This window comes from Ruegeria sp. CK2, from assembly GCF_056536585.1.
In genome coordinates this window covers 1-57,671 of the sequence record NZ_JBQFPW010000006.1, presented here as the reverse complement: position 1 = coordinate 57,671, position 57,671 = coordinate 1, and the positions used below count along the sequence as shown (strand labels likewise).

Genomic DNA, 57,671 nt, shown 5'->3' with positions numbered 1-57,671 from the left:
AAAATTGACGAAATCATCAGCCATCTTTCAGGCTTCTACCATCTGCGGCCCGGGGATTTGATCCTGACTGGCACGCCGGCTGGCGTCGGTCCAGTGGTGGCTGGGGATGTGATCGAAGGTGGAATTGACGGGTTGGACAGTATCCGGCTGACCCTGTCCGCCGCTAACTAGAGCCTATTTAGGGTCTTTTAGCCAGTCTTTGGCGAACTCGACCCGATCCAGATTGGCAAAACGCCGAACCCGGTCCAGTTCAGACTGCAGTCTTCGGCTCCGCGCCTCTGACCAACGCACGCGGCTTTCAGGCCAAACGGCCCGTACACGCAGTTCGCCGCAGTCCCGATGCGCCTTCATGTCGATCCGTCCGATAAGTTTGTCAGCTTCCAGCAGCGGGAAGACGTAATAGCCATAAGTCCGTTTGGGCTCGGGGACAAAGACCTCGATCCTGTAGTGGAATCCAAACAGTCGTTCGGCCCGTTTGCGATCACGCAACATTGGATCAAAGGGGCTGAGAACCCTGGTCCGACCAGAAGGCGGTGTCAGCGCGGCCGTCTCGTCAAGCAACCCCGGACGGGCCATGACTTTGCGCAACCGCCCATCCACGCAGGCCATTTCAAGCTCTTCAACGGTGCCATGCTGCAAGGCTGTGGCGCACCACGCCTTGGCTTCGGCGGGACTGACCGTGTCCCAAAACGCCGCCAGTTCGCCCGATGTAGCAAACCCAAGCCGGTCCAGCGCAGCGTTGCAAAGCCAATCCACCGTCCTGTCAGCGTCGCAGGGCGTGTGACCCGGACAAAGATGCGTCTCGATCACCCGCTCGGTCAGGTCATAGCGCTTCTGAAATCCTTCGCGGCCAATGACCGTCAACGCACCTGAGCGCCACAGGAATTCCAATGCTGTTTTGGACGGGTGCCAGTCCCACCAACCGCCCGACCCTTTCTTTTCATCCTTGCCCACATCCGACGAGGAGACGGGGCCATGATCGCGGATATGTTGCAGCACGGTTTCGAATTGTTGTTCAAACCCGTCGCGTCGCCAGTTTTTCCACCTTGATTTCAACAGATCTGCGTCGCGTTGAAAGCGCAAATGCCAATGCGAATAATAGTCCATCGGAATGACGGCAGCGTCGTGTGTCCAATGTTCAAACAACGCCTTGTCGCGTTCGTACAGGTGTTTGAGGTTCTTGCTGCGATAGCTCGGCCTGCGCGAAAACAAGATCATGTCATGGGCACGGGCAACGGTGTTGATACTGTCCAACTGAACAAAGCCAAGCCGCCGGATCAGCGCAAGAAGGTCTGCGCCTTTGGCGTTCCCCGAAGGCGGCTCAGCCAGCGCATGCCGATCCATAAAAACGGCGCGGGCCGTTTGGTTGTCGATCTGTTGTAGGGCCAATGTCACCAGCGCCGTTTTAGCGTTTCACCAAAGCTGATCTTGGGTGTGAGAGTGACACGCGTTTCAATCTCGGAGTCCGGATCATCCAGCCGCGCCGAGATGATTTCGGCGGCCTTGCGCCCGATCTCCAGACGGCAGGCGTCCATCGTGGCCAGTTTGCGCGGCAGCCCTTGCAGCAGTTCCACATTATTGAACCCGGCCAATCCGATCTGACCGGGAATGTCGATGCCTTGTTCCAGCAGGTACAACAGCCCGCCAGCACCGATCATATCATTGGAGTAATACAGAAAATCCAACTCGGGTGAGCGCTCAAGCATCGTCTGTGTCATCTCGCGGCCCTTGGCCAGCGCAGAGCCGCCAGAGTAAAACTCGCGGTCTTCTATCTCAATTCCATGCTTGCCCAGCACCTCGGTGAACCCTTCGAACCGCTTGCGGGCGCGGTGATCCAACGGCATCTTGGTGCCCATGAACCCGATATGCTGATACCCGGCCTTCAGGATGGCCTGCGCCATCTCGCGCCCGGCGCGGCGATGCGAAATACCGACCATGGCGTCCACGGGCTTGCCGTCTGTGTCCATGATTTCGACCACAGGAATACCGGCCGAATCCAGCATGGCGCGCGCGGCTTCTGTGTGCTCCAGACCCGCGATGATCACGCCAGAAGGCCGCCACGAGAGCATTTCGTACAGCACTTTTTCTTCTTTTTCGGGCAGGTAGTCGGTGACGCCAACCACCGGCTGTAACTGGGTATCTTCCAGAACCTGATTAACGCCCGTCAGAACCTCGGGAAACACCATGTTTGACAGCGACGGGATGATCACCGCCACAAGATTCACCCGGCTCGAGGCTAATGCCCCGGCGATCTTGTTTGGCACATATCCCAGCTCTTTTGCGGCGGCCAAAACGCGGGTGCGGGTGGCATCTGATACATCACCCCGATTACGCAGGACCCGGCTGACCGTCATCTCGGAAACACCGGACGCCTCAGAGACATCGCGGAGGGTAAGCGGGCGTTTTGTTTCAGTGTTCACGGAGGGCACCTGCGTTGTTGTTTTGCCCGATGGTAGCGTGAACAAGGCGATCTGTACAACTGTTGTGCAAAGGCCATGACAACCCCAAAAAACCAAGGTACAGAAGGCGATGCGTGGCCCCGTGGCTCAACTGGATAGAGCAGCCCCCTCCTAAGGGGCAGGTTGCAGGTTCGAATCCTGCCGGGGTCGCCACAAAAGCAAAGAAATACAGATCGTTGTGCTTGTCTTCGCCCTGAATCTTGCGGGAAATCGTAGGATCATGGGTTTGAAACAAATCAAACGATATCTGAGCTAGGGTGATTGAATGGTTCAGCCTTTAGTTTCTTCCAGAGCCGGAAAGAACCCACACGCGCGATAGTAGTGGGGATGGTATGGCTAAGCCAACGGAAAGCAACGCTCTGGGCCTGGCAAAACCTGACATTTGAGCCAAGCCAACAGAGAAGTTTATGCGAGGGTGGGTATTCGTTTGTTTTAGGCGGTCATCAACGAGGCTGAGCGCAGAGTCTTGCCACGGCTGGTATGATAGGGGTCCTCGGATCGACATCAGTGCCACATATCCAGTCATCGATATTGACGGGGCGCAGAAGCTGCATTGGATCATCTTCGCGGTGTCGTCGGATAAGCGGCTTGCCAGATTTGCCGAAGTAGATACGAAGACCGGTTTCTATATAGTTGTTGCCGCCTTCTCTCAGTTTGCCGGATAAATACAGAGATGAAGATGGGCCGTTTTGGGTGTCGAATGCAATTTCTCCTCCGTAGAGAAGCGAACTGTCGTCGTTCTGGAAACCATATCCAAGTTGCAAGTTGGTGTTATCGGTTGGGTAATAAGATGCCAGCGTTCGAAGGAATAAGTCGGAGTCAATTACATCGCCAGCAGTAACGCCTGCTATGGCGTCCAAAGAAAACCGCCCGCGATAGATAGCCCCCTCGACTCCGCCTTGGAAGATATCAGCGTTCAGCCCGTCTTTTAAGTTTGTATAGCTTCCAACGATTCCGATTAGGCCTTTGGACGGATCGCGCCAGAAAGCGTGGAACCCAGCCCCCAACACTTCGACCTCTTCGGAGCCGCCAATGTCGAGATTTGCGGCAATCCCGTCCAGTTGAAGCCCATATCGATGACTCAACGGGACGGTATAAGAACCTGTTGCCGCATAACCGTCATTGTCTCCCAAGACCCCACTTAGTGAGAGCTTACCGTTTGCTCCGTCAACTGCGGGTAAGCTTTGGGCGGAAATGCTTCCGCAAAAGCTGACCGCCGCAATCAAACCCAAAGACAAGAGCTTACGGATCGGTGTTTGCACGGTTTGCCTCTTTAGATGAACGGCTCCCTAAGCAGGGTTTCAGCGGCAGACCAAGCGCGCAATTTAATAGTGTTGTTCCAGGTCGACTATCCCCTGGGTGTGTCTTTCGAGCGACCGCATTAGCACATCCATCAACCCTAGGGAGCAAATTCGGTTCTGATCAGCGTGAACAACTTCTTTTGCCAGGAAACCGCCACACGAAAAGAGTATCGCGAGTTAACTGGGACTGTGCGGCGGCAAGTAAATTGCGTGGTGTCCCTCGCTATAGGCGTCACGCAAGAAGCTAGAGACGCCAACAAGGGCGCGATTTATCCAGAAAGTGCAGATCAGTTCGAAGACACTTTATGATAAACGAGCGGCCTGCGGTCATCCGTTGCCTCGTAGCGGATAATCCCAGTGTTGGCGTCCAGCGTTAGGACTCTGTCCGCAACATCTGCCGGTTCCTCACCGTCGCAAAAAACACGACTGTTTTGACGAAGCATTTTTCCTTCGTCATTCAGTTTCCCTTCAGCCACAATCCAACCGCGCCCGGTCTCACACAACGAAATCACGGATGGGATTATCCTCAGTTCAAAGGTTTCAACGCTTGTGAGCGATATTGATAGGTAGTCGATTGAACCGTCGTAAACGTCCAGGCCTTTATACAAACCCGACCAATCATCTTTGTCCGCAAAAGCATGGGCCGGTAAGGCAATTGCACCCACAAGAACCACACTTAGAATTCTATATCTCATGTTGACCTCCAATGTTTGGCTAACTACTCCAAGGCGGACAGTCCTGCGAACCGGGCAAGGAACTCTTCGCTATGCCAATCAACATACCGTTCAACACGTTCGTCAACGGTTGATCTTGGGCTTATGCCCGACCTCTGCATATCTGCCAAACTTAGGGCCCCAGAGAAAATGGGCGCGCCAACAACCAGCGCGCCCTATCCTTGGGGAGGATAATGATAATCTACGCTTCGAAATACGTTGAAGCGAACTCACTTGAATAACCTCAGTATCGGTGGGTTCGGCAGTCTGGTCAGTGAAGATAATCACACTTCCAAACGTTTTTCTGGGCTGTTGGGTAACCGAACGATTTGCGGACCTTGTTAGGAGCGGTCGCCAGTTGCAGTCTTGTTTATTGAGAGTTGTCGATATTGTGAATAAATACGGACATTTGATCCGTATTCCGCATTGCGCGCTTACCTGACATTGTGAATACTCTAGAATGACGCGTTTCAAGCTTTGGACAGGCGCTGTCTCAGGCTTTCGAGGTGCAAGCTTAAAGGGTTTCCATGGTACTACGCAGTTTCTTTGCTCAGGACAGCTCGAGCTTAATCGTTACCGCCAGTTCTAACGGGTCAATCATCGGTAACCCGATAGTCAATAATTCAGATACTCCGGATGGGACCGTCTTCCAGTATTCGGCAGGTACTGGCACGACGGTTACATTGGATGACACATTTGATGTCAATGTTTTCAACGACGATGATCCAGCAAACCACGTTATCACGGATGGGGGCGGCATCGTCGGCAACGGGACGCAGGTTGAGGCAGAGTCTCAAATCATCATCCGAGCGCTTGACAGCGGCGGCAACCCGGTTGGCCCTGAAATCACCGTTTATGTGTTTTCTCAAGGTGGCGTGTTCTCGGACGTCTGGGGGTATGCAACTTCCGCGCCACTGCAAAACGGTACGTCATATGTCAAGGTCAGCGGGTCAAACATAGGCACGTCGGCCTATACAAATTTCATGGCCTGCTTTGGCGAGGGAACGTTGATAGAGACTGCGGTCGGTGACGTTCCAGTTCAGAATATTCTTCCTGGTGATGAAGTTTGGACAAAAGACCGTGGGCTACTACCTGTTCGTTGGGTCGGCACCACTGAAGTTCGGGGCTTCGGGACGTTTGCGCCAGTGGTCATAGAAGCCGGTGTGTTGGGCAACACAGGTGAACTTGTCCTGTCTCAACAGCACAGGGTGCTGATTGAATCATCAGGTGTTGAAATGTTGTTTGGCCAATCCGAGGTATTGGTCGCCGCAAAACACCTGTGTGGTCTGCCCGGAGTAAACATTCGGGAAATGGATGCGGTAAGGTACACTCATTTTATGTTCGAAGGCCACCACATAGTCAGGTCTAACGGAGCCCTGACGGAAAGCTTCTTCTTGGAGAAAAACGCGGTCAAAGCGCTATCGAGCCCACAGCGCCAGGAGATACTTTCACTTTTTCCTTCACTCAATCAAGGAACGAAAGAGTTCGGCAGCACCGTTGCAATGACAATCAATGCACAAGGAGCGTCGGTTTTGAGGAGCTATATGGCCACCCAATAACTGCCAAATGGCGCCCTTGGGGAGATTGACGAAAACCTGATGCGATCGGAGCTAACCCGACGCAGATGGTCGAGCATCTGTTTAAGCAGAAAAAGCTTTGGGAGGCATGGGAGAACACTTCTGCAATTTGCAACACAACTCCCGGCGGGCGATTTGACACTGATATGGCCAGCACCCCGAAAGTGAAAATTCTCGAACAGATACATCTCCCAGCAGCCAACCAGCCGATGGTAGGCTGTTCAGCAATGCCCTGCACCTGTGTTGTCGCCAACCTGCCCGGCGGATAAGCTATCGTCCACCTGCGTCTCAGGCGTTGCGACGATCGATCAGAGGCTATTGATGCATTGACATTAAACCGAGACAAGGTTGCTCGGCGATCTTCAAATCACATCATCAAACACTGAAATCAAGTCGATCAGGTTGCATACATCAAAGGCTATCAAGACAAGTGAGTGCTTCGATCTAACCAAACCTAAGCAAATTCCGGAATCCAACGTCTCGCTGAGGATGGTGAGTTTTTCCACTTGAAACTCGCTGTTGGGGTGAGCTTCTGACTGCAGAATTTCCGGCAGTCGATCATTTCGGAACTCTTTAAGTGCGCTCACCAGCTCGTCGGAGCCAAACTCCGCTTCTAATCGTTCCTCTTTGATTTGGAGGAATGCCAACGACACATTTCTCAGTTGGCCGCACAACGTGTTGGGATCAAAACCTCGATCCACTGACGTTTGTTCAAGCGTCTTTCGCAGCATACTCCCAGAGATTCTGCCTGAGACGCCCAACAAATCCGGTCTTGGTAAACCCGGTTTCAGGAACATCCTGGAGCTTGGTGAAGCAGCACTGGCAAAGTGTTTGATCGCAGTGGAAATCGCCAGTACGTCCTCTGGGTCTTCTGTCGCGAGTGGCTTGTCAATCCAGCAGGCAAGCGCCGGATCGTTTGACGCTGAGACCAAGATCAACCGGCGACCGGTAACCTGTAGTTCGAGTGTTTTGTCCTCGATAAGAAATTGCAAGGTTGTTCCCAATACCGCCACATCAATCTGCTGGATTATTGTCGCAAATGGATCCGCCGGATCAAACGTGAGTCGCCCGCTCTCAATCTGGAAAACTGAATCAGCCAGCTCTGAAAGCTGGGATTGCAATGCGCCCGGCTGGGACATCAGGAAACTCCGGTCATGATTTCTTCGTTAGAATTGTATCTATCGACGCCTACTATTCGTGGGCCGCTTGCGTTCAGAGTGCGACGGGTTTTGAATGCTGGATGGTTCATCGGGAATCTACCATAAGGAGCTGTCGTTTTAGCTGGATCGCCGCCAAAACGGCATCGATACCATTCGCCTCATTTGCTTCGATCCGAAACAGTTCAACTAAGTCGCTCAACTCGTGCAACATCGGTGTGGCAACCTCTAGTCTGCGATCATCCTGCCAAGCCGCCAGGTCGCCCTCGATTTCCGAGACAACCTGCGCCATTTCCGTCAGCACATCGGAGACATCTATTGATTCACCTTCATGAGCAGGTCGCCCCAGGTGCGAAAGCTTGTCGATGGCAGATTGGATGCAGAGTGAAAAAGGAACGCACGATGCTGTATCTGTGTTTTGATAGTCAGATGCGATGCTATCCAATGAGTCTTCCAAAGACTGGCACATACGCTGGTCCAGATTGCCAGAGCTGTGATCCGGGATGCTATTCAGAAAGATCTTAGTCTGATCTGCTGCATGCCGGCGGGCCTGGTCTATGTCGCTGCGCAGGATTGACAGCAACTTGTGCCCGCCGGACGCCCTGAACAGTGCCTTGTCTAAACATGCGCCCGCCCGTGCGCGCGCAGCGTCTTCTGTAGACAGTTGGACAACGTCCATGAACACGGACCTAGACGCCGATTGCGAATGATCGGTAGGTTTGCCATTTCGAAGCAACACCAGCAGCGAGTGGTCCTTTGTTTTGTTGGGCATCCTGTCCCACAGCGCCTGTTCGGCTGCGTCGAAATCATCAGTGAACCAGATTGCGATATCCGTCTGCGGCACCAGCCAGTCCATCGTGGCTTCAAATTCCTCTGTTTGCGGCGGCAGTGTTTTCGCGAGGATTGAGATCTTGGTCAACGCTGGCAATGGCAGCGTCAGATGCGCTGACCGCAGGCCATCGGCTGCAATCTTTGCCAGGTCGAACGGTGGTTTGTGGATGTGTTCGGTTCCAACAGATGTTTCAACTGACATCAGTTCGGTTTCGGAGTACGACAGTTGCAGGACATCGCTGAAATCGTTCGGCGGAAGCAAACTCTGACCAAGCAGAAAGTTCAGCAACTGCGCCTTTCTAACCTTTGACGGGCTCAGGATCGAGATCCGGGCGGGGCGGGTTAGCTCTGCCAATAACTCGGTGGCGCGCGCAGTTATTTCGGGGCTGAACTGCCATTGCGACAACATTGCCCGAAGCCGCGCCTGCAAATCCAGCGGTGGTCGGGGTACGTGTGTCATCGCCGTGTTTTTCCCCGCAACTGCCGCTGGCGGCTCTCACAGGGTATCAAACACGTCGTCATCGTCATTTTCCCTAGCCCAGTTGAAAGAGTCGCCACACAGCGCTTTGAACAACATCTTGGTCTCACCAATAGAGATGTGATCACCGTCATTCAGTTGCTCGTTCGAGATGATCGGCTTGCCTTGCAGGCGTACCAAATTGGTCTTGCCGCCGTGACCAAGCAAAAACATCTGTTGCTCTGGGTCAAAGGCGATAGCCGCATGATTGTCGCGTGAAATCGCCATATCCCCGAAATCAAGGCAAACGGTCTGGTCAGGATTCCGGCCGATATTTGACAGGCCGGAATACAACGTAAAGGCATGGCCGTATCCGGGCCCGTCAATGATGACCAACCAGCCAACGGGCAACGCGGCGTTGTCCGAGGCTGGTTGGTCTTCGGCGCTGAACAGGTCGCGCGTTGAGCTGTCCGATCTGTCGAACCCGACCAGCCTTGTGCGCATGTCGCGCAGGTTCTGGCTAACCGGGCTGGACGGGTTCAAAAGGGCCTCTGTCATCTGTGTGGCCGGTGTCACGGGGCTATCCAGCTCGTCGCTGACGGCCTGAGGGGTAGCTGAACAACCGGCTCCGTCGGGCAAACTGTTGGACGAAATCGGATACTGGCCCAGGGTCTGGATTGCCTGATCCGCGTCGGCATTATCGTCAACGGGTGTTTCGAACGGTGCGGGTCCCCTGGGCAATTCCTGACTGGAATTGCCCTTTTGACGACGGTTGACCAGATGATCTAACATACTCATTCGCAACACCTTTCCAGATCAAACCAGTGTTTACACCAGCTCGGTCGAGACATCCTGGAGGAAGTCCAGAAGGCTGTCGGCGCTGACCGCTTCCGGGTTCACCGTGTTCGACGGGAAGTACCGAAGGAAGATGCCGCGTGTTTCGCCTTCCATGCCTTCGTGATGGCCCATGGACCAGGTTGGGAAGATCCGCTCTCGCACGTCCTGGCACGAGATCAGAATGATGTTCAGGTGACGCTGGTCAGCAGCAATGCGGTGATAGATCGAGCTGACTTCGGCCCGGCCCCCTTCGAGAACCTGAAGGAAGTAGTTGCCGTTGAAGTGCAGCATGCCGGTGACGTTCATCGCCGAGTTGTTGCGCTTACAGATTTCAAGCAATTCGCCCATATTGAGGCTCATGGATGGGTTTCGCTGGCTGTAGTAAATCAGACGTGTGAGGTTCATTTTTCCACTCCGTTAAGAAACAAGTTGTCATGTGACGCAGAAGCATTGGCCGGAACTGGGTCGATGGGCCGCGTCTGGTTTCGGTTTTTCGAGGCTGCCTTGAATGGCACAGTGCCTTGTGCGATCGCGCGTGCAGGGCTGCGGTCGATGGCATCATGGCGACGGCGTTCCGCGCCGGATCCGAACCGACCATTTTCCCGAAGCGCGCCGCGTTTTCTTTGACGTTCACGCTCCATTTCCTGTTGAAGGCGTCTCAGATCGCCGCGGGCCTGATGCATCCTGCGGTTCGCAGTCAAAAGCTCCTGCTGATAGGCTTCTTCAAGCTTAGTGCGGAACTTCAACACGCCTGCCCTACTGGACCGATGCAGCGCGAACATCAGGATCACAAAGGTGCCCAGCATCAGATAGTCGGGCAAAGGTGCCTCGAACGTCTGGATGTCTGCCAGAACGGCCCTGGCTGGGACTTCCAGGTTGGCAAGTTGTTCAAATATGTCCATGGCGTTTGCCTCCGTTACTGAACGACGAATTCGATTGATTGATCCGACACGCCTGCCAGCTGGACACCACTTTCAGAATACGCGCTGTCCACCACGGCCAGGTGCAAAGTCCACGTCTCCAGGTTCCAACGCACGCGCAGATCAGCGATTCCGGTGCCAGCCAGTTCAAGACTGCCGGCGATCTGAAGACCCGCTTGGCTACAGTCCAACGTGGACTGAACCAATCGAGACACGTCTTGTTGACGGCTGTCCCAGTCGGATGCGGTTTGAGTGACGTAGTGCAACGCGGCAACCCGAGACTGAATCATCTGGATGCAGTAGGGAGCAGCGGGATTGATACTGGCCACCACCTGAACCGGTTCTTCCGAAACCGGTTGAGCAGGCGGCTCTGTCTTCGCAATCACATCTGGCAGCAAATCCATATCGGTGGCGGAGGGGGTAGCCGCCGTTTCAGTCACTGTCTCAGGGTTTAAGGGGGGGTTTTCTACAGTGTTGTGCGGCCGTTGCTTCGGCCTTTTCGGGGTTTCCAAGCTGGTGGTAACAGCTTCGCCGTGCAACGCGTCAAATGCCGTGCTCAGCGCAGTATTGGCTGGCATGACACCCACTGAAACAATTGCCGCAACAGTCAACAAACCGGTCGCGACGATCATCGAAGGCGCTCGGCCTCTTTTGGCCTCGGCCGTCTCGGCGAGTCGATTGGCACGAGCCAACGGCAACCCGGCACGCTTGCCTGGCGCTCCGTCCATTTGACGCTTCTTAGCCATCACGATTTCCTCTGAAATCTGAATAGAACAGCGCCGTTGTTCGCGGCGAGTTTCTTCACCTCAACATTCACGCCTGCGGCGACTTCGGTTAGCATCTGTTCGTTGTCGATCAGCGAAACAGGGGAATTGTCGTCAGACAAAATCAGGTCCAGCCCAAGTTCGACAACCATCTGCTGCAAAACGCCTTGGAGGCGATGAGAATAAAGGATCATTTTCAGTGTTTCCGGTTGCTTCCTATTTGATACGAATTTGACAGCCGATAGTGTTCAAATTGAGAAAAAGGAAAGGCATCTATCAACTAAAGAGAGGTTTTATTATGTTTTTCTTAATTTTAGAGATGAGTTCAACTTAATTGGCGTATGCCCAAGGCTGGATTTCTGGATCGCAATCTTAAGTCTGCCCGATCCGTGTGATGGAAAAAAACCGGGCCTTGGGCCCGGTTTCGATTAGTCAACGGCGGAGTCTGCCCGAGGGTATTTATCGGAGGCGATTAGCCCTGCACGCTGCCTTCGATCCAGATTTCAACGCGGCGGTTCTTAAGACGCCCTTCGCCAGTCGAATTGCATGCCGCCGGCGCGATCTCACCATATCCGGTTGTGGAAATTTCAATATGAGCCAATTGCCCGACAGCCTCGGCTTTGAGACGATTCAGTAACCGCTCGGCCCGGCGCTGCGACAGGCGGCGGTTGCTATCATACGTGCCGATATCATCGCTGAACCCAACCAGTTTGACCTTGGTACCGCTTGGTTGTTCTGTCAGGAATTCGATCAGCCGGGCCAGTTCGGAAATGCTGCGCTCATCTAAGCGGGACGAACCCGAGCGGAAATGAAAAGTGCTGGACAGGCGGTCATGTTTGGAAGCCGTTTCCAGCATTCCGTCGATGATGCTTTTTTCATAGGCCTTGTTCTCGACTGTTTGAGCATAGCTTTTAAGCAATCCGGGCATGTGCTGCGGCAGTCGGCCAATGTTCAGGCTTGTGAAACCCGCGACCGATATGGCGTCCTCTGCTTCGCGCGAAGTTGCAAAATCCAGCAGACCCTGGGCCAGCTCGTTTTCCATATCGCCGCGGCTATACAGGTAGACCCGACGGACAAACGGATATTCTTCGGTTTTAGTGTAGAATTCATTCGGTACCGTCATCGCACCGCAGGAATCGATAATGTTCAGTGGGTTGGTATCACGCTGGACGCCAAACGGCAGAAAGCTGATCGCGCCTTTGTTTTCGGTTACATACGAGGCTGCTGCGACATCCGATGTGACGGTTTTGACATCAGCAAAAGTGACCCCTGTGTCATCAAACAGCACGGTTTCGAATATCTCGCGCGATGGGGTCATACCAGAGCGTCCGATGGGTTCAATGGGCATATCCGGCCCGTTCAGTTCTTTCCAGTTAGAGATGTTTCCCAGAAATACCTCGCGTAGCTGGTCCATCCCGATTTCCGAAACCGGATTGTCCGGGTGGGTCACGATTGCGATGCTTTCGAGCGCCAACAGATGTTCCTGCTCATCCGACTTCATATTGCCAGCCCCAAGCGCGGCAAGCGCACGCGCTTCATCCGGAAGGATGCGGCGGGAGGACATGCTGATCTCTGCCTCGTTTCGGGCCAGCGCCTCGAATGCTTCTGCTGGTTTGGCGGACGCCATCAGGACCTGCCCAACTTCTTCTCCCAGTCCCTGCGCGCTCCCAAGGTCGGCCAGCTTGTCAGGGCTGTTCGGCAGGGGCTGGAACTTGACCTCTCCGCCGGATTGCGATGCATAGCCAGAAAGCAACAGCGGCATGAGTTCGGCACCGATCGAGTCCGAGCCGGTAATCCGCAAGCTGACGTCGGATGTATCAGCAGACGGGCACGCCTCGCCCTTGCAGGTAACACGCGATGCACTGACCCGCATTTGGCCAATCACCGTGTCGATCACAAAATGGCCGTCGACGAATTCCACAAATTCTCCGGCCAGCCGAAGCGAGCCATCGGGCGCGACAAGGTCGACCTGCCCAGACACGGCCGTTGTCGGCACGGCACCAGCGCAGGCGATCGCAATGGCACTCGCAAAGCTTTTTCTTAGCTTGAGGGTATCCTTCATTGTCAGGTCTCCGTCTTTATTGTTTCGATTGCGCGGGTTGCGCGGCGTTTTCTGGTTCTCCGGCGCATGTCAGAGCGACATGGCCTGATTGATGATGTCCGGCGCGTCTTCGATATCTGGAATCAGCGCGGCCAAAAGCGCGTCGTCTTCAGCCGAACGCGGCGCGGCCTTTGCTCTCTGGTTGGTAGATTTCGGTGCGCTTATCGGGACCTGCGCAGGAGTAGTGTCGAACTGAAGGACAATAACTGAGACATTGTCCTGTTCGGGCGCGTCTGCTGCCTCAACAGCTGATAGCAGGCGCTGCAAGACTTCGGACGCACCACGTTTGGTTTTTTCGCGGGCCAACCTGCAGATATCTTCATCAGTCAGCGTTTGTAGCCCATCGCTTGCCAGGATAAGCGTATCGTTGTCTTCCAGAGCGATTGGATTGTCCGGGCAATCGATGCGCTGAATTTTCTGCCCCAGCACGGCGGAGGTCAGGCAATTGCGGTCTGGATGCGTTGCGGCGATTTCGGCGCTCAGCTGGCCCGAAGCGACCATGGCGTCAATTTGTGGCGCCATCGAGTGATCTTCGTTCAAGCGCGTGATTTCGCCCTTGCGGATCAGATAGAGCGGTGAATCCCCGATCGACAGCCAGAACAGCTTTCTGTCAACGACAATCGTGGCAATCAGGGTCGCGCCCATTCCATTACATTCGGAGTTGATATTAATGAAGTCCGACATGGCGTCATTTGCTTCGCCCACCGCATCTCTCAGCAGGGCAGGGATGTTCGCCACGTCCGATTGCAGATCTTTGCGGCGCATCTTCAAGGCTGCAAAGACCTGGCTCACAACAATGGAGCTTGCCATGTCACCCGAGACATGCGCGCCCATACCATCGGCAAGCACGCCAATGCCAAAGCTCTCGCCCTGCGGAAAGTCAGCGACCAGGCAGTCTTCCTGATAGTCGCGCGCGCCCACATCAATGCCAGTTGCCACGTTGAAACAAGGTTTATTGGTCGACCGCATTGCCGTTGTCCTTTTGGTCAGTAGTGTCCCAGCGGAAAGCGGAGTCACACAACGCCTTGAAAACCAGTTTGGTTTCGCCGACCTGAATTTCGGCACCGCTTTCGATTGATACAGTTTCGGTGACGGGCGATCCGTTCAGCCGCACCAAATTGGCCTTGCCACCATGGCCCAGAAAAAACTCATTGGTGCTGGGGTCATAGACAATGGCCGCGTGATTATTGCGCGAGATCGCCCTATCACCGAAATCCAGGCAGACGGATTGATCCTCGCCGCGCCCGATGGTCGACAGGCCCGCCGCCAAAGCGAAGCACTGGCCTTGCCCCGGTTCGGTTGCCACAACCAGCCAACCCACCGGAATGAAACTTGTTTTCGAGCTATCGGCGGTCCGATCCGGCTCTCGCACTAGGTCGCTGCTGTCAAACCCGATCAGCCGCGTTTTTTCGGCGTTTACCTGAGGGCGCGACACAATCGCGGGCGAGGGCATCGACACCGTCGAAAAGGCAATGGGCGGAACCGAGACCGGCTTGAGGGGCTCGGGTGCTATGGCTTGGCTGGGGTTCCGGCTGCGCGCTCTGGGTCTTTTGAAAAATCGCATGTGGATTACACCGCTGGCTTGCTGCTTGGGGTCATGATGAGGCCCCTGTTTCGATGCTTTCGACCCACATGGTGCCCGCGCGGCTGACCGCAAGCTGCGCCTGGCTTTGGCCGGATGTGATCTTCTCGGCCAGCAATCGCGCCATAGTCGCGCCATCTGAGATTCGCTCGTTTGTGCCAACCATGGCCACAATTGTATCGCCCGCCTTCAGGCCGCTATTGGTGTCCGGTGCCACATCGATGACCGTTGTCAGCCACACCGACCCGTCGAATTGCGTCTGAAAACGAAACCCGTTCCGGAGATCGGTGATATAGATGATCGGGGCCGTGACCTGAGTGTACATGCGTGTGCCGGCACCCGGGTTTTCGGCGACCACACGAAAGCTGATTTGCTTGCCGTCACTTTGCTTTGCAAGCTGGCGCAGCGTGTCCTCAAGATCATTCACCTGAGCACCATCGACTTCGACAATCCGCTCACCGGATGACAGACGATTTGAAAAGCTGTCGTTCACGCTTACGATCACGTTTTCGCTGTTTGAGCGGAAGGGCAGATCAAGCGCCCACGAGGCGACCACTTCGCCATCGACATAAGAGTCGACAAAAGCCTCAAGTGCGGGGGTCGTTACAACATCAAGCCCGGCGGAGGTGTCCACGGTCTCTTCGCTCGCAACCGTTGCAATCTGTGCGGCCAGATCATTGGGCGTATCAGCTGCGGGCACCTCGGATGATTCCGGATCGGCTGTCGAAACTTGCGCCTCTTCCTGCGCAGCGATTGCCGGCGCGGCAGTCTCGGCAGCCGCCACAGTCTCCACTTGCGATGGGCTTGTTTCAAAAATGGCACTGGTCGCCCGGCTGATGCGCGGGTTGTCCAATGTCAGATATGCCACCCCACCAACGATGCAGGCCGCAATTGCAATGGCCGAAACGCGGCCAAGCAGGTTTGACGATTTCGAGGCTACCTTGACCCGCTTGGACGGCCTGGCGGAGATCCGGTGTGAGACGCGTTTGGGCTTGCGGCTGATGGATGGAACCTGCTTGGAGGCACGTTTGGCGCGCGATTTGACCGGCGTTTCCATCATGATCGACCATTCCGCCGCTGACGTGACCCGGTCTTTCGGCAAGATCGCCATAGCCTTGTCAATCGCTGAGCAGAATGCCTCATCATAGTCGGACGTCATCTTCCCAAGTGGGATGTAAGGGTCCGGTTCTTTGGCGACATGAGAGGCGATCCGGAGCTGACTGTCAGGCGGCAACTGGCCGGTGATCGCATGATAGAAGCTGGCAGCAACCGAATACAGATCGCTGCTGGGGCCCTGTTCACTGCCCGCGATATAGAACTCCTGAGGAGAGTAGCCGTCCTTGACGACGCGCAATGCAGACAAGGCCCGCGTGGCCTTGGTGGCCTGCTCGCGCGCTGCGCCGAAATCGATCAGAACCGGCGTCAGTTCATCCGTGATGATAATGTTGTCGGGCGAGATATCGCGGTGCAGCATCCCTGCGGAATGCACGAACCCGATGGCATCCAGAACCTTGCGCAGGACGGCTTTGACCTGATCGGGCCGCAGCAGAACCACCTTTTGTTCGATGATGGCCAGCAGGTCATGACCTTTCACAAAATCGATGGCCATGTAGGCGGTGTTGTTTTCCTCAAAAACCTGGTGAACACCGACGATATAGGGATGTTCAAGCTTGGCCAGCGCGCGGGCCTCTTGCGAGAAAAGTCGGACAATTGATCGCAGCTCGCCCACATGGGATTCGGACCGGGCCTTGATCTGCTGTCCGTTGCGGCGGCAGAAAGACTGGGGAAAGCACTCTTTGATGACGATCTGCCGATCCAGACTGTCTGTCGCCAGATACGTAATCCCAAACCCGCCAGAATTTAAGTAACGTATGATCTTGTATTGGCCCCGCATAAGCGTGGTGCCGGGTTCAAGCTCATCTACATATTTCTGACTGTCGTGCTGCCGCGCGTCATCAACCATGCCTCACCTCGAAACAAAAAAACTTATCATGTTGGAGAGATTCCCACTCAATTCAGGCGAGAAAGTGGTGGTGAGCAGTCATTATTTAGAAATTTTCTTATATTATGAGGTAATACCGAAAGATGCTTTAAAATAGCGAGAAATCGTCCGCGAAAACGACACTACTTTCATGTTGAGGTCTGAATTTTGCCCAAATGCTGTGGAATATTCTCTTAAAGGTTGTTGGCCATGTTGCATTTTGATGATAGTTCTCCACATTGACGATGTTATGACAAACAGAGACGGGCACATGAACGCTAACGACACCCTGACAATCCCTGGCGCTTTCTCTTCCGAAGATGTCTATGGTCATGTCGGGCAAAGATTGCGCGGTTTGCGAACCGAACAACGCATGACCCAAGCAGAGGTTGCAAGCATTCTGGACATCAGCCCGCAGCAATACCAGAAATACGAAGACGCCCAGAGCAGATGCAGTCTGCCCTATCTTATCGCACTCGCTGATTTTTATGCGGTGCCCATCGAGTCTATGCTGCCTAACTCTCCAAAAAAAAGTGTTAGAGTTGAAAAGCCAGCAGAAATGCCGGTCGAAGCTGATTTGCTGGCGCGTCTCGTAAGCTCCTTTGTGAAGCTTTCGGATGTTGATGAGAAGCTGAGGCTGGTGCAACTTGTGGAAGCTATCGTTTCGGCTGAGCAGAAATAGGAGATAGCGTGACGCAACGCAGTATTGACCAGTTCCTGCAGGAGCGAGGCGAAGAAGACAGCGAAGATTTCAAATCACATTCGGCTGTCGTTTGTCTCGCAGAACCTGGAGTTCCTGTTGTTTTTGTTTCTGACGAGTTCATAACGCACACCGGCTATTCTTCAGAAGAAGTGATCGGTCGGAGTCTTGATTTACTTCAAGGACCTGAGACCGAGCCTGAAGCGATTGAACGGTTTCGTGAGCTTATCAAGAACTGCCAGAATGGCACTATACGCATAACTAACTACCGCAAGAACGGAGAGCTTTTTGTTCACGAATGCGAATTGCGCCCGATTCGCGATGAGAGTGATGTAGTTACGCATTTCATTGCCATTCAACGTCCAATTTGATGTGTCCGCTCGATCCAGTTGCGCGGGCCTAGTGTGACTGTGACGTTCTGCGGATATCCATTGCGGGTTTGACTACCTCCAGGGTCATTTGGAATGTGTCGCAAACTTTGGTGCCCAATTGACGAGCATGAGGTATCTGGCGTTTGTTGCCACCGAATAGCTTTCGAACATGTTTCAGCATGCTCTCGTTCAAGGGCGCGCGCTATCAGAACCGCGATCGGAGCGACGATCGGGCGCCCGCCTGGGAACAGGCCCAACAAGGCGGTCGTAACAAAGGTCATTTGCGTAAAGGTTGACTTTGGACGTATCTCGACCCAAGTGAGAGCTGATACGTATCTTGCGCCTGTTATGACGTTTGCAAAGCACAACGAGCAGAATTTACTGCATGCTGAGCGAAAGTATACTTTGTCTAAGGTTTGCGAGACGTTTCAGTGTCTGTTTTGAGTATTGGTTTTGATCGGAGTAAGCGGTTTTCCAGTGATTCAATAGAAACGAAGACCGTCATTGGTTGACCTCTCGCTTCTTACTGTTCACTCTTTAATCGGTTCCCTCTTTTGCGAGGCAGTAATGAATTTCAAGAGCCTGATTTATACCCTTCTAACTTGTTTCTCTACCTGGTTTGCTTTCCCTGCTGTTGCTCAAACACAAGGAACGTGCGTCGTAACACGCATGGAGGGGCAGGCGACCGTTTCTGCCCGCGGCGCATCTACCCAATCTGTGGTCGTCGGTTTGGGATTAGGGCGGAATGCAAAGCTGCGCACGGAAGTTGCCGCGCGGGTCACCATGACCTGCTCGGCTGGTCTAGAAGTTGTTGTGGGACCAGAGACCGAGATTGATTTGCTTGGTCTGCTTGAGGGTGAAACGCGCCCCTTTGGTCTTCGCTTGATCGACGGTATCGCCGGGTTCCTGTTTTCCTCAGAAGATGGGAACGGTGTGCAGGTCAGAACGCCATCCGCTGTTGCCGCTGTCCGTTCCACTGAATGGGCGATGCGGGTCGAAAACCGCGCAAGCGCCATTTTCACACGAGAAGGTACGGTGTTTGTTGTGGTTGATGATGCCGATGCAAAACTGGGACCCGGGGAAGGTATTGATGTGTCGTCCTCTGGTGAAATTGGCTCGGTCACGGATTGGGCGCGGACACGTATTGAGACATTCGACGCACTTCTTGGATCAGAATGGTAGTACGCGACGGGTTTCGACGCGCAAGACGGATTACCGGGGCGATTGTGCTCATTCTGAGTCTGGTGACCGCGATCTGGCATCCCGGAGATCGAAGTGCGTTTTGGCAAGGAGTCGAAGGCCGGCTGCTTGATGCCAGATTCCTTTGGCGTGGCCCTTTGACGCCACCGGAAGGGGTCGCAATTATTGCGTTTGATGATGCGGCAATGTCCCAGCTCGAAACCTTTCCGCCGTCTCGATCCGCATTGGCAAAGGCGGTGTCTTTTGCAGCCGAGGCAGGCGCAGAAGCGATTGCTTTGGATTTTCTGCTGATTGATCCGCGTGAGGGCGACGTTGATCTTGCCGAGGCGTTGGCAGGAACCAGTGCTGTTCTTGGTGTGGCTGAAGCACCTGCCGATGCCGGGTTGCAGGATCTCGAGGGTGGTGACTTTTCGGTCGTGATTGCGCCTGAATTGAACAAACCTCTGCCGGCATTGGGGCCGACTGAGACGCTGCGTGGGAGTGCTTTGATCGGCCATGTGACCCTGCGCCATGACACCGATGGAGCGGCACGCAGACTTGGTGCGGCGCAGTATCTGGCGACCGAAGACGGCAACGCTTGGTATCCTTCGCTCGCCATTGCAGCCATGAAGGCGTCGGATGATGAGCTGGATTTGCGGCTGAGGTCGTCGCAAACGAGCGGGCGTCTTTCAGTTGGGAAAACACTGATCGCTTTGGACGGCCGGGGGGCCATTCCCTTGAACTTCTATGGGCCGGGGGGCACAATACCAACCTACTCCTTCGCAAGCCTTGGCGGTGCGGACCTAACGGGCAAAATCATATTTGTCGGAGCCACCGCAACCGGGTTCGGAGACCGGCACGCCACCTCGTACGATGCTACGTTTCCCGGAGTTGAGTTGCATGCAACTTTGGCTGCAAACGCGATCGAACAGCGTTTCCTGAGGCGTGACGCTGTGACGTGGGTATGGGACGCCGCGTTGGCTTTGATGGCATCCACGCTTGGGTTCTTCGCAGCGAGGTTGGACCGACCCTGGCTCGGGGCTTTTGCGACCGCTGCGGCGTTCTGCGTTCTGGCCCTTGTGTTGCAAGCCGCGTTCGTCGCCGGGTGGTGGCTGGATGGGGTCACGGCGCTCCTGTCGCTGTTGCTGGGCGCGAGTGCAGGTATCGGGTTGCGACTTGTGCAACATCGTAGGCGTGCTGCGAATCTCGCGCTGTACCAATCGCCTCTGATTGTTGAGCGGTTAGCAGATGCGACCGACCCCCGCTTTGAAGCTGCAGCACGGCCTGCGGTTGTTTTGTTTGTCGACGTTGCAAATTTCACGGCATATTCCGAAAAGCTTGGCCCCGAAGGCACGGCCGATTTTCTACGGCTTTTTCATGGGATTGTCGAGCAGTCCGTTGAACCGCTGCGCGGAATAATCACGCATTTTGCCGGGGATGGCGCCATGGTTGTTTTTGGCCTGCCAGAGCCAGGTTCGGACGACACAATTCGCGCGTTGCGCTTCATCGAAGCGCTGTATGTGGCGGTTGGTTCAAGTTCAGACTGGCCCGGTCTTGGTCTAAGGGTCGGCGGACATGCTGGCCCGGTCAAGACCAGTATCATTGGCGGCAAGCGTCACAAACAGCTTGCCGTCAGCGGCGACGTCGTGAACACCGCCAGCCGTCTGCAAGATTTCGCCAAATCTCAAAGCGCAGCTATTGCTCTGTCCAGTGCGCTCTTGATGTCAAATCCGGATGCGCGTGACCGAGCTTCGAAAATGGGATTGTGCCCAGCCGGCCTGCACACGCTTCGTGGTCGGAACGAACCGATTGAAATCTGGATAGGCCCGTCCCCGGTCAATGTCGAGCTTTAGGTGTGAGATCCCCGAACAATACCATCCGGGATGTGACGCAAACTTCTTTTTAGAGCTAACGCAGACACAGCGACACAGGCAATTGAGTGGGTTTGGCCCGGTGCTATGCTTCCTTGGCACGCAAGGATGTACATTTTCTGTCGGTTTTCGATACCGCCGATCCTTGCGTGTCCTACGCTATTTGGCTTTGATACACAGGCGGGCTTTCCAATATCACCGAAAGAAACGGCCTCTGTTCGTTCTTGCTGCGCGTCGGTGGGGTACATCCTTTAAGCAAGGCGGGGTCAGAGCCTGCCAAAACCTGAAACTCAATCGGCTTTTTCTTAATGGTGAGAACTGGGTCAGCTTCGGAATCGTGAGGACACCGGGTAGAACGTCGTCTACCGCCTGAGATTTCAGAGGACAAATCAGGGGGTGGGTAAGGTTGGTTGGAAAAGTACCAGCATAAACAATTGTTTGCGCGGATTTTTGGTGCCCAGGAGAGGACTCGAACCTCCACATCCTTGCGAATACTAGCACCTGAAGCTAGCGCGTCTACCAATTCCGCCACCTGGGCAGGTGTCGTGGAGGGGCGTTTAAGCCTACTAGCGGAAAGCGTCAACCAGATTCGGATGGTTTCTCGAAAGTTTTTTGAATCGCTCAGAAGGCAGGGCGCGTACAGCGGCCGAGGTCGCATTTGCCAGCGTTCGCGCGGCGAATTAGCGCCTTGTTCCAAGGTCGTCTGAGCGTTAGTTCTAAGGCGCAACTACTGAGCAGGAGCCCTCTCATGTCCAAACTGGTCACGATTTATGGCGGATCGGGTTTTGTCGGTCGCTACATTGCGCGGCGCATGGCGAACGAGGGATGGCGCGTGCGGGTCGCAGTGCGGCGCCAGAATGAGGCGATGTTTGTCAAACCCTATGGCGTTGTGGGTCAGGTCGAACCGGTCTTGTGTAACATTCGCGATGACGCTTCGGTCGCGCTGGCGATGCGGGGCGCAGATGCGGTTGTGAATTGTGTGGGCGTGCTGAATGAGGTGGGCAAAAACGAGTTTGATGCTGTACAAGCGGACGGCGCCGAGCGGATCGCCCGGCTAGCGGCGGCGCAGCGTATTGCTCGCATGGTTCATATCTCGGCTATTGGTGCGGACGCAGAGGCCGCCAGTGAATACGCGCAAACAAAGGCACATGGTGAGGCCGGAGTGCTGGCGCATATGCCTGACGCGGTGATCCTGCGCCCATCCGTCATTTTCGGGACCGAAGACCAGTTCTTCAATCGGTTTGCTGGTATGACTCGCATGGCACCTGTCTTGCCTCTGGTTGGTGCTGGGACAAAATTCCAGCCGGTCTACGTAGATGATATCGCAAAAGCCGCAGTGAAAGGTGTGCTTGGGCAGGCTGAAGCAGGGGTTTATGAGTTGGGTGGTCCCGAGGTGAAAACTTTCCGGGCGTTGATGCAACAGATGCTTGCCGTGATTCACCGCCACAGGGTCATTATTGGTATGCCATTCTGGGTTGCTCGGATCATGGCCGGGATGCTGGATATCCTGAAATTCGTCAGTTTCCAGCTATTTCCCAACCATATCCTGACACGGGATCAGCTAAAGAATCTGCGTCACGACAATGTCGTGTCGGAGGACGCGAAAACCTTTGAGGATCTGGGGATCGAGCCCACAACGCTTGAATCAGTGTTGCCAGAGTATCTGTGGAAATTCCGGCCTTCTGGTCAGTATGATGACATCCAGAATTCGGCGGGAAACCTGCGAACCTGATCAGCTATAGGCGATCACCAATAGAACGATGCCCAGTATGACGCGATAGATGACGTAAGGCGTGAAGCTGACACTGCGCAACAAGCGCATCATCAGGGATAGGGCCAACAGGGCGGATACAAAGGCGAATACGGCGGCGATTGCACCGTCTTTGGCCAACTGGGCATCTGCCTGACGCGCCACGTCCACAGATAAGAGAACACCCGAAGCTATGATAGTTGGGATCGACATGAGCATGGCAATCCGGGCTCCGTCTTCGCGGGAATACCCCAGCTGGCGGGCGCCGGTGATGGTGATGCCAGACCGTGACGTCCCGGGGATCAGTGCCAGAACCTGCCAAAGCCCCATGACGGCAGCATCGCGCAGGCCCCAATCTCTGGCGTCTTTGGTTTGCTTTCCTTTCTGATCCGCCCAATACAGAACAAGGCCAAAGCCCAGCATCGTCCAACCGATGACAGCGACCGAACGCAGGGCCGCGCTAAGGCCCGTCACATGGAGAATCAGGCCGGCAATCACTGTTGGAATCGTGGCGACGATCAAACCAAGGGCCAAGCGCGCTTGTGGCGTATCCGTGCGCCCGGTCAGTGCCCGCGGCAAGCCGGTTATGGCTTGTTTAACGTCTGACCAGAAGTACAGCACAACTGCACCCAGGGTGCCGACATGCACTGCCACATCGATGGCCTGGCCCTGATCCGCGAGGCCAGTCAGGCTGGGCAACAGGATAAGATGGCCCGACGAAGATATGGGCAAAAACTCAGTAATTCCCTGAATTATTGCCACGAGAATCAATTGAAAGAGACTCATCTGCCCTGCCGTGCTGCCGTCACGCGTTATTCGCGTTTCTTGGGTATAAGTGTCCTGCCGAAAAGGAAAGCACCCATAAAGGTCCGATTCGGAACTAAAACTACGGTGTTTTTTCGCTCAAATGCCATGAGCATCAGACTTTTTAGTATTTATGTCAGTAGTATTGACTTTTCATCCGAAAACCCATCCCTTAAACAGATCCGACCAAGCCAATTCATGGAGTCAGAGCCGTGGCCAAGCAACCGATGCTGAAATTTGTGCAGATCGACCGCGTCATGCCCGAAAAGCGTGCCGCCAATGACCGCAAGGAAGACTTTGACGAGATCTACGCCGAATTCGCCGCCGAAAAAGCCGCTGAACAGGCCAGCCGCTGCAGCCAGTGTGGTGTTCCCTATTGTCAAACGCATTGTCCGCTTCACAACAATATCCCCGATTGGCTGAACCTGACGGCGACCGGGCGATTGGAAGAGGCGTATCAGACCAGTCAGGCCACCAATACATTTCCTGAGATCTGCGGGCGTATCTGCCCGCAGGACCGGTTGTGCGAAGGCAATTGCGTGATCGAGCAATCAGGTCATGGCACGGTGACCATCGGAACTATTGAGAAATACATCACCGACACAGCCTGGGACAAAGGCTGGGTGAAGCCTGCGCAGCCGTCTGCCGAACGACCGGAAAGCGTCGGCATCATTGGTGGCGGACCAGGTGGGTTGGCGGCAGCAGACTTACTGCGCCGCGCGGGTATTCAGGTTACGATCTATGACCGCCATGATCGCGCGGGCGGGCTGTTGATGTATGGCATTCCCGGCTTCAAGCTGGAAAAGGATATCGTGCAACGGCGCAATGACCTGCTGGCAGATGGCGGGGTTGAATTTGTGCTGAACTGCGACGTTGACGCAGCCAAGTTCGACGAAATCCGCGCCAAACATGTTGCGGTGATCATTGCGACGGGCGTTTACAAATCCCGCGATCTGACCATGCCCGGCAGCGGTCTGGCCGGGATTGAAAAAGCGATCGATTTCCTGACCGCTTCGAACCGCAAAAGCTTTGGTGATGTTGTCGAGGATTTCGACAATGGCCGCTTGAACGCCGAAGGGAAGAAGGTGGTGGTTATCGGTGGTGGCGACACCGCGATGGATTGCGTACGTACTTCGGTCCGGCAGGGTGCGACATCGGTCAAATGTCTCTACCGCCGCGACCGAGCCAACATGCCCGGATCGCTGCGCGAAACCCAGAACGCCGAGGAAGAAGGCGTAATCTTTGAATGGCTGAGCGCGCCCAAGGGATTCACGGGTGACGCGAAAGTCTCGGGAGTGATGGTGCAGAAAATGCGGCTGGGTCAGCCCGATGCCACCGGTCGTCAGGCGCCCGAGGTGATCGACGGTGCTGACTACGTGGAAGACGCTGATCTGGTAATCAAGGCGCTGGGGTTTGAACCCGAAGATTTGCCAACACTTTTTGGTCAGCCCGACCTTCCGGTTACGCGTTGGGGCACCGTCAAAGCCGCATTCCAAACCGGCGAGACGGAAATGGACGGCGTCTATGCCATTGGTGACATTGTGCGCGGTGCGTCTTTGGTGGTTTGGGCCATCCGCGACGGTCGCGACTGTGCTGAAGCCATAATCGACCGGTTCAACGCCAAAGCTGCCGTCGCAGCGGAATAAGCAACAGCTCAGCGACAGGAGGGTTCTGAAATGCCCGAATTGCAAGGTCAATGCATGTGTGGCGCGGTTACAGTGACTGCGACCCCCGCGAAAGAGGCGCTGGGCGCCTGCCATTGCGACATGTGCCGCCGCTGGACCAGCTCGATGCTGGTGACCTTCCCGGCCGAGCCGGGATACGCCGCCTTGGGGCCAGTCAAAACGTTCACGTCGTCGGACTGGGCCGAACGCGCCTTTTGTTCAGACTGTGGATCTGCGTTGTGGTACCGGATCACGCTGCCGGGCGAGATGCATGGCCAGACCCAGATGGCCGCCGGGTTGTTCGATAATGGCACCGGAAGTGCGCTGAAGCTTGAACTCTACATCGACAAAAAACCCGAAGGGTACGCGTTCGCAGGTGAACGCCGTCAAATGACCCAAACCGAGGTCGAAGCCATGTATGCCCTGCCGGCAGAAGGAGACAGCCAATGACCAAATATGATGCCGATTGGGTGCGGGCTGAGGAAACCAAGCGCAAGTGGATGGCCGAAAACGGCCTGTATTCTGAAGACGAAGAACATTCGTCTTGCGGTGTTGGCCTTGTTGTGTCGGTCGACGGCAAAAAAAGCCGCAAGGTTGTCGATGCAGGTATCGACGCGCTCAAGGCGATCTGGCACCGGGGTGCTGTGGATGCGGATGGAAAGACCGGCGACGGCGCCGGCATTCACGTGCAAATCCCGGTTCAGTTCTTCTATGACCAAATTCGCCGTACAGGGCACGAGCCCAATCTGGACGAGCTGATTGCCGTCGGTCAGGTGTTTCTGCCGCGAACCGATTTTGGCGCGCAGGAGCATTGCCGAACCATCGTGGAAACCGAGGTTCTGCGCATGGGCTACTACATTTACGGTTGGCGTCATGTGCCCGTCGATGTGACGTGCCTGGGCGAAAAAGCAAACGCGACCCGCCCGGAAATCGAGCAAATCCTGCTCTCGAATACCAAAGGTGTTGACGAAGACACCTTTGAGCGTGAGCTTTATGTTATCCGTCGTCGCATCGAAAAGGCCGCCATGGCTGCGGGGATTTCCGGCCTGTATCTGGCGTCACTGTCCTGCCGCTCGATTATCTACAAGGGTATGATGCTGGCTGAACAGGTGGCGGTCTTCTACCCCGACCTGATGGATGAACGCTTTGAAAGCGCCTTTGCGATTTATCACCAGCGCTATTCGACCAACACCTTCCCGCAGTGGTGGCTGGCTCAGCCCTTCCGGATGTTGGCCCACAACGGTGAGATCAACACTCTGAAGGGCAATATCAACTGGATGAAAAGCCACGAAATCCGTATGGCAAGCGGGACTTTCGGAGATTTTGCAGAAGATATCAAACCAATCATCCCGGGTGGATCGTCGGATTCCGCCGCATTAGACTCTGTTTTCGAAGTTCTCGTGCGCGCCGGACGTTCTGCCCCGATGGCCAAAACCATGATGGTGCCGGAAAGTTGGTCTAAGCAGGCCGTTGAGCTGCCACAGGCGTGGCGCGACATGTATTCCTACTGCAACTCGGTGATGGAGCCTTGGGATGGCCCGGCCGCGCTGGCCATGACGGATGGTCGCTGGGTCTGCGCCGGTCTGGACCGGAACGGCTTACGCCCGATGCGATATGTGGTGACGGGCGACGGTCTTGTCATCGCCGGATCCGAGGCTGGAATGGTGCCGATTGATGAAGCCACCGTGGCGGAAAAAGGCGCGCTTGGCCCCGGGCAGATGCTGGCCGTGGACATGAAGAAGGGCAAGCTGTTCCGCGACAAGCAAATCAAGGACAAGCTGGCCCGTGCGCTGCCGTTTGGTGAATGGGTTGGCAAGATCAACGATCTGGATGACATCTTAGGCGGCATCGCTGAAACCCCGATCTTTTCAGGCGCCGAGTTGCGCAAGCGTCAGATTGCAGCTGGATATTCAGTCGAAGAACTGGAACAGATCCTTGCCCCTATGGCTGAAGACGGCAAAGAGGCTCTGGCTTCGATGGGCGATGACACCCCATCGGCAGTTCTTTCCAAGCAATATCGACCACTCAGCCATTTCTTCCGCCAGAACTTCAGTCAGGTGACGAACCCGCCGATCGATAGCCTGCGTGAATACCGCGTTATGTCGCTGAAAACACGTTTCGGGAATCTTAAGAACGTGCTGGACGAAGACAGCAGCCAGACCGAAATCATCGTTCTGGAGAGCCCGTTCGTGGGCAACGCACAATGGGACAAACTGGTCGAAAACTTCAACGCACCTCTGGCAGAAATCGACTGCAGCTTTGAACCCGGTCAAGGCGCGCTAAGCACCGCATTAGCCCGTGTTAGAGCCGAAGCAGAAGAAGCTGTGCGGTCCGGCGCTGGGCATTTGGTGCTGTCGGACATGAATTCAGGTGAGTGTCGCGTTGGCATGCCGATGATCCTGGCGACCAGTGCGGTGCATTCGCATCTGACGCGCCAGGGTTTGCGAACCTTCTGCTCGCTTAATGTACGCGCGGCGGAATGTGTGGATCCGCATTACTTCGCTGTTCTGATTGGCTGTGGGGCGACAGTTGTGAACGCCTATCTGGCCGAGGATTCTCTGGCGGATCGGATCGATCGCGGCCTGTTGGATGGCAGTTTGTCTGAAAACGTCGCGCGCTATCGTGATGCAATTGACCAGGGCCTGCTGAAGATTATGGCCAAGATGGGCATTTCGGTGATTTCGTCCTATCGCGGTGGTCTGAATTTCGAGGCTGTTGGCCTCAGCCGAGCCATGGTGGCCGAGTATTTCCCAGGTATGACCAGCCGGATCTCTGGCATTGGTGTGACTGGCATTCAATCCAAGCTCGAAGAGATCCATGCCAAGGGTTGGGACAGCGGCCTGGATGTTCTGCCCATCGGCGGTTTCTACAAAGCGCGTAAATCGGGTGAGACCCATGCGTGGGAAGCAACCTCGATGCACATGATGCAAATGGCCTGCAACAGAGCCTCATATGAGCTGTGGAAGCAGTATTCGGCCAAGATGCAATCGAACCCGCCGATCCATTTGCGCGACCTGATGGATTTCAAACCCCTGGGTAAGCCGGTGCCGATTGAAGAGGTGGAATCCATCACTTCGATCCGAAAGCGGTTCGTCACACCGGGTATGTCTCTCGGGGCGTTGTCGCCCGAGGCACATAAAACGCTGAATGTAGCGATGAACCGGATCGGTGCGAAATCCGACTCGGGCGAGGGTGGTGAAGATCCGGCTCATTTTGTGCCGGAGCCCAACGGCGACAATCCATCTGCCAAGATCAAACAAGTAGCCTCGGGCCGGTTTGGTGTGACAGCCGAATACCTGAACCAGTGTGAAGAACTTGAAATCAAGGTCGCCCAGGGTGCGAAACCCGGTGAAGGCGGTCAGCTGCCCGGCATGAAGGTCACCGACCTGATCGCGCGTCTGCGTCACTCGACCAAAGGCGTGACGCTGATCTCGCCGCCGCCTCACCACGACATCTACTCGATCGAGGATTTGGCGCAGCTGATCTATGACCTGAAACAGATCAATCCGCGCTGCAAAGTGACGGTGAAATTGGTGGCGTCCTCGGGCGTCGGCACGATCGCGGCCGGTGTGGCCAAGGCCAAGGCGGATGTGATCCTGGTCTCGGGGCACAATGGCGGCACCGGGGCATCGCCTGCAACCAGCATCAAATATGCCGGACTGCCGTGGGAAATGGGTCTGACCGAGGCGCATCAGGTTCTGGCGATGAACAACCTGCGCGATCGCGTGACCCTGCGGACCGATGGTGGTTTGCGCACCGGTCGTGACATCGTCATGGCCGCGATGATGGGGGCCGAGGAATACGGTATCGGCACCGCCGCGCTGATCGCAATGGGTTGTGTCATGGTGCGTCAGTGCCAGTCGAACACCTGCCCGGTTGGCGTCTGTACGCAAGACGACTCTCTGCGTGCCAAGTTCACCGGCAATGCAGACAAGGTGGTCAACCTGATCACCTTCTACGCTCAGGAAGTCCGCGAGCTGCTGGCCAGCCTCGGCGCACGGTCTGTTGACGAGATCATCGGTCGGGCTGATTTGCTGGCTCAGGTCAGCCGTGGGTCTGCGCATCTGGACGACTTGGATCTCAATCCACTACTGATTACCGTCGATGGTGCGCATGACATTGTCTATAACCGCGACAAAGAGAGGAATGCGGTACCCGATACACTGGACGCCGAAATCGTCCGCGATGCAGCGCGCTTCCTGAAAGACGGTGAAAAGATGCAGCTGTCCTATGCCGTGCAGAATACGCATCGGACCGTTGGTACGCGCGTCTCCAGCCATATTGTGCAGAATTTCGGCATGCGGAACACGTTCCAGCCGGACCACTTGCATGTGAAACTGCAAGGTTCGGCAGGTCAGTCCCTGGGCGCCTTTGCAGCGCCGGGGCTGAAGCTTGAGGTGTCGGGCGATGCGAACGACTATGTCGGCAAAGGCCTGTCCGGTGGCACGATTGTTGTGCGTCCGCCGCAGGTCAGCCCGCTGAAAGCGGATGACAACACCATCATCGGCAACACGGTTCTGTATGGCGCGACCGACGGCCATTTGTTTGCCGCAGGTCGGGCCGGCGAGCGGTTTGCTGTCCGCAACTCGGGCGCCAAAGTGGTGGTCGAAGGGTGCGGCTCGAACGGGTGTGAATACATGACTGGTGGTATTGCCGTTATCCTGGGTGAAATTGGCGCAAACTTCGGCGCCGGGATGACCGGAGGTATGGCGTATCTCTATGACCCGGACGGCAAAGCGCAATTGCTGATGAACATGGAAACACTGGTGACGTGTCCGGTAACCGTGGATCATTGGCACGATCAGCTGAAATCTCTGATCAGGCGCCATGCGGACGAGACCGGAAGTCGAAAGGCGGCGGATATCCTGCAACACTGGGACGTAGAAAGCGGCCACTTCCTGCAGGTTTGCCCTAAAGAAATGCTCAACAAGCTCAGCTATCCGCTGAGTGCCGAAGCTGAGGCCGTTCCGGCTGAGTAAACGCTGACACAATCAAGGGCCTCGCATGCTATTGTTGCAAGCGAGGCACGGTTTTGCAAAACTTCCGTAGCCCTTTTTTCAACCTCCACAATTCGGACAAAAAGCGTTGACATCTTGTAGATGTTTACCGGTTAACCTCGGGATCCGTTTGGGTATCCAGTTGGAGCAGTTTTGTGGCGACATACCTCGATCAGTTTTATTCGTTTGACCCCGCGAATCCACCTGCCGGAGGTACGTTTGTAACCGTCGACAAGTTCATTCTAGACGACGTGGACAACGACGATGAAATCGACGCACCAAGTGGCGACACAGTCAACGGTCAGGATGTAACTGCCTCGTGGCCCGGCGACACAGTAACGATGAATGTGACCGGTGTTGGAAACATCACATATACTGGTACGACGTTCTATCTAGCGGACGGCACACGGGTTTTCACGCCGACGGATGGCCAAGTACTGCAACCTGGCACGTTTGTGTCTTCCACATTCGTCAACACTCAAGGGCCGCTCGATGTAACGACTGATTTGGGGCCGCCCTGCTTTACGCCAGGCACTCTGATTGCGACACCCGACGGCTTGCGACCTATTGAAGAGTTGATGGCTGGCGATCTGGTAGACACCGCCGACAACGGGGCACAACCACTGCTGTGGATTGGTAAGACGACTGTTCTGGCCGAGGGTAAATTTGCACCTGTCAGGATCGACGCGGGAATACTCGGGCTGGATGAGCCGTTGCTGGTGTCGCCTCAGCACAGGATGCTGATCGCTGACTGGCGGGCGCAATATCTGTTTGGCTATTCCGAAGTGCTTGTCGCGGCTCATTGCCTGGTCAATGGTGATACTGTGACGCGGGTCGAGGGTGGAGAGGTTGAGTATATTCACCTGCTTTTCGCCCGACATGAAATCATCTTTGCCAATGGGGCAAAAAGCGAAAGCTATTACCCTGGTCATGCTGTGCTGCAGCCTGAGCGCGACACTCAGATGGAAATCCTGCAGTTGTTCCCTGAACTGCGTGCGCGTCGACCCATGTTGCCAGAGACGGCGCGCCCTGTGGTGCAACCGCGCGAGGCCCGGGCAATCGAAATTTAGGCCGTTCCAAACGCGCGGCATGCGTCGTATAGCAGGGATATGGCAAAGAAAGCAGCCCGCAAGTCACGCGGTAAAAAAAGCAAGGCATCCAAGAGGAAGATACCACTGGTGGGGCAGATTCGCCGTTGGGTGACGCGCGCCGCGCTGGCATCTGTGGCGTTTGTGGTCGGGTTGGTCTTGCTCTATACGGTCGTTAACCCGCCGGTCACACATACGATTTGGTCGGAATGGCGTCGTCTGGGGCGTGTTGATCGGGACTGGGTGCCGATTGAGGAAATTTCTCCGATGATGGCACGATCTGTCGTCGCGGCAGAGGACGCAAATTTCTGTTTGCATTGGGGCTTCGACGTCGATGCCATCCGCGATGCGTTGGAAGATGGCGGGTCGCGCGGCGCATCGACGATCACGCAACAGGTGGTGAAAAACGTGTTTCTCTGGCAAGGTCGCAGCTATGTCCGCAAGGCGCTGGAAACATCCATTACACCGGTTGTCGAGATATTTTGGAGCAAACAGCGTATTCTCGAGGTCTATTTGAACGTTGCCGAGACCGGTGAAGGCATATTTGGCGTCGAGGCTGCGGCGCAAAATAACTTCAATGTCACTGCCGCCAAGCTGTCTCCGGTTCAGGCGGCGCGCATTGCGGCGATCTTACCTTCCCCTCGCAGCAGGTCGGTCAAGGACCCGTCTGTTCGCACCCGAAGGCGGGCCGCAGCCATATTGGATGGAGCGGCCACCATCCGCGCAGATGGTCGCGCGGATTGTTTCGAGGATTGAAACCTGTACCCCGGCAAGGCTAAAGCTGAAGGGTACATATTGGTTCGAATGGAAATCCATGGCGCGTCTGTTTCACGTCCCCCTATCCCCGTATTGCCGCAAGGTTCGTCTGTCTCTGGCGGAGAAGAAGATAGAAGTTGAGTTGGTCCAGGAAAAATACTGGGAGCAAGACCCGGATTTCCTGCGCCGTAACCCGGCTGGAAAAGTGCCTGTCCTGCGCTTGGATGGGCAGATCATGTCCGAAAGCGCGGCCATCTGCGAATATATTGAGGAAACTCGGCCAGAACCCCCGCTGATGCCGAAAAAACCCGAAGCCCGGTTCGAGGTGCGTCGGCTGGTTGGTTGGTTCGACGATAAGTTTCATCACGAAGTAACGTCGAAGCTTTTATATGAGCGGGTCAACAAGAAGGTGACCGGTCAGGGCTACCCTGACAGTAAGAACGTTAAAGCCGGTGCTAAGGCCATCAAATATCATCTGGACTACATGGCCTGGCTGCTGGATCAACGGCGCTGGTTGGCAGGGGATCAAATGACACTGGCCGATTTTGCGGCGGCCGCGCATCTGTCATCGTTGGACTATGTCTCGGATGTGGATTGGAACCGCAGCCAGGCGGTCAAGGATTGGTACGCCAAGATCAAATCCCGCCCGGCGTTCCGGTCGATCTTGGCGGATCAGGTGCCAGCGTTCCGCCCTCCGGCCCATTACGCTGATTTGGATTTCTGATAGGATGGACGAGCAGGGGGCTATCTGCCCCCTCTTGGCCCTTTGGGCCAATTCGCCCCTGAGGATACTTTGGGCCAGATGAAGTGCGGATCGGATTTGAAGGACAGGCTTGTAAAGCAGGCCTTATCCGAAGGTTTTGTATCCTGCCGGATTTGCAAGCCGTGGGATGTTCCGCAGGTGCCTGCGCGATTGGATGCGTTTCTTGAGGCCGGATATCATGGGCAGATGGGGTGGATGGCAGAGCGCTCCCACTGGCGCGGTGATCCGGCAGCGCTTTGGCCTGAGGCACAATCGGTGATCATGCTAGCCGAGAGCTATACACCCGAACACGATCCGACCGAGGTACTGAAATACCCGGACAAAGCGGCGATTTCAGTTTACGCACAGAACAAGGACTACCACGATCTGGTCAAGAAGCGCCTGAAACGGTTGGCGCGGTGGCTCATCGCCGAGGCGGGAGGTGAGGTGAAGGTGTTTGTCGATACAGCACCAGTGCCGGAGAAAGCGCTGGGTCACGCGGCAGGGCTGGGATGGCAAGGCAAACATACCAATCTTGTCAGCCGCGATTGGGGCAACTGGATATTTATAGGCTCTGTTTTTTCGACTTTGGACCTACCATCGGATCGTGCGGAAGTGGATCATTGCGGATCATGCCGTGCCTGTTTGGACAGCTGTCCAACAGATGCATTTCCTGCGCCGTATCAGTTGGACGCGCGGCGTTGTATCTCATACCTGACCATCGAACATAAAGGACCGGTTGAGGAAGAGCTGCGCAGGAAGATGGGCAACCGGATTTATGGGTGCGACGATTGCCTGGCGGCGTGCCCCTGGAACAAGTTTGCGGTGGCGGCCAGCGATATCCGCTATGCGGCGCGCGATGATCTTAAGGCGCCAGCACTGGCTGAACTGGCCGAGCTGGATGATGCAGCGTTTCGTGCAAAATTCTCGGGTTCGCCGATCAAGCGGATCGGACGGGATCGGTTTGTGCGCAATGTATTGTATGCCATCGGCAATTCCGGCGCGTCGGATTTGCGACCCGCGGCGCAGGCGCTGACCGAAGATCCGGATCCGACTGTGGCCGATGCAGCGCGCTGGGCAGTGAAACAACTGTCATAGGTGCCGCAAACAGGCTGGACGTGTCGGTTCAAACCGCTACACCCATCTCCAAGGAATAAAAGGAGGACCCGATGGCCTTGGCTTTGGGGGTGGATACGGGCGGAACCTATACGGATGCGGTGCTGATCCGGGATGAGACAGAGGTGATCGCCTCGGCCAAGTCCCTGACCACGCGTGCGGATCTGGCGATCGGCGTGGGCAAGGCGATCTCGGCGGTGTTGGACGACGCGCAGGTGTCGGCGGATCAGATTTCTATGGCATCGCTTTCGACCACTTTGGCTACGAACGCTTTGGTCGAGGGGCAGGGTGGTCGTGTGGCCCTGATCTATATTGGTTTCAAAGACAGCGATCTGGAAAAGCACGGGCTGAAGGATGCGTTGAAGGGAGATCCGGCGCTGATCATCGCGGGTGGACACAGCCACGCAGGTGCCGAAGTTTCGCCGTTGGATGTCGCCGCGCTGACTGCGTTTTTAGACTCTCACAAGGGTATTTCAGGTTTTGCCGTTGCGGCCCAATTCGCCACCCGTAACCCGGCGCATGAGCTGGCAGCTGCGCGGGTCATAACGGAAAAGACCGGTGCCCCAGTCACCTGTTCCCATCACCTGTCTGCCAGGTTGAACGGTCCCAAACGCGCCGTGACAGCCGTTTTGAATGCGCGATTGATCGGGATGATCGATCGTTTGATCGGTCGCGCGCAGGACCAGTTGCGGGATCTGGGGATTGCGGCACCAATGATGGTGGTGCGTGGAGACGGGGCGCTGATGAGCGCGGAACAAGCGCGCGCGCGACCAATTGAAACGATCCTGAGCGGTCCAGCTGCGTCCATCGTGGGCGCGCGTTGGTTGACCAATGCTGAAAATGCGTTGGTCTCGGATATCGGTGGGACGACAACAGATGTGGCGTTGATCCGGGATGGCAAGCCGGCGATTGACCCGGCGGGGGCGCAGGTCGGTGGATTTCGGACGATGGTCGAGGCTGTGGCGATGCGCACGCACGGTTTGGGCGGCGACAGTCAGGTGCGTGTGGTGACTGAAGGCTTGGACGGCGGTGTATTTCTGGGTCCGCGCCGGGTGTTGCCGGTTTCCTTGATTGCATCAGAGGCCCCCGACGCCGTGCATGCGATCCTGGACCAGCAGTTACGCGCGACAACCGTTGGCGAACATGACACGCGGTTTGCACGCCGGGTTCCGGGTATTCACGTGGATGGTGTCGGTCCTCGCGAAGAAGGTTTGCTGGACCGGCTTGGTGATCAGGTCATGCCGCTGAGCAGCCTGTTGCGAACACGTATGGAGAACGGTGCGCTGGCGCGGCTGGTTGATCGCGGGATTGTACAGGTTTCGGGCGTCACCCCATCTGACGCAAGCCATGTTTTGGGCGGGCTCGATGCGTGGGACGCAGATGCGGCGCGCAAGGCGCTAGAGCTTTTTGCCCGAAAGCGGGTCGGCTCGGGCGATGTGTTGGCCAAATCGCCTGTCCTGCTGGCACAGATGATCGTGGACCAACTGACAAATCAAACCAGTTTAACCTTGTTAGAGACCGCTTTTGCGGAAGAAGCCGACAGTTTCGGAATGTCGCCACAGGAGTTGGCGCGACATGTTCTGACGCAGCGCGGTCTTGCACAGCATCGGGGGCTACTGGCACTGGATGCGGCGTTGAATGTCGATGTTGTAGGTCTGGGCGCATCGGCCCCTAGCTACTATCCGGCCGTGGGCGAGAAATTGCGGTGTCGGATGATCCTGCCCGAACATGCCGGGGTCGCGAATGCCATCGGGGCCGTTGTAGGGCGGCTGACCCTAAGGCGATCGGGGACTGTCACGTCTCCGTCTGAAGGTCGATACCGGGTGCATCTGGAGGATGGGCCGCAGGATTTCAATGCATCGGATGAAGCATTGGCCTTGTTAGAGACTGTTTTGAAGAACGAAGTAAAAGGCGCGGTGCAACAGGCCGGGGCCGAAGACATCCGCGTGGTGGTTGACCGGGACATCAAAACCGCCCGGGTCGAGGCGCAGGACGTGTTTGTCGAAGCGTTGATAACCGTCGAAGCCAGCGGCCGACCCAGGGTTGCGTCGGGCTAGCCCCCCTCAACGTCCGAGAGGGGCTGGGTAGGTGGTGCGTTATTCGGCTGCGTCCGCGCGTTTAGGCAAAACCCAGTCCTGACGCGGGAAGTGACATGTGTAGCCATGCGGGATGCGGAGCAGATAGTCCTGATGCTCAGGTTCTGCTTCCCAGAAGGACCCGACCGGCTCGACCTCGGTCACGACTTTGCCCGGCCATATTCCACTGGCGTCCACATCGGCGATCGTGTCCAGCGCGACGTTCTTTTGCGCGTCGTCCACATAGTAGATGGCCGAGCGATAGCTCATCCCTCTGTCATTGCCTTGTCGGTTCACGGTTGTTGGGTCGTGGATCTGGAAGAAGAACTCCAGCAAATCCCGGTACGAAATCTGGTCTGGATCGTAAATGATCTCGATCCCCTCGGCGTGGGTGCCGTGGTTGCGATAGGTCGCATTGGGCACGTCGCCGCCGGTATAGCCGACGCGAGTGGTGTTGACGCCGGGCAGCTTGCGGATGAGGTCCTGCATGCCCCAAAAGCAACCCCCGGCCAGAACAGCGCGTTGTTCCGTCATTGGATGTCCTCCACATGATTCAGATATTCGCCATAACCTTCGGCCTCCATCTCGTCGCGATGGATGAACCGCAGCGCGGCTGAGTTGATGCAATAGCGCAGCCCGCCATGTTCGCGCGGGCCGTCTGGGAAGACATGGCCCAGATGACTGTCGGCATGTTTCGAACGCACCTCGGTACGGATCATACCCAAGGTCGCATCCCGAAGTTCCTCAACGTGTTCGTGGACAATGGGCTTGGTGAAGCTGGGCCAGCCACAACCGGATTCGTATTTGTGTGTCGAAGCGAACAGGGGCTCACCCGAGACTATATCCACATAGATACCGGGTTCCTTGTTATCCAAATGTTTGCCGGTTCCGGGGCGTTCCGTGCCGCTGCGCTGTGTGACATGGAACTCTTCCGGCGAGAGGGCTGCAATGGCCTCGGGGTCTTTGGTGTAGTTGGTCATGGCTCCTCCGTCAGGTCGGTGTTAGTTCAATATTTGGGGGTGCAGGCGCGGAAAGCAAAGTCATATTTCAAAAGGCTCTCGCAGTCGTGCGTTTGATCCGGTGCCAATGAGCTAATCAGGCCGAAGCTTTGTCGCCCTGAGCGGGCTGTTTCGACAACTGTACGGCCAGAATGCCCAGCGTCGTAATACCAACGCCAATCGCGTCCAGGGATCCCAGCTTTTCGCCAAGCAGGATCGCCGCAATAGTGACGCCAAAGACCGGATTTAGAAAGTGGAAGGTGGCGGCCCGCACTGCACCGATCCGATCCAGCAGCAGGAACCAGATGAGGGTTGCCAGCAGACCGGGAAATAAGGTGGTGTAGGCAAACGCCAGCACCAGTGGGACTGTCGGGTGGATGTAGATCGTTTCAAAGACCGGGGCCGCGACGAACAAGACCGCTGAGCCCACAAGCATTTGCAACCCGACTACCATCATGAAGTTCCCCCCAGACGTCGCCCCCCGTACGGCCAGAGTTGCAAAGGTCAACGCCAACGCGCCGATACCGCAAAGCGCGACGCCGAACATATCGACACCAGCGCCAATCCGGCTGCCCATGATGAGCGCTACACCGGCGAACCCAGCCAGCAGACCGATCAAGCCGAGCGGTCGCAGTTTTTCACCCAAGAGCAACCATCCGATCAGTGCCACCAACAGGGGCATGGTCGATGCGATGATCGCAGCCACAGAGGCTTCGACCGTTTGCATAGCGTAGAAATTCAGACCCAAATAAAGAGCATTCTGACATATTCCGAACAGAATGGTGGCGCGCCACTGAGGTCGCGTCAGCCGCCAGCTTTGACCCATCGCACGGGCAATAATAACCCCCAGAATGCCCGATATCAAAAACCGCAAAGCCAGCGAAAACAACGGCGATGCATCGGACACAATGATCCGCGCCGAAGTGAAGGCAGATGACCAGATCAGGGCAAATACCAACCCCATGGCTATAGCGCGCAGATCCATGGAGACTCCCCTGTCACATCGCGCGGACTGTTCCCGATTCTGGAAAAAGCTGCAAGCGTTGCGCGTTAAAAAAGACACATCCGCCCTGCAAGTTTACCGGTCCTTGTGTTTTTATTGATTGGTCAGCCAATTAAAGATAGCTCTGGTAAAATCTGACATATCAAGGGAGGTTTGTCGGTGCTTCTGGAGTACATACTGTCTTTTGGCGTCCTGCTCGCGTTGGGTCTGGTCGCCTTCTTCGTTGTGAAATGGTGGGATCTGCGCTGTGTTGGCGTGACACCGGTTCACTTGTTCACATTCATCGCGATCCTGTTTACATCCGGACTGGATGTCGGCCTGATCATGTTCCCGCTGACCGAGTTCGGTGGCTATGCCGAAGACCCGGCCTACGCCTTTGCCAACCCGTTGGCGATCGAGTTCGGCTTCTGGGGTTTTCTGATCTGGGCCTTCTACTTCCTGACGGCGTTCTACTTCTGTGTGATCGAGCCGCGCGTGAAGTTCTTTGAGATCCCATTGGTCAAAGTGATCAACAACGTGGTCATCATTGGCACCTGCGCGTTTACCGCCAGCCTGTTTCTGATCTACCTGCCCGGTTACTTGCCCGAGGTGGGTGATGGCGAATCCGTAGTCACAACCTTCTATGTCATCGTGTTCGTAGTCATTCTGGCGGCGGCCTATTCGTCGACCGACCTGAAATATGTGCGCATTCTGTCGGTTGGTTCGACCATCCTGTTCCTGACGCTGATCCTTGGAATGTGGGTCGCAGCAGGCATGGGCATGACTGGTTTCGTTGAAACCGGCAGCAATATCGGCGCCTACTTCACCAACCTGCACAAGTTCGTTCTGCCGCTGACGGACTATCACGCCTTCTACCTGTTCTGGTGGTTTGCATGGTCGATCATGATCGGCCAGTTCACCTCGCGCTTTGTGGGCGGGTTGAAAACCTGGCAACTGCTGGCGGCGCTGCTGATCTTCCCGTCTATCCCGCTGGGGATCTGGTTCACCGTTCTCTACTACTATCACCTGAATGGTATCAGCACCGCAGGCATCACCAACATCGCGATGGTGATCGTGGGCGTGACCTTTGTGATCAACTCGCTGGACTCGCTGATCAGGCTCTATACCGACAACCTGAACATGACGGTCGAGCGGTTTGGCAAGGCAGCCTATGTCGCCGGTAACGTCGCATTGTTGTTTGTCCTGACCCTGCTGTTCCAGAGCCAATGGCTGCAAATCCAGTGGATCGGAGCGGTTGTCGTCGGCCTCTATCTGGCCTGCGTGGTCTTTATCCTGATCACCAAACGCAAAGAGGTGTTGAGCATCGATTCGATGCCCGAGGGGCGTGACCTGGACTTCCACAAGGTTGAGACGGTTCACTGACCGATCATCACAATCAGAACTTGAAAAGGGCACCGCATTTGGTGCCCTTTTTTTGTGCCGTCCATCGCAGTTGTCCGCTATGCGGACAAAGCCGACCTTCCGAAACTCATGGAAGCGGTTTCTTTGGTGCATGATCTCTCCACAGGAAGCGCACTTCAGCGCTTAGTCGGTTCCAGACATGGCTCGGCACAGTATTTGTTTCTTTGCCCTGCAACCCACTCTGATCCGCAACGGTTAGGAACCACCAAAACACCTCAAGACCAACCTCAGTTTCGATGAACTCCATCCACCCTTCGGCAATCAGCCCGCGGTTATTGTTAAGAACAGCGACACCTGAAAAGTTTTCAATTTCGCCGTCGAGCCAACGAGTTCGATGGCCTTCAACGCAGCTTTCCGACCAATCAAAGTGGACGTCAGATCGATGATATGTCTGTTGCCTCGGTAAATACCAATTTAAGTCAGCAACGAGCTGTTCTTCGACAAACGCCCGAAGTTCGGGACCCATACAATCTGAGAAGCCGAGTTCTTCCAAAACGTCATCCGATATTTCTGCTCTAAACGCGATACTTTCTAAATAGTCTTGCAGATCCTTCAAGTTCCTTACGTAGTTTTGGGCTCAAAGCGGACCAACACGATAGATAGACAACGCAATTCGCCAGCACCTTTTTTCTAACATCCCAACGAAAAAGGGTCACCCGAAAGCGACCCTCAATCGTTTGTCATGAAAGCTGAAATCAGCCGTTCACGCTGTCCTTCAGAGCTTTCGCAATGGTCATCTTGACCACCTTGTCCGCTTCTTTCTTGAACTGTTCGCCTGTGGCGGGGTTGCGTACCATGCGCTCGGGGCGTTCGCGGCAGTAGATTTTGCCGACGCCGGGCAGGGTCACTGCACCACCGGCCGAAACTTCGCGGGTGATCAGGCCGGTCATGGCCTCCAACGCTGCGTTCGCAGCTTTCTTGTCGGTTCCCATTTCGTCAGCGAGAGCAGCCACCAGCTGAGTCTTAGTCATAGGCTTTGCCATTTCTTGGTCTCCTTAACGTGCCCGATAAATAGGGCCTCACCGCGTAACTGTAACGGTATATTGTGGGCGAACACAACGAATAGTAGCGATAAAAGCCCTAAAAATATGGGGGATTCGTTGCTTTTTTGCGTCAGAGGAAGGCGGTTTCGTCGAAAGACCGCAATTTCCGACTGTGCAAACGCTCTAACGGCATGCCACGCAGGTGTTCCATCGCCCGTATTCCAATTGCCAGATGGCGGCTGACCTGAGTTGTATAAAAGGACGACGCCATGCCTGGCAACTTTAATTCGCCATGCAGGGGCTTGTCTGACACGCAGAGCAGAGTGCCGTACGGAACCCGGAACCGATAGCCATTGGCAGCAATCGTTGCGCTTTCCATATCCAGTGCGATCGCCCGCGACTGGCTGAGCCGCTGCACCGGGCCGGATTGATCGCGCAATTCCCAGTTGCGATTGTCAACCGAAGCCACAGTACCCGTGCGCATGATCCGCTTCAGCTCATACCCTTCCAGCTCGGTGACCTCGGCCACGGCGTGTTCCAATGCCACCTGAACCTCGGCCAGTGGTGGGATCGGAACCCAGACCGGCAGGTCATCATCCAGAACCTTGTCTTCACGCAGATATGCATGGGCCAGAACAAAGTCACCCAAGGCTTGCGTGTTGCGCAGCCCGGCGCAATGACCGACCATCAACCAGGCGTGCGGGCGCAATACGGCGATATGGTCCGTGGCGGTTTTTGCATTCGATGGACCAACACCGATATTGACCAGCGTGATCCCCGACCCATCCGCGCGTTTCAAATGATAAGTCGGCATCTGCGGCAGTTTCAGCGGTTGTTCCAGTGCTTCGTCTGACTTCGTAATCTCGACATTTCCGGTCGAGACAAAGCTGGTATAGCCGCTGTTCGGGTCGGCCAGTTGCTCACGCGCATAGTTTTCGAATTCCGAAACGTAGAACTGGTAGTTTGTAAACAGAACGTGGTTCTGGAAATGGCTTGGGTCGGTCGCGGTATAATGGGACAATCGCGCAAGCGAGTAGTCGACGCGCTGCGCCGTAAACAGCGCCAGTGGCCCGACGCCATCGTCATTTTCGTGGACCCCGTTGACGATGTCGTCATTGGTGGTGTTCAGGTCCGGAACATCAAAGACATCGCGCAATGTAAACCCTGCCGGACCCTGATTCAGCGCCGCCAGATCCGTGTTGTTCGCAACTGCAAAATGCAAGGGAATAGGTGTTTTCGACAGGCCAACAGTAACTGGCTGATCGTGGTTCTTGATCAAAAGCGCGATTTGCTGCGTCAGATAGGACCGAAACAGATCAGGCCGAGTGATAGTAATCGCGTGCGTACCGGGTTCGGACACGTGACCGAAACTAAGTCGGCTGTCGACCTGCGCGTATGAGGATGTCTTGATCCGCAACTCGGGGTAATAGGCACGATACCGCTCGGACGGTGCGCCTTCGGTCATCGCTTTCGAAAAGCTTTCGCACAGGAATTCGGTCGCCTTGGTATACAGCTCTTCCAGGCGTGCGACGGCGGCGACAGGGTCCGTGAAACTATCGGGGCTAAGGGCTTCGTGTGTTATTATTTTTGTCATGCCAGTGGTTCCAGAAGTTCAATTTTTTCAAAACTGCGCACATCTACCAACCCAAGGTCGGATATCCGCAATTCGGGAATCACCACCAAAGCCAGCAGGGAATGCTGCATATATGCGTTGTTGAGGTCGCAGCCGCAGGCTTGCATCGCCTCGACCATCTTGCCTGCCTTTGTTGCAACCTCAGCGGCGGGGCTGTCCGACATCAAGCCGGCGATCGGCAATTCCACCAGTGCCAGTTCCTGGCCATCGCGGAACAGGGCGATGCCGCCACCCACCTCGGCCAACCGGTTCGCCGCCAGCGCCATCTGGTCGCGATCAGTGCCCACGACAATCATATGGTGGCTGTCATGTGCGACGGTCGAGGCCATGGCCATCTTACCCTTATACCCGAACCCCGAGACAAAGGCGTTGGTGACCCCGCCAGTCGCCTGATGGCGTTCCACCAGCGCGATCTGGCACACTCCGTCTTCGGCCTCGACCAACCCGCCGATTATGGGCAGTTCGACCTTCAGCGCTTTGGTTGGTGCTTGGTTTTCGACGACGCCAATCACATTGGCCTGCACTCGGTTCGCACCAGCGGGCGCGGCGATCTCAAAGTCGGTTTCGGTCAGCGCGTGGCCCAGATGGACGGTTTTGCGGGCAGTGTCCGGCCAGTTCAGATGAGGGCAATCTACTGATATCGCGCCATCCTCGGCCACAACCTGACCGCGCGCGATGACAGTTTCGATGGGCAGCTTGGTTAGATCCGAACTCAGAATCACATCGGCACGACGCCCCGGTGTGACCGAGCCGATCTCACGCTCCAGCCCGAAATGAGTGGCGGTGTTGATCGTCGCCATCTGTAGGGCAATCAGCGGATCGCATCCGCAATCAATCGCATGGCGCACCACGCGGTTCATATGCCCATCGTTGACCAAAGTGGCAGAGTGGCAATCATCCGTGCACAAAATGAAATTTCGCGGATCCAAACCCTTTTCTGTCACCGCGGTGATCTGACTTTCCACATCATACCAGGCCGAGCCCAGCCGCATCATCGACCGCATCCCTTGACGCACCCGGGCGATTGCATCTGCCTCACAAGTACCTTCGTGATCATCGGCGGGGCCGCCTGCAACATAGGCGGCAAAACTAGACCCTAGATCGGGGGATGCATAGTGTCCGCCGACTGTCTTTCCTGCCCGCTGGGTGGCGGCAATTTCCGCCAACATTTTCGGGTCACCATGGACCACCCCGGGGAAATTCATCATCTCGCCCAGCCCGATGATCCCCGGCCAGGACATCGCTTCGGCCACATCCTGGGGCGTGATTTCATACCCTGTGGTTTCCAGCCCGGGAGCAGACGGTGCGCAAGACGGCATCTGGGTGAAGATATTGACCGGCTGCATCATCGCTTCGTCATGCATCATGCGGACACCGTCCAGACCCAACACATTGGCGATCTCATGCGGGTCGGTAAACATCGACGTTGTGCCATGTGGTATGACCGCCGCAGCAAACTCCGCAGGCGTCAGCATGCCGGATTCGATATGCATATGCGCATCGCACAGGCCCGGAAGAATATAGCGCCCTTGCGCGTCGATGATCTGTGTATCCGGTCCGGTGCAATGGTCGGCATCGGGCCCCACAAAGGCGATGCGCCCCTCTGCAATCGCGACAGAGTGGTCGGGCAACAGCTCCCGACTGTGAACGTTCACCCAAATGCCGCCGCGAATAACCATATCCGCAGCCTCGCGTCCGGCTGCAACTGCGATCAAACGAGGGGCGACATCGGGCCAACTTGGGAAAGGCGTGTATTCCATGGCTCAACTTTCCTGAATGCGCGGTCCGGTGCAACCCCGGTATTTTCGTATCATCAAATCATCACAAACCTTTGGCACAGCCCAGCGCGGCCGATACATCCGCAGCGCGCCAGCGCTGCCCGGCCCAACCAGAGGTGGTGCCCCGACGGGGCAGCGACAATGGGCGGGAGACCACCTTGCCTTGATCAGGCAACCCGGTCCAATTCGATCTCGCGTCGTACCCAATCTGCAAAGGCAACCGCACCGGGTGTTTCTTCTGCCTGAGGGGACAAGAGCAGATAATATGCCTCAGGCATCGGTGCGCGATGTTCAAACGGGGCGACCAACAAACCCTGATCAATAAGGTGGCGCGCGATGGCATCATGGGCAAGGCAAAGGCCACCTCCGGCCATGGCGACCGATAGGCAAACCAGATAGGTTGTCGCGTAGGTTATCGGCGGATTTTCCCATTTAAGGCCCTGTTCTTCGGCCCAACTAGGCCAATTCGACAACAGGTTTGAACAGTCGAACAGGGGTTGCTGCTGCAAGCTGTCAAATGAAACCTCAAAGCCAGGCGCACAGACCGGGTAATAGTGCTCGGTGCGCAGCAACTCTGTTCGCACCGTATCGGCTGGCCGCAGAGAGAACCGGATTTCGACTGCCGCACCGTCGGCCATTTCGCGCGGCTCCCATAGCTCGGTAAAGATATTGAGCCGCACGTCCGGATATTCGGTTCGAAAGGCAGGCAGGCGTGGGGCCAACCAGTTTACTGCGAAGCTTATGTTACACTGCACCTGAACCGCATCCTGTTGCGCGCCAGTGATGGCTTGTGTTCCCCGCACCAGTGTCCGGAACGCCTCGCGCACCACAGGCAGATAGGTGATACCCGCCTCTGTCAGCTCAAGTGCTTTGGGTCGCCGTAAGAACAAGGGTTGCCCAAGATGGCCTTCCAGGGACTTGATCTGCTGGCTGACAGCGCTCTGCGTCATGTTCAGATCTCGGGCTGCGCCGGTGAAAGACAGGTTGCGCGCGGCGGCTTCAAACGTACGTAGCCAACCTAGGGGCGGAAGCGGTTTCTGCATCGTTATAACCTCGGCATAAGTTCAGCTAATGGGATAGTTGTGATTTTTTCGTTGGTCAAATCTGTTGACCAGAGGCACGGTTTCAGGAACGCCAGTTGCCAAAGGAGCCCTGCCATGCGTGTCGCGAGCCTTCGTCCCAATATCGACCATTGGTCCGAGCGTGTGGATTTGGCAGCCGCCTTTCGCTGGACAGAACGTCTGAACATGCATGAGGGCGTGGCCAACCATTTCAGCCTTGCGGTGAATGACGACGGTACGCAGTTCTTGATGAACCCCAATCAGATGCACTTCGCCCGCATCCGGGCCTCGGACCTATTGCTGCTGGATGCCAAAGATTCGGAGGTCATGGCTCAACCAGGCGCGCCGGATCCAACGGCCTGGGGATTGCATGGATCGATCCACCGCCATTGTCCTCATGCGCGCTGTGTCATGCATGTGCATTCGATCTTCGCAACTGTTTTGGCCTCGCTGGCGGACAGCACCTTGCCACCAATCGATCAGAACACCGCGACCTTCTACGATCGCTACGTTGTTGACGAAGAATTCGGCGGGCTGGCCTTTGAAAGCGAAGGTGAACGCTGTGCCTTGATGCTGTCCGACCCGAAGAAAAAGGTGATGATCATGGGCAACCATGGCGTTCTGATTATTGGCAGTGACTCCGCAGATGCCTTTAATAGACTCTATTATTTTGAACGTGCCGCCGAAACCTACATCCGTGCGCTTCAGACCGGCCAGCCGCTGCGCGTGCTGTCGGATGAGATTGCCGAGAAAACCGCGCAAGAACTGGACGAGTATCCAGACCAGGCCCAGGCGCATCTGCGTGAGATCAAGGCGATGCTGGATACCGAAGGATCGGATTACGCAACCTGACCACAGCCACAGAGTGACTGCCATGACCGACACCGCTCAGGACCCCGAAGCCGCCCGCTGGAATTACCGCCCCGAAGAACCAGTGAACTTGAACCCTCTGTTCACTTGGCCGCCACGCCCTGCGGCTGTGCTGAAGTGGTACAGCGGCGCATGGCTGCAGATCACGGCCTTGACGTTGTGCATGGTGCTGGCCTTGGCGGCCTATATGTTCTTTTTCCCTGAATTAGAGTCGATGCGGAGCTTTAAGCCGGGCTGGATGTTTCGCATTTGGTTGCTGAATATGGCGCCCCAAATTCTTGTTGCAGGTGGCCTGCATTGGTGGCTGTACATGCGCAAAGGCCAGGGCATGTACAAAAAGTTCGACCGCCGAGATCTGACCCGCGACAATGGCACTTTCACGTTCCGCAATCAGGTGCTGGACAATATCTGGTGGACGCTCGGCAGCGCCATGACGGTGGCAACCGTCTATCAGTGGGTGATCTACTGGGCGATGGCCAACGGTTATGTCCCAACCATCACCTGGGCCAGCGCTCCGGTCTGGTTTGTGGTCTGGATGTTGTTCATCCCCATGTGGTCTGGGCTGCATTTCTATTGGGTGCACCGGCTGGAGCATCACCCGAAACTCTACAAACATGTCCACGCCGTGCATCACCGCAACGTCAATATCGGCCCGTGGTCAGGGATTTCGAACCATTGGTTCGAGAATTTCCTGTATTTCACAACATACTTCATCCACCTGATCGTGCCGTCGCATCCGCTGCATCTGCTGTTTCATGCCTACTTCCAGCAGGTCAGCCCGATTCTATCCCATTCCGGGTTCGAAAAGCTGAGGGCTGGGAATATGGATGCGGCGCGCGCAGGGGATTTCTTTCACCAGCTTCATCATCGGTATTTCGAGTGCAATTACGGCACGTCCGAAATCCCGTTCGATAAGTGGTTCGGCACCTATCACGATGGCTCGGCCGAGGCGACAACCCGCACGCGGGCCTACAAAAAGCAGATGTATACCTAGCGTGCCCGCAATGTGCGTGGAGTAACCCCGAATTCTGTTTTGAACGCACGGGTCAAAGCGCTGGGGTCGTCATACCCGGCGCGCAGGGCAACCTCGCCGACAGTCAGGTCGGTTTCGGCCACCAGTTTGCGGGCCAGATTCAGCCTGAGACGCCGGTAAACCTGGGCCGGGCCAGCGCCCAGCTCTGCCTGCATTCGCACGGAAAGGGCTTTTTGCGACCGACCGACCCGGTTTGCAATTTCGGATATAGGCAAAGGCGCTTCCAGATGTTCCTGCATCAATGCCAGCGCTTTGTTGACATAGCCGCTGGTCGCACCCGCGCCGCCTGCGTGGGACCGAGCGGAACCACGGATCATGAACAACTGTTCCACTTCAAGCGCCAACGCCTGTCCCTGATCCTGCCCAATAAGATGAAGGACCAGATCAAACGCTGCCATCGCGCCGGAACAGGTGATGCGGTCGCGGTCGACAACGTATCGCTCACGGACGGCATCCACTTCTGGGAAACGTTCGGTGAACCCTGTAAGTTCCTCCCAGTGAATAGTTGCGCGGCGCCCGTCCAGCAGACCTGCAAGCGCAAGCAACCAGCTTCCGGTGTCCAACCCAACGAGTATATCGAAACGGTCGGCTGCCGCTCTCAGCCCAGCTAGGGTTTGCCATCCGCCGTGCATGTGGAAGCCATATGATGGCATCACCATCAACATGTTACCGTCGGACGTTTGAAGCGTTCCATGCGGAGCGACTTGCAAACCCGAGGATGAGCTCACAGGCCCAGCAGACAACGACAGAAACTTCCAATCATACAGACGACGCGCTGACAGCATGTTGGCAGCGCGCAATGGCTCGACCGTGTTGGCGAGACAATGGTTCGAAAACCCGTCGAACAGAAGCACACCGATTTGCTGCGGTGCAGAGCGAGATTTTATCCATTTCTGCATGATGAATGTCTATTTCAGCATGCTGCTCAGTTCAATCCCAGTCACGATATGGGCACGCCCAGATGTGGAGAATTCAGATGCAATATGGCTTGTCCGACGAACAGGAGATGATCGCTTCGACCGTTCGAAGTTTTGTCGAAAACGAGATATACCCGCATGAGGAACTGGTCGAACGCACTGGCGAAGTGCCGCAAGACATCGCGGATGAGATCAAGCGCAAGACTATCGAGCTGGGCTTTTACGCCTGCAATTTTCCCGAAAGCGTTGGTTGTGCCGGGCTGAACCATCTGGAATTCGCGCTGGTCGAGCGGGAATTGGGGCGCGGCTCGATGGCGTTGAACCATTTCTTTGGGCGCCCTCAAAACATTCTGATGGCTTGCGAAGGTGATCAGGTTGAGCGGTATCTAACGCCCGCGGTGCGCGGGGAAAAGATGGACGCGTTGGCCATGACCGAGCCCGGCGCGGGATCCGATGTGCGCGGCATGAAATGCGCGGCGGTGCGAGCTGGCGGTGATTGGGTGGTCAACGGGACCAAGCATTTCATCTCGGGGGCTGAACACGCGGATTTCATCATTGTCTTCATTGCGACAGGCGAAGATCAGACACCCAAAGGCCCGAAAAAGCGGATCACAGCGTTTCTGGTGGACCGTGGCACGCCCGGTTTCACAATCCGCGACGGGTACAAGTCGGTAAGCCACCGTGGCTATAAGAACATGGTGCTGGATTTCGACGATTGTCGCTTGCCGGATTCGCAGGTTCTGGGCGAAGTCGATGGCGGCTTCGATGTGATGAACACATGGTTGTATGCCACGCGTATTACCGTCGCGGCCATGTCGGTTGGTCGGGCCCGGCGCGCATTTGACTACGCGCTGGACTATGCCGCAACGCGCGAGCAGTTCGGCCAGAAGATCGGCAAGTTTCAGGGCGTATCTTTCCAGATCGCCGACATGATCACCGAAATCGATGCCGCAGACTTGCTGACGCTGGCAGCGGCTGATCGCTTGGACAAAGGGCTGTCGGCAAATCGTGAGATTGCTTCGGCCAAGCTTTATGCCTCAGAGATGCTTGCGCGTGTGACAGATGCGGCCATTCAGGTTCACGGTGGCATGGGACTTATGGATGATTATCCGCTGGAGCGCTTTTGGCGCGATGCGCGGGTCGAGCGGATCTGGGACGGGACCAGCGAGATTCAACGCCACATCATCAGCCGCGATTTACTGCGGGCGCTGGGTGCCTGATGGCGTTGAGGCGCATTCTGAATCCATCCTCGTTGGCCGTCATTGGCGGCGGCGCCTGGTGTGCCGAAGTGATTTCCCAGGCCCAAAAGTTCGGGTTTGACGGAGATATCTGGCCGGTTCACCCCAAGGCCGAACAGGTCGGGGGTATTCGGGCGTTTGCAAGCATCGAAGATCTGCCTCGGGCCGCGGACGTGGCGTTTGTCGGAATAAACCGGCATGCAAGCGTTTCCGCAGTGTCGGCCCTGTCCGCCGCGGGTGCAGGTGGGGCTGTTTGTTTTGCCTCGGGGTTTACTGAGGCACGCGCCGAGGATGATCAAGCTGCTGATCTTCAGGCGCAATTGATCGCGGCCGCTGGGGATATGCCCATCCTTGGTCCCAATTGTTACGGGTTCATCAATGGCCTGAGCCGGACTGCCGTTTGGCCGGATCAGCACGGCATGAAACCAGTCGAACGTGGCGTTGCAATCCTGACCCAAAGCTCGAACATCGCTATCAACATGACAATGCAGCGCCGGGCGTTGCCACTGGCGTTTATGCTGACCTGCGGAAACCAGGCGCAGACACACCAGGCCGAGATTGCCTCGGCTCTGTTGGACGATGACCGGATCACCGCAATAGGCGTTCACATCGAAGGCTTTGGTGATCTTCGGATATGGGAAGCCTTGGCCCAAAAGGCGCACGCGCGGGGCGTTCCGGTCATTGCCCTGAAAATGGGCCGCTCGGATCACGCGCAGGCCGCGACAATTTCACATACGGCTTCACTGGCGGGTGGCGACGCCGGAGCGCAGGCGTTTTTGGATCGGTTGGGGATCGCGCGATTGGACGACATCCCCAGCTTTCTGGAATGTCTGAAGCTGTTGCATGTCACCGGACGCCTGGATGGAAATGGTTTGGGTATGATCAGCTGTTCGGGTGGCGAGGCGAGCCTGTCTGCGGATATGGCCGAAGGACGTGACCTGCATTTCCCACCTTTGACAGAAGACCAACGCACCGCGTTACGCGCAGCCCTCGGCCCTATGGTGGCATTGGCAAATCCGTTGGACTACCACACCTATATCTGGCGCGACACGGATGCGATGACCCGGGCATGGTCAAGCCTGACGGGGCCGGACAAGGCCCTGACCATGACAATTGTCGACTACCCTCACACGGACCCAACAGATTGGGAATGCGCAACGCAGGCTGTACTGAACTGTGTCGAACGAACGGGACGACCCTTCGCCATGACCGCAACTTTGCCCGAGTTGATGCCGGAAGCGATTGCACAGCGTTTGTTGGACGGCGGCGTTGTGCCCTTTGCCGGGCTTCACGAAGCGCTGGCCGCCATCGAGGCTGCTGCGCGACCGTTGCCCACCCCATCGGAACCGGTGCTGCTGCCATCAGAGGCTTCAGCCGATCAGGTGTTGACGGAAGCAGAAGCCAAAGCGTCATTGGCCGCGTTTGGCTTGCCAGTGCCGCGCAGCGTTGTTGTTAAAGTTGCAGACGCGGATCAGGCCGGGTTGGACCTGAGCGGTCCCTTTGCGGTCAAAGGCGTGGGCCTGGCGCATAAATCAGAACACAACGCGGTGCGACTTGGCGTGCCGGCATCCGATCTGCTCGAAGCAGCATACGCGAACGGGACAGACGAGGTGCTGATCGAAGAAATGGCCGATGGTGCCGTTGCCGAGCTTTTGGTGGGTGTCACCCGCGATCCGGCGCATGGGTTTGTTCTGACCCTTGGGGCCGGCGGCATTCTCACCGAAATACTACGCGATACCGTGTCTTTGCTGATCCCGTCATCACGCGGGGCTGTTCAGGAAGCGATGAACCGCTTGGCCTGCACCCCCTTGCTTGCCGGGTATCGGGGCAAACCGGCAGCCGATAAGGACGCGATACTGGACGCTGTCGATGCTGTGCAGAACTATGTGATTGCCAATGCGGCAACAGTCGAAGAAGTTGAAATCAACCCGCTGATCTGCACCGCCAATGGGGCGGTTGCAGTGGATGCGCTGATCCGAAAGGCAAGCTCATGACCCCGATCAAAACCCGCCGTGATGGTGCCATTTTGGAAGTGACTCTGGATCGGCCAAAAGCCAACGCGATTGATCTGCTCACCAGCCGCGCCATGGGCGAGGTTTTCCGCGATTTTCGCGATGATCCGGACTTGCGTGTGGCAATCCTGACCGGTGCCGGAGAAAAGTTCTTTTGCCCGGGCTGGGATCTGAAAGCCGCTGCAGACGGGGATGCGGTGGATGGTGACTATGGCGTGGGCGGTTTTGGCGGATTGCAGGAATTGCGCCATATGAACAAACCGGTGATTGCAGCCGTGAACGGGATCGCCTGCGGGGGCGGGTTAGAACTGGCGCTGAGCGCCGATATGATTATCGCAGCTGATCACGCCACCTTTGCCCTGCCCGAGATCAGGTCCGGTACGGTAGCTGATGCTGCCAGCGTGAAAATGCCTAAACGCGTTCCGTACCACATCGCGATGGAGTTGCTGCTAACCGGGCGCTGGTTCGACGCGGACGAAGCTCATCGTTGGGGCCTCGCAAATGAAATCGTGCCCGCGGATCAGCTGATGGACAGAGCGTGGGAATTGGCGCGCTTGTTGGCAAGCGGCCCGCCGTTGGTCTATGCGGCCATCAAGGAAATCGTGCGCGAAGCTGAGGATGCGAAGTTCCAAGACATCATGAATCGTATCACGCGACGCCAGTTGGCTACCGTTGATGTGTTGTACGGGTCCGAGGACAATCTGGAAGGCGCTAAAGCCTTTGCCGAAAAGCGCGATCCGGTCTGGAAGGGCCGCTAAATCCGCTCAAAAAGGGCAATAAAGGCGGTGTCATCTTTGTTGGCACCGGCGGCTAGGTCGCCATAGATACGGGTTTTCGGAAGGGTCAGGTTTCGAATCCGGTCTTGCGCAAGCGTGCTCAAGGCGTCTGCAAAACCCTGTGTTTCGAAATGGTGGGCATTGACCGACAAGGCAAACTGCGCGCCGGGGCGTGCAACGCGCAACAGGGCTGGCAACACGTCCGGCCCCAGATGGCCATGCGTGAACGTGCCGGACGAGACGACGCCAGAGTAACTCGCGCGTGGGACAGGGATACCGAGGTTCAGATCCGCCTCGATGGTATCACGGTAGATGTCTTTGCGCATTGCCACGTCCAGCATATCCGAACTGATATCTGTCGCATCAATCGGTCCGACATCCAACCCGGCCAGAACGACGCCGCACAAGCCAGTACCTGCACCGACATCCAGAACCGGGCCTTGCCCCCCGGCAGCGACAAAAGCGCGGGCCGTGTGAATGTGCAGCTGATAGTCTTCGCGCGCTGCAAAACCGGCATCATAATCCCCAGCCCATTCATCATAGAGGCGCTTGTTGTCCTCGGGTGATTTGAGGGCATAGGCCGCATGCAGGTTGGGTGTTTTGTCGCTCATGCGTCAATCAAGGCGCATAGGAGGATTCGAATCAAGTGCGTCCATGCGGCGCTTGCATCCCATTCCATGGCGGATCATCAAAGGAGGCATGACAAACACGCTTTTCTCATTTGGACATGGCTATTCCGCTCAGGCCTTGTCTCGTACGCTGGCGCCGCAAGGGTGGCGCATATTTGGGACCACTCGGGATATCGAAGGCGCAACGGCCATCCGCACCTCCGGGGCCGAACCGTTGATTTGGCCCGGAGAGCAGCCGCATCTGGACGGGGTGACACATTTGTTGATCTCGACGGCGCCAAACGAAGATGGAGATCCGGTTCTCGCCGCGCTGGGCGACGAGATCGCCAAGCGGGCCGGGCAGCTCAAATGGGTTGGGTACCTGTCGACCACTGCCGTCTATGGGGATCATCAAGGCGATTGGGTCGATGAGACCACTCCGCCCACGCCAACGGCCCAGCGCGGCCAGTGGCGTATGTTGGCCGAAGAGCAATGGTCAGGCATTCCTGGCTTGCCGGTGCATATCTTTCGGCTTGCCGGCATCTATGGTCCGGGTCGCGGTCCGTTCTCCAAACTGAAACGCGGTGGGCTACGGCGCATCATCAAACCGGGACAGGTGTTTTCGCGGATTCATGTGGCTGACATTGCACAGGTCCTGGCCGCGTCGATGATGGCCCCGAATCCCGGTTCCATCTACAATGTTTGCGATGATGAGCCCGTGCCACCACAAGACGTGATCGGGTACGCCGCCGAATTGCAGGGCCTGCCGCTGCCCCCAGCGGTGCCATATGATGAGGCAGACCTAACCCCCATGGCGCGCAGCTTCTACAACGAAAATAAACGTGTCCGCAACGATCTGATCAAGGACGAGCTGGGTGTTCAGCTTCTTTATCCCAATTACAGGGTCGGGTTAGAGTCCCTGATGGCGGGGTCGTAAGAATGTAAGTCTCACTGAGCCGCTGCTTTGATCAGATCGGCGGCTTTTTCGGCGATCATAATCGTGGGCGCGTTGGTGTTGCCCGAGATCAGAGTTGGCATGATCGAGGCATCGATCACCCGCAAGCCTTGTATGCCGCGTACCCTTAGCTGGGGATCAACCACGGCCATATCATCTACGCCCATTTTGCAGGTGCCCACAGGGTGATAGATCGTGTCGGCGCGAGCGCGTATGTGGCTCTCCCAATCGGTATCTGTTTCGATTCTGTCGGTCCCGAACATCTCTTTGTGCCGGTATTTGGCCAACGCGGGGGCTTCCAGAATATCGCGCATCAACTTGGCGCCTTTGATCAGAGTGTCCAAATCGCGCTTGTCTGACAGGTAACCGGGATCAATGGCGGGTGGGGCAAATGGATCAGCGCTTTGCAAGCCAACTGTGCCTCGGCTGTCGGGGCGTAGCTTGCAGACGTGGCAGCTGTACCCATAACCGTAATGCAGCTTGCGCGCGTGATCATCAACGACAGCGATTGTGAAGTGCAACTGAATGTCGGGTCGATCAAGTTCAGGCGAAGTCCTCAGAAACGCAGCCCCTTCGGCATAGGGCGTGGCCGCCAGCGACACCCCTGTCTTTCGCCATCGCCACAGGTGGCCCATAAACCGCGCCGCGCCAACCGGGCCAATGCCGAACGTATCGGTGTCTTTGGTTCTATAGGCGAGGATGAAATCCAGATGGTCCTGCAGGTTCTTTCCAACGCCGGGCAGGTTGTGGCGAACGGCTATCTCATGCTGCGTAAGATCGTCAGGCGCTCCGATACCAGACAGTTGCAGTAATTGTGGTGACATCAACGCACCAGCGCAGATCAGGACCTCGCGACTGGCGTCGACCGTGATGTCGTGGCCCTTGCCTTTCCTTTTATAAACAACGCCGGTCGCGCGATTGCCGTCAAAGGTCAGCTCTTTGGCATGGGCGTGGGTGATTACCGTCAGGTTTGGCCGATCGATGATGGGAAAGACATAGGCCGCCGCCGCTGAACACCGTTCGCCATTCTTTGTTGGGTCATGGAACTGGGTAACCTGATACAGCCCCACCCCTTCGTTGTCGCCTCGGTTGAAATCTTCTCTGCGCCGGTGCTGCAACTGCTCGGCGGCTTCGATGAACGCTTGCGTTATCGGGCGCGGCTCTTTCTGGTCAGACACCTGCAGGGGGCCACCGTCGCCATGCAGGTCATCTGCGCCATGTTCATTGTTTTCCGATCGCTTGAAATAGGGAAGCACACTGTCCCAATCCCAGCCCTCGCACCCCAGATCGGCCCACCCGTCATAGTCCTGTTGCTGCCCGCGTATATAAAGCATCGCGTTGATCGCGCTCGATCCGCCCAAGGTCTTGCCCCGAGGCTGATACCCCTTGCGGCCGTTCAGCCCGGGTTGCGGCACCGTCTCAAAAGCCCAGTTGTTGATCTTGGGCCGCCCGGGCAGAGCTGCAACAACGGCCGAGGGCATTCGGATCAAGATGCTATCGCCACCACCACCGGCCTCAAGAAGACAGACGGTTTTGTCCGGGTCTTCGCTGAGACGATTGGCAAGAACGCAGCCTGCCGACCCGCCTCCGACGATCACGTAATCGAATTTCATCCTGATGCTCCTGCCTGATCGGATCCGTGTTTGAACTCTCTGATCGCGTTGGTGATGCGCCGGGGTTATCGCTCAAATACTCCACGTCACGATTCAACTGAATTGAACGTGAAGGAATGGAGCAAAATTGCAATCACCGAGCCGGACTTATGACCCAAGGTTACCAAAATAGACGCCAATCAAGAGCCGCAGAGTTGCGCCTGAAATTAATAACTAAAAATTATGAATTTGATCCAAAAACAAAACTTATTCGCATGGCTTGGAACTGCTATAACTGCCAGGAAGCAAGACAGCAGAGTCGTTGACGTCCGAAACGTCAAATCCTGGGTTCATTGGCCCAGATCTGAAATTCGGCAGCGGCGACATCTTCCTGTGATCTTGTTCATTACAGATTTGACCGCGCAAAGCAGCCGAACTTAGCCAGGACTGGAGATCGATATGGACGGAAGTGATAACCCCAACACGGGCGGATGCCCTGTGATGCATGGCGCCGGCACCCGGTCAAACCGGGATTGGTGGCCAAACCAGCTGAAGCTTTCGATACTGCATCAGCACGCGCCTGCTTCGAACCCAATGGGTGAACAGTTCGATTATGCGGAAGAGTTCAAAAAGCTGGACCTCAAGGCGCTGAAAGAAGATCTATACGCGCTGATGACAGATTCGCAGGATTGGTGGCCCGCAGACTATGGCCATTATGGCGGTCTGTTTATCCGCATGGCTTGGCACAGCGCTGGCACCTATCGCACCGCGGATGGCCGTGGTGGTGGTTCGACCGGGAACCAACGGTTTGCGCCCCTGAACAGCTGGCCAGACAACGGTAACCTGGACAAGGCGCGTAGGTTGCTTTGGCCGATCAAACAGAAATACGGCAACAAGATTTCCTGGGCCGACCTGATGATTCTCGCCGGTAACTGCGCCATTGAATCGATGGGTGGTAAAACATTTGGTTTCGCAGGTGGTCGTGCGGACATCTGGCAACCCGAAGAAGACATCTATTGGGGTACTGAAACCGAATGGCTGGCCCCAACTGATAACCCAAACAGCCGATATTCCGGTGAACGCGATTTGGAAAACCCGCTGGCAGCGGTTCAAATGGGTCTGATCTATGTGAACCCAGAAGGCCCGGACGGAGAGCCGGATGTCTTGGCCTCGGGACGCGATATCCGCGATACATTCGCGCGGATGGCGATGAATGACGAAGAAACCGTCGCTTTGGTCGCTGGTGGGCACACCTTTGGCAAAGCGCATGGTGCAGGCGATCCTGATCTGGTCGGAGCAGAGCCCGAAGCCGCCGGCATCGAAGAGATGGGCCTTGGCTGGATCAACAAGTTCGGCAGCGGCAAAGGTGATGACACCACTACCAGCGGCATCGAAGGCGCATGGACTGCTAACCCAATTAAGTGGGACAATGGCTATTTCGACCTTCTTTTCGGCTATGAGTGGAACCTGACCAAAAGCCCCTCGGGTGCGTGGATATGGGAGCCTGTTGGCGTTAAGGAAGAAGACATGGCCCCGGCGGCACATGATCCTTCGAAAAAGGTCAAGACCATGATGACCACCGCTGACATGGCGATGCGCTTGGATCCGATCTATGGCCCGATCTCGAAACGGTTCCATGAGAACCCCGACCAACTGGCCGAAGCTTTTGCCCGCGCGTGGTTCAAGCTGACGCATCGGGATATGGGCCCTCGCTCACGTTACTTGGGATCTGAAGCACCCAGCGAAGAGCTGTTGTGGCAGGATAACGTCCCGGCTGTGGACCATGACCTGATCGATGATGCGGATATTGCCGCGCTGAAAGAGGAGATTCTGGCGACCGGTCTGTCAGTCTCGGATTTGGTTTCCACAGCTTGGGCTTCGGCGTCGACCTTCCGCGGCTCGGACATGCGCGGCGGTGCCAACGGTGCCCGGATCCGTCTTGCCCCGCAAAAAGACTGGGCTGTGAATGAGCCGTTGAAGCTGTCCAAAGTCTTAGGCACGCTGGAAGGCGTGCAAAAAGCCTTTAACGACGCGCAATCGGGCAACAAGAAGGTCTCACTGGCCGACCTGATTGTTCTGGCAGGCGCAGCTGCACTCGAACAGGCGGCCAAAGCCGGGGGCCAGGACGTTGAAGTTCCGTTCACTCCAGGTCGGACCGACGCATCGCAAGACCAAACGGATGTGGACTCAGTCGCCGTGCTAGAGCCCGCCGCTGATGGCTTCCGCAACTATCAGAAGACAGACTACACTGTGTCACCGGAAGAGCTGCTGGTAGACAAGGCACAATTGCTGACACTGTCTGCGCCCGAGATGACCGTTCTTGTTGGTGGTCTGCGGGTTCTGGGGGCGAACTTCGATGGTTCTCGCCATGGTGTGTTCACAGATCGCGAAGGAACGCTGAGCACGGACTTCTTCAGAAACCTGCTGGATATGGATACGGAATGGAAACCTTCCGACGAGGCTGGTGTCTATGAAGGCCGTGATCGTACCAGCGGTCAGGTCAAATGGACCGGCACACGCGTGGATCTGGTATTTGGCTCGAATTCCCAGTTGCGCGCTTTGGCCGAGGTTTATGGCCAGGGTGATGCAGAAGGCAAATTCGTCTGCGACTTTGTTTCTGCCTGGAACAAGGTGATGAACGCCGACCGGTTTGATTTGGCCTGAGACCTTTCAGACCTATGACTCGAAGCCTCCCGGATCACTCCGGGCGGTACTCTTTTGCAGCAAGCGGTGCCAATGAATCAGTGAATCAGGATTGGTTGCCGCATTTCAAACCCGAGAGGCCATGTTCGTTAAGGCTTTAAAAGCTCAACCTAGCCAAATTGTTAACCTAAATTATTGATTTCATTAATATTCGTTAGCTTTCATCTGGAAAAGTAAAGTTTTTTCAAAATGGGGGTTGCAGGTCTCAGACCTAATCCGTAAATAGCCCTTCACCGGCGCTGCTGAGGCGGCGCTGACGGGTCGGGGAGACGGCCGGACGGGTTGGAGAGACAGCTGGACGCACTGGAGAGACAGTG

The 57,671-nt window shown here is 56.2% G+C and carries 50 protein-coding genes and 2 tRNA genes (1 of these 52 running past the window's edge); 24 read left to right on the top strand and 28 right to left on the bottom strand.

Going from position 1 to position 57,671, the window contains the following annotated elements; genetic code table 11:
• Positions 1-171, top strand: partial view of a fumarylacetoacetate hydrolase family protein gene (locus ACR0BU_RS11155; RefSeq protein ID WP_480737507.1) — the 3' end only. It extends 528 nt beyond the left edge of the window; 171 of the gene's 699 nt are visible here — the last part of the coding sequence; its start codon lies beyond the left edge, outside the window; it ends in the stop codon at positions 169-171.
• 3 nt (positions 172-174) lie between these two features.
• On the opposite strand, the gene ACR0BU_RS11150 is transcribed toward ACR0BU_RS11155, so the two are convergent.
• Positions 175-1,389 (bottom strand): winged helix-turn-helix domain-containing protein, encoded by a 1,215-nt coding sequence (locus ACR0BU_RS11150; protein ID WP_480737569.1) that lies wholly within the window; start codon positions 1,387-1,389, stop codon positions 175-177.
• A gap of 2 nt (positions 1,390-1,391) precedes the next feature.
• On the bottom strand, positions 1,392-2,420 hold the full coding sequence (locus ACR0BU_RS11145) for a LacI family DNA-binding transcriptional regulator (RefSeq protein WP_480737509.1): 1,029 nt from the start codon (positions 2,418-2,420) through the stop codon (positions 1,392-1,394).
• A 115-nt stretch (positions 2,421-2,535) separates the two neighbouring features.
• Here ACR0BU_RS11145 and ACR0BU_RS11140 point away from each other — a divergent pair.
• Positions 2,536-2,612 (top strand) — tRNA-Arg (locus ACR0BU_RS11140).
• 290 nt (positions 2,613-2,902) lie between these two features.
• On the opposite strand, the gene ACR0BU_RS11135 is transcribed toward ACR0BU_RS11140, so the two are convergent.
• Complete coding sequence (locus tag ACR0BU_RS11135; protein ID WP_480737511.1) at positions 2,903-3,721, bottom strand: hypothetical protein; 819 nt, start codon at positions 3,719-3,721, stop codon at positions 2,903-2,905.
• Positions 3,722-4,047: 326 nt separating this feature from the next.
• The gene (locus ACR0BU_RS11130) at positions 4,048-4,455 is read right to left on the bottom strand and encodes a hypothetical protein (protein ID WP_480737513.1); all 408 of its coding nucleotides are present in this window, start codon (positions 4,453-4,455) and stop codon (positions 4,048-4,050) included.
• A gap of 545 nt (positions 4,456-5,000) precedes the next feature.
• Between ACR0BU_RS11130 and ACR0BU_RS11125 the strand changes: the two genes are divergently transcribed.
• Positions 5,001-6,032 (top strand): Hint domain-containing protein, encoded by a 1,032-nt coding sequence (locus tag ACR0BU_RS11125; protein WP_480737515.1) that lies wholly within the window; start codon positions 5,001-5,003, stop codon positions 6,030-6,032.
• A 380-nt stretch (positions 6,033-6,412) separates the two neighbouring features.
• Here ACR0BU_RS11125 and ACR0BU_RS11120 read toward each other — a convergent pair whose 3' ends face one another.
• The 11 genes from ACR0BU_RS11120 to ACR0BU_RS11070 all read right to left on the bottom strand — a co-directional run bounded on the left by ACR0BU_RS11120 (position 6,413) and on the right by ACR0BU_RS11070 (position 16,662).
• Positions 6,413-7,189 (bottom strand): hypothetical protein, encoded by a 777-nt coding sequence (locus ACR0BU_RS11120; RefSeq protein WP_480737516.1) that lies wholly within the window; start codon positions 7,187-7,189, stop codon positions 6,413-6,415.
• Between the two features lie 106 nt (positions 7,190-7,295).
• A complete protein-coding gene (locus ACR0BU_RS11115) occupies positions 7,296-8,498 on the bottom strand; it encodes a hypothetical protein (RefSeq protein WP_480737518.1) in 1,203 nt (400 codons plus the stop codon).
• Positions 8,499-8,534: 36 nt separating this feature from the next.
• A complete protein-coding gene (locus ACR0BU_RS11110; protein ID WP_480737520.1) occupies positions 8,535-9,293 on the bottom strand; it encodes an FHA domain-containing protein in 759 nt (252 codons plus the stop codon).
• Between the two features lie 30 nt (positions 9,294-9,323).
• Positions 9,324-9,737, bottom strand: coding sequence for a BLUF domain-containing protein (locus tag ACR0BU_RS11105; RefSeq protein WP_298935796.1), 414 nt, complete (start codon positions 9,735-9,737; stop codon positions 9,324-9,326).
• Positions 9,734-10,234 (bottom strand): hypothetical protein, encoded by a 501-nt coding sequence (locus ACR0BU_RS11100; protein ID WP_480737522.1) that lies wholly within the window; start codon positions 10,232-10,234, stop codon positions 9,734-9,736. Before ACR0BU_RS11100 ends, ACR0BU_RS11105 begins: the two co-directional genes overlap by 4 nt.
• 14 nt (positions 10,235-10,248) lie before the next feature.
• Positions 10,249-10,998 (bottom strand): hypothetical protein, encoded by a 750-nt coding sequence (locus ACR0BU_RS11095; protein ID WP_480737523.1) that lies wholly within the window; start codon positions 10,996-10,998, stop codon positions 10,249-10,251.
• Positions 10,998-11,210 carry a hypothetical protein gene (locus tag ACR0BU_RS11090; RefSeq protein ID WP_299081351.1) on the bottom strand — a complete coding sequence of 71 codons (213 nt, stop codon included), beginning with the start codon at positions 11,208-11,210 and terminating at the stop codon, positions 10,998-11,000. Before ACR0BU_RS11090 ends, ACR0BU_RS11095 begins: the two co-directional genes overlap by 1 nt.
• Positions 11,211-11,488: 278 nt before the next feature.
• Positions 11,489-13,078 carry a phosphate ABC transporter substrate-binding/OmpA family protein gene (locus tag ACR0BU_RS11085; RefSeq protein WP_480737525.1) on the bottom strand — a complete coding sequence of 530 codons (1,590 nt, stop codon included), beginning with the start codon at positions 13,076-13,078 and terminating at the stop codon, positions 11,489-11,491.
• A gap of 69 nt (positions 13,079-13,147) precedes the next feature.
• Positions 13,148-14,086: a PP2C family protein-serine/threonine phosphatase gene (locus ACR0BU_RS11080; RefSeq protein ID WP_480737527.1), complete on the bottom strand. Its 939-nt coding sequence runs from the start codon at positions 14,084-14,086 to the stop codon at positions 13,148-13,150.
• Positions 14,070-14,681 carry an FHA domain-containing protein gene (locus ACR0BU_RS11075; RefSeq protein ID WP_480737529.1) on the bottom strand — a complete coding sequence of 204 codons (612 nt, stop codon included), beginning with the start codon at positions 14,679-14,681 and terminating at the stop codon, positions 14,070-14,072. The genes ACR0BU_RS11080 and ACR0BU_RS11075 overlap by 17 nt, the downstream gene beginning before the upstream one ends.
• Before the next feature lie 31 nt (positions 14,682-14,712).
• The gene (locus ACR0BU_RS11070) at positions 14,713-16,662 is read right to left on the bottom strand and encodes a serine/threonine protein kinase (protein WP_480737530.1); all 1,950 of its coding nucleotides are present in this window, start codon (positions 16,660-16,662) and stop codon (positions 14,713-14,715) included.
• Between the two features lie 289 nt (positions 16,663-16,951).
• Between ACR0BU_RS11070 and ACR0BU_RS11065 the strand changes: the two genes are divergently transcribed.
• From ACR0BU_RS11065 to ACR0BU_RS11050, 4 genes are all read left to right on the top strand, one after another.
• Entirely contained in the window at positions 16,952-17,362 is a 411-nt protein-coding gene (locus ACR0BU_RS11065) for a helix-turn-helix domain-containing protein (RefSeq protein WP_298935943.1), read from the top strand.
• A gap of 8 nt (positions 17,363-17,370) precedes the next feature.
• Positions 17,371-17,751 carry a PAS domain-containing protein gene (locus ACR0BU_RS11060; RefSeq protein WP_298935788.1) on the top strand — a complete coding sequence of 127 codons (381 nt, stop codon included), beginning with the start codon at positions 17,371-17,373 and terminating at the stop codon, positions 17,749-17,751.
• Between the two features lie 567 nt (positions 17,752-18,318).
• Positions 18,319-18,933 (top strand): FecR domain-containing protein, encoded by a 615-nt coding sequence (locus ACR0BU_RS11055; RefSeq protein WP_480737532.1) that lies wholly within the window; start codon positions 18,319-18,321, stop codon positions 18,931-18,933.
• Positions 18,927-20,783, top strand: coding sequence for a CHASE2 domain-containing protein (locus ACR0BU_RS11050; RefSeq protein WP_480737534.1), 1,857 nt, complete (start codon positions 18,927-18,929; stop codon positions 20,781-20,783). Before ACR0BU_RS11055 ends, ACR0BU_RS11050 begins: the two co-directional genes overlap by 7 nt.
• A 469-nt stretch (positions 20,784-21,252) precedes the next feature.
• Here ACR0BU_RS11050 and ACR0BU_RS11045 read toward each other — a convergent pair.
• Positions 21,253-21,339 (bottom strand) — tRNA-Leu (locus ACR0BU_RS11045).
• A gap of 210 nt (positions 21,340-21,549) precedes the next feature.
• On the opposite strand from ACR0BU_RS11045, the gene ACR0BU_RS11040 reads away from it, so the two are divergent.
• Positions 21,550-22,533: a complex I NDUFA9 subunit family protein gene (locus ACR0BU_RS11040; RefSeq protein ID WP_480737535.1), complete on the top strand. Its 984-nt coding sequence runs from the start codon at positions 21,550-21,552 to the stop codon at positions 22,531-22,533.
• Here the strand turns inward: ACR0BU_RS11040 and ACR0BU_RS11035 are convergent, their stop codons facing one another.
• Positions 22,534-23,337: an undecaprenyl-diphosphate phosphatase gene (locus ACR0BU_RS11035; RefSeq protein WP_480737537.1), complete on the bottom strand. Its 804-nt coding sequence runs from the start codon at positions 23,335-23,337 to the stop codon at positions 22,534-22,536.
• A 230-nt stretch (positions 23,338-23,567) separates the two neighbouring features.
• Here ACR0BU_RS11035 and ACR0BU_RS11030 point away from each other — a divergent pair, with 230 nt between their 5' ends.
• The 8 genes from ACR0BU_RS11030 (at position 23,568) to ACR0BU_RS10995 (ending at position 35,775) form a co-directional block, all read left to right on the top strand.
• Entirely contained in the window at positions 23,568-25,001 is a 1,434-nt protein-coding gene (locus tag ACR0BU_RS11030; protein WP_299081377.1) for an NAD(P)-dependent oxidoreductase, read from the top strand.
• A 30-nt stretch (positions 25,002-25,031) separates the two neighbouring features.
• Positions 25,032-25,469 (top strand): GFA family protein, encoded by a 438-nt coding sequence (locus ACR0BU_RS11025; RefSeq protein WP_299890446.1) that lies wholly within the window; start codon positions 25,032-25,034, stop codon positions 25,467-25,469.
• Positions 25,466-29,998: a glutamate synthase large subunit gene (gene gltB, locus ACR0BU_RS11020; RefSeq protein ID WP_480737539.1), complete on the top strand. Its 4,533-nt coding sequence runs from the start codon at positions 25,466-25,468 to the stop codon at positions 29,996-29,998. The genes ACR0BU_RS11025 and gltB overlap by 4 nt, the downstream gene beginning before the upstream one ends.
• A gap of 173 nt (positions 29,999-30,171) precedes the next feature.
• Entirely contained in the window at positions 30,172-31,086 is a 915-nt protein-coding gene (locus tag ACR0BU_RS11015; protein WP_299081386.1) for a Hint domain-containing protein, read from the top strand.
• A gap of 39 nt (positions 31,087-31,125) precedes the next feature.
• Entirely contained in the window at positions 31,126-31,860 is a 735-nt protein-coding gene (mtgA, locus tag ACR0BU_RS11010; protein WP_299081389.1) for a monofunctional biosynthetic peptidoglycan transglycosylase, read from the top strand.
• A gap of 58 nt (positions 31,861-31,918) precedes the next feature.
• Positions 31,919-32,584 (top strand): FtsZ-binding protein FzlA, encoded by a 666-nt coding sequence (gene fzlA, locus ACR0BU_RS11005; protein WP_299081412.1) that lies wholly within the window; start codon positions 31,919-31,921, stop codon positions 32,582-32,584.
• A 78-nt stretch (positions 32,585-32,662) separates the two neighbouring features.
• Positions 32,663-33,700 (top strand): tRNA epoxyqueuosine(34) reductase QueG, encoded by a 1,038-nt coding sequence (gene queG, locus ACR0BU_RS11000; protein WP_480737542.1) that lies wholly within the window; start codon positions 32,663-32,665, stop codon positions 33,698-33,700.
• A 71-nt stretch (positions 33,701-33,771) separates the two neighbouring features.
• Positions 33,772-35,775 carry a hydantoinase/oxoprolinase family protein gene (locus ACR0BU_RS10995; protein ID WP_480737544.1) on the top strand — a complete coding sequence of 668 codons (2,004 nt, stop codon included), beginning with the start codon at positions 33,772-33,774 and terminating at the stop codon, positions 35,773-35,775.
• A gap of 39 nt (positions 35,776-35,814) precedes the next feature.
• Here ACR0BU_RS10995 and msrA read toward each other — a convergent pair whose 3' ends face one another.
• The 3 genes from msrA to ACR0BU_RS10980 all read right to left on the bottom strand — a co-directional run bounded on the left by msrA (position 35,815) and on the right by ACR0BU_RS10980 (position 37,776).
• Complete coding sequence (msrA, locus tag ACR0BU_RS10990; protein ID WP_298935771.1) at positions 35,815-36,327, bottom strand: peptide-methionine (S)-S-oxide reductase MsrA; 513 nt, start codon at positions 36,325-36,327, stop codon at positions 35,815-35,817.
• The gene (gene msrB, locus ACR0BU_RS10985) at positions 36,324-36,773 is read right to left on the bottom strand and encodes a peptide-methionine (R)-S-oxide reductase MsrB (RefSeq protein ID WP_299890435.1); all 450 of its coding nucleotides are present in this window, start codon (positions 36,771-36,773) and stop codon (positions 36,324-36,326) included. The genes msrA and msrB overlap by 4 nt, the downstream gene beginning before the upstream one ends.
• Positions 36,774-36,888: 115 nt before the next feature.
• The gene (locus ACR0BU_RS10980) at positions 36,889-37,776 is read right to left on the bottom strand and encodes a DMT family transporter (protein WP_480737546.1); all 888 of its coding nucleotides are present in this window, start codon (positions 37,774-37,776) and stop codon (positions 36,889-36,891) included.
• Between the two features lie 183 nt (positions 37,777-37,959).
• Between ACR0BU_RS10980 and ACR0BU_RS10975 the strand changes: the two genes are divergently transcribed.
• Positions 37,960-39,156, top strand: a complete 1,197-nt coding sequence (locus ACR0BU_RS10975; protein ID WP_480737570.1) for a BCCT family transporter — start codon at positions 37,960-37,962, stop codon at positions 39,154-39,156.
• A gap of 106 nt (positions 39,157-39,262) precedes the next feature.
• Here ACR0BU_RS10975 and ACR0BU_RS10970 read toward each other — a convergent pair whose 3' ends face one another.
• The 5 genes from ACR0BU_RS10970 to ACR0BU_RS10950 all read right to left on the bottom strand — a co-directional run bounded on the left by ACR0BU_RS10970 (position 39,263) and on the right by ACR0BU_RS10950 (position 44,632).
• The gene (locus ACR0BU_RS10970; RefSeq protein WP_480737547.1) at positions 39,263-39,751 is read right to left on the bottom strand and encodes a hypothetical protein; all 489 of its coding nucleotides are present in this window, start codon (positions 39,749-39,751) and stop codon (positions 39,263-39,265) included.
• A gap of 139 nt (positions 39,752-39,890) precedes the next feature.
• Entirely contained in the window at positions 39,891-40,178 is a 288-nt protein-coding gene (locus tag ACR0BU_RS10965; RefSeq protein WP_298935767.1) for an HU family DNA-binding protein, read from the bottom strand.
• Between the two features lie 130 nt (positions 40,179-40,308).
• Complete coding sequence (locus ACR0BU_RS10960) at positions 40,309-41,772, bottom strand: AMP nucleosidase (protein ID WP_299890429.1); 1,464 nt, start codon at positions 41,770-41,772, stop codon at positions 40,309-40,311.
• Entirely contained in the window at positions 41,769-43,571 is a 1,803-nt protein-coding gene (ade, locus tag ACR0BU_RS10955) for an adenine deaminase (RefSeq protein WP_480737549.1), read from the bottom strand. Before ade ends, ACR0BU_RS10960 begins: the two co-directional genes overlap by 4 nt.
• Before the next feature lie 185 nt (positions 43,572-43,756).
• Entirely contained in the window at positions 43,757-44,632 is an 876-nt protein-coding gene (locus tag ACR0BU_RS10950) for a LysR family transcriptional regulator (RefSeq protein ID WP_480737551.1), read from the bottom strand.
• A 114-nt stretch (positions 44,633-44,746) separates the two neighbouring features.
• Between ACR0BU_RS10950 and ACR0BU_RS10945 the strand changes: the two genes are divergently transcribed.
• Positions 44,747-45,502, top strand: a complete 756-nt coding sequence (locus ACR0BU_RS10945) for a class II aldolase and adducin N-terminal domain-containing protein (RefSeq protein WP_480737552.1) — start codon at positions 44,747-44,749, stop codon at positions 45,500-45,502.
• Positions 45,503-45,524: 22 nt separating this feature from the next.
• Positions 45,525-46,514 (top strand): sterol desaturase family protein, encoded by a 990-nt coding sequence (locus ACR0BU_RS10940; RefSeq protein WP_480737553.1) that lies wholly within the window; start codon positions 45,525-45,527, stop codon positions 46,512-46,514.
• Here ACR0BU_RS10940 and ACR0BU_RS10935 read toward each other — a convergent pair.
• On the bottom strand, positions 46,511-47,452 hold the full coding sequence (locus ACR0BU_RS10935; RefSeq protein ID WP_480737554.1) for a GlxA family transcriptional regulator: 942 nt from the start codon (positions 47,450-47,452) through the stop codon (positions 46,511-46,513). The two genes, ACR0BU_RS10940 and ACR0BU_RS10935, sit on opposite strands and share 4 nt — an antisense overlap.
• Before the next feature lie 77 nt (positions 47,453-47,529).
• Here ACR0BU_RS10935 and ACR0BU_RS10930 point away from each other — a divergent pair, with 77 nt between their 5' ends.
• Genes ACR0BU_RS10930 through ACR0BU_RS10920 form a run of 3 tightly spaced genes read left to right on the top strand, consistent with a single transcriptional unit; the run spans position 47,530 to position 51,478 of the window.
• A complete protein-coding gene (locus ACR0BU_RS10930) occupies positions 47,530-48,690 on the top strand; it encodes an acyl-CoA dehydrogenase family protein (RefSeq protein WP_480737555.1) in 1,161 nt (386 codons plus the stop codon).
• Positions 48,690-50,702, top strand: a complete 2,013-nt coding sequence (locus ACR0BU_RS10925) for an acetate--CoA ligase family protein (protein ID WP_480737557.1) — start codon at positions 48,690-48,692, stop codon at positions 50,700-50,702. Before ACR0BU_RS10930 ends, ACR0BU_RS10925 begins: the two co-directional genes overlap by 1 nt.
• Entirely contained in the window at positions 50,699-51,478 is a 780-nt protein-coding gene (locus ACR0BU_RS10920; RefSeq protein ID WP_480737559.1) for a carnitinyl-CoA dehydratase, read from the top strand. Before ACR0BU_RS10925 ends, ACR0BU_RS10920 begins: the two co-directional genes overlap by 4 nt.
• Here the strand turns inward: ACR0BU_RS10920 and ACR0BU_RS10915 are convergent.
• Positions 51,475-52,107 carry a class I SAM-dependent DNA methyltransferase gene (locus tag ACR0BU_RS10915; protein ID WP_480737561.1) on the bottom strand — a complete coding sequence of 211 codons (633 nt, stop codon included), beginning with the start codon at positions 52,105-52,107 and terminating at the stop codon, positions 51,475-51,477. The two genes, ACR0BU_RS10920 and ACR0BU_RS10915, sit on opposite strands and share 4 nt — an antisense overlap.
• A gap of 88 nt (positions 52,108-52,195) precedes the next feature.
• Here ACR0BU_RS10915 and ACR0BU_RS10910 point away from each other — a divergent pair, with 88 nt between their 5' ends.
• Positions 52,196-53,041, top strand: a complete 846-nt coding sequence (locus tag ACR0BU_RS10910; RefSeq protein ID WP_480737562.1) for an SDR family oxidoreductase — start codon at positions 52,196-52,198, stop codon at positions 53,039-53,041.
• 11 nt (positions 53,042-53,052) lie between these two features.
• Here the strand turns inward: ACR0BU_RS10910 and ACR0BU_RS10905 are convergent, their stop codons facing one another.
• On the bottom strand, positions 53,053-54,672 hold the full coding sequence (locus ACR0BU_RS10905; protein ID WP_480737564.1) for a GMC family oxidoreductase: 1,620 nt from the start codon (positions 54,670-54,672) through the stop codon (positions 53,053-53,055).
• Positions 54,673-55,110: 438 nt separating this feature from the next.
• On the opposite strand from ACR0BU_RS10905, the gene katG reads away from it, so the two are divergent.
• Positions 55,111-57,315, top strand: coding sequence for a catalase/peroxidase HPI (gene katG, locus ACR0BU_RS10900; protein WP_480737565.1), 2,205 nt, complete (start codon positions 55,111-55,113; stop codon positions 57,313-57,315).
• Positions 57,316-57,671 lie beyond the last annotated feature (356 nt).

What these genes read in the sequence shown, in the direction of transcription:
- ACR0BU_RS11130 (WP_480737513.1), bottom strand. Translation starts at nt 4,455, where the DNA reads ATGAGATATAGAATTCTAAGTGTGGTTCTTGTGGGTGCAATTGCCTTA.
- ACR0BU_RS11125 (WP_480737515.1), top strand. Translation starts at nt 5,001, where the DNA reads ATGGTACTACGCAGTTTCTTTGCTCAGGACAGCTCGAGCTTAATCGTT.
- ACR0BU_RS11120 (WP_480737516.1), bottom strand. Translation starts at nt 7,189, where the DNA reads ATGTCCCAGCCGGGCGCATTGCAATCCCAGCTTTCAGAGCTGGCTGAT.
- ACR0BU_RS11115 (WP_480737518.1), bottom strand. Translation starts at nt 8,498, where the DNA reads ATGACACACGTACCCCGACCACCGCTGGATTTGCAGGCGCGGCTTCGG.
- ACR0BU_RS11110 (WP_480737520.1), bottom strand. Translation starts at nt 9,293, where the DNA reads ATGAGTATGTTAGATCATCTGGTCAACCGTCGTCAAAAGGGCAATTCC.
- ACR0BU_RS11105 (WP_298935796.1), bottom strand. Translation starts at nt 9,737, where the DNA reads ATGAACCTCACACGTCTGATTTACTACAGCCAGCGAAACCCATCCATG.
- ACR0BU_RS11100 (WP_480737522.1), bottom strand. Translation starts at nt 10,234, where the DNA reads ATGGACATATTTGAACAACTTGCCAACCTGGAAGTCCCAGCCAGGGCC.
- ACR0BU_RS11095 (WP_480737523.1), bottom strand. Translation starts at nt 10,998, where the DNA reads ATGGCTAAGAAGCGTCAAATGGACGGAGCGCCAGGCAAGCGTGCCGGG.
- ACR0BU_RS11090 (WP_299081351.1), bottom strand. Translation starts at nt 11,210, where the DNA reads ATGATCCTTTATTCTCATCGCCTCCAAGGCGTTTTGCAGCAGATGGTT.
- ACR0BU_RS11085 (WP_480737525.1), bottom strand. Translation starts at nt 13,078, where the DNA reads ATGAAGGATACCCTCAAGCTAAGAAAAAGCTTTGCGAGTGCCATTGCG.
- ACR0BU_RS11080 (WP_480737527.1), bottom strand. Translation starts at nt 14,086, where the DNA reads ATGCGGTCGACCAATAAACCTTGTTTCAACGTGGCAACTGGCATTGAT.
- ACR0BU_RS11075 (WP_480737529.1), bottom strand. Translation starts at nt 14,681, where the DNA reads ATGCGATTTTTCAAAAGACCCAGAGCGCGCAGCCGGAACCCCAGCCAA.
- ACR0BU_RS11070 (WP_480737530.1), bottom strand. Translation starts at nt 16,662, where the DNA reads ATGGTTGATGACGCGCGGCAGCACGACAGTCAGAAATATGTAGATGAG.
- ACR0BU_RS11065 (WP_298935943.1), top strand. Translation starts at nt 16,952, where the DNA reads ATGAACGCTAACGACACCCTGACAATCCCTGGCGCTTTCTCTTCCGAA.
- ACR0BU_RS11055 (WP_480737532.1), top strand. Translation starts at nt 18,319, where the DNA reads ATGAATTTCAAGAGCCTGATTTATACCCTTCTAACTTGTTTCTCTACC.
- ACR0BU_RS11050 (WP_480737534.1), top strand. Translation starts at nt 18,927, where the DNA reads ATGGTAGTACGCGACGGGTTTCGACGCGCAAGACGGATTACCGGGGCG.
- ACR0BU_RS11040 (WP_480737535.1), top strand. Translation starts at nt 21,550, where the DNA reads ATGTCCAAACTGGTCACGATTTATGGCGGATCGGGTTTTGTCGGTCGC.
- ACR0BU_RS11035 (WP_480737537.1), bottom strand. Translation starts at nt 23,337, where the DNA reads ATGAGTCTCTTTCAATTGATTCTCGTGGCAATAATTCAGGGAATTACT.
- ACR0BU_RS11025 (WP_299890446.1), top strand. Translation starts at nt 25,032, where the DNA reads ATGCCCGAATTGCAAGGTCAATGCATGTGTGGCGCGGTTACAGTGACT.
- gltB (WP_480737539.1), top strand. Translation starts at nt 25,466, where the DNA reads ATGACCAAATATGATGCCGATTGGGTGCGGGCTGAGGAAACCAAGCGC.
- mtgA (WP_299081389.1), top strand. Translation starts at nt 31,126, where the DNA reads ATGGCAAAGAAAGCAGCCCGCAAGTCACGCGGTAAAAAAAGCAAGGCA.
- fzlA (WP_299081412.1), top strand. Translation starts at nt 31,919, where the DNA reads ATGGCGCGTCTGTTTCACGTCCCCCTATCCCCGTATTGCCGCAAGGTT.
- queG (WP_480737542.1), top strand. Translation starts at nt 32,663, where the DNA reads ATGAAGTGCGGATCGGATTTGAAGGACAGGCTTGTAAAGCAGGCCTTA.
- ACR0BU_RS10995 (WP_480737544.1), top strand. Translation starts at nt 33,772, where the DNA reads ATGGCCTTGGCTTTGGGGGTGGATACGGGCGGAACCTATACGGATGCG.
- msrA (WP_298935771.1), bottom strand. Translation starts at nt 36,327, where the DNA reads ATGACGGAACAACGCGCTGTTCTGGCCGGGGGTTGCTTTTGGGGCATG.
- msrB (WP_299890435.1), bottom strand. Translation starts at nt 36,773, where the DNA reads ATGACCAACTACACCAAAGACCCCGAGGCCATTGCAGCCCTCTCGCCG.
- ACR0BU_RS10980 (WP_480737546.1), bottom strand. Translation starts at nt 37,776, where the DNA reads ATGGATCTGCGCGCTATAGCCATGGGGTTGGTATTTGCCCTGATCTGG.
- ACR0BU_RS10965 (WP_298935767.1), bottom strand. Translation starts at nt 40,178, where the DNA reads ATGGCAAAGCCTATGACTAAGACTCAGCTGGTGGCTGCTCTCGCTGAC.
- ACR0BU_RS10960 (WP_299890429.1), bottom strand. Translation starts at nt 41,772, where the DNA reads ATGACAAAAATAATAACACACGAAGCCCTTAGCCCCGATAGTTTCACG.
- ade (WP_480737549.1), bottom strand. Translation starts at nt 43,571, where the DNA reads ATGGAATACACGCCTTTCCCAAGTTGGCCCGATGTCGCCCCTCGTTTG.
- ACR0BU_RS10950 (WP_480737551.1), bottom strand. Translation starts at nt 44,632, where the DNA reads ATGCAGAAACCGCTTCCGCCCCTAGGTTGGCTACGTACGTTTGAAGCC.
- ACR0BU_RS10945 (WP_480737552.1), top strand. Translation starts at nt 44,747, where the DNA reads ATGCGTGTCGCGAGCCTTCGTCCCAATATCGACCATTGGTCCGAGCGT.
- ACR0BU_RS10940 (WP_480737553.1), top strand. Translation starts at nt 45,525, where the DNA reads ATGACCGACACCGCTCAGGACCCCGAAGCCGCCCGCTGGAATTACCGC.
- ACR0BU_RS10935 (WP_480737554.1), bottom strand. Translation starts at nt 47,452, where the DNA reads ATGCAGAAATGGATAAAATCTCGCTCTGCACCGCAGCAAATCGGTGTG.
- ACR0BU_RS10930 (WP_480737555.1), top strand. Translation starts at nt 47,530, where the DNA reads ATGCAATATGGCTTGTCCGACGAACAGGAGATGATCGCTTCGACCGTT.
- ACR0BU_RS10925 (WP_480737557.1), top strand. Translation starts at nt 48,690, where the DNA reads ATGGCGTTGAGGCGCATTCTGAATCCATCCTCGTTGGCCGTCATTGGC.
- ACR0BU_RS10920 (WP_480737559.1), top strand. Translation starts at nt 50,699, where the DNA reads ATGACCCCGATCAAAACCCGCCGTGATGGTGCCATTTTGGAAGTGACT.
- ACR0BU_RS10915 (WP_480737561.1), bottom strand. Translation starts at nt 52,107, where the DNA reads ATGAGCGACAAAACACCCAACCTGCATGCGGCCTATGCCCTCAAATCA.
- ACR0BU_RS10910 (WP_480737562.1), top strand. Translation starts at nt 52,196, where the DNA reads ATGACAAACACGCTTTTCTCATTTGGACATGGCTATTCCGCTCAGGCC.
- ACR0BU_RS10905 (WP_480737564.1), bottom strand. Translation starts at nt 54,672, where the DNA reads ATGAAATTCGATTACGTGATCGTCGGAGGCGGGTCGGCAGGCTGCGTT.
- katG (WP_480737565.1), top strand. Translation starts at nt 55,111, where the DNA reads ATGGACGGAAGTGATAACCCCAACACGGGCGGATGCCCTGTGATGCAT.